This window comes from Mycobacterium sp. 3519A (genome assembly GCF_900240945.1).
Classification (GTDB): Bacteria; Actinomycetota; Actinomycetes; order Mycobacteriales; family Mycobacteriaceae; genus Mycobacterium.
This window is the reverse complement of record NZ_OESG01000011.1, coordinates 224,709-281,640: the sequence shown is the minus strand read 5'-3', so window position 1 is coordinate 281,640 and position 56,932 is coordinate 224,709. Positions and strand designations below refer to the sequence as shown.

The window sequence follows — 56,932 nt, the reverse complement described above, 5'->3', positions numbered from 1 at the left end:
CCAACCGCTGGTTGAACGGCGGCAACGCATCGGAGAACGCGGCGTCCAGATGCAGCGCCTGGGTGTTCATCGTCAGCGTGGTGAACAGCACGTTGTCGGCTTCGGTGATGGTGCGACCGGGGCGGTGCTGGTACAGCACGCCGGTCTCGAACTCCTCGAACCACAGCCCGCGCTGGACGACTACCCGCTGATCGCTCACAGGCCGGCCTCGCGCGCGATCAGCATCAACTGCACTTCCGTTGTGCCCTCACCGATTTCGAGGATCTTGCTGTCGCGGTAATGACGCGCGACGGCGTATTCGTTCATGAATCCGTACCCGCCGAACACCTGGGTCGCGTCGCGGGCGTTGTCCATTGCGGCCTCGCTGGCCACCATCTTGGCGATGGCCGCGGCCTTCTTGAACGGCTTGCCCGCCAACATCAGTGCCGCGGCGTCGTAGTACGCGGTGCGCGCAGCGTGCGCCCGCGCCTCCATGCGTGCGATCTTGAACGCGATCGCCTGATAGGTGCCGATGCGCGCGCCGAACGCCTCTCGTTCCTTCGCGTACTTCACACACTCGTCGACACAACCCTGGGCGGCACCGACCGACAGCGCGGCGATGGCGATCCGGCCCTCGTCGAGGATGCGAAGGAAGTTGGCGTATCCGCGTCCGCGCTCGCCGAGCAGGTTTTCCGCGGGCACCCGCACGTCGTCGAACGACAGCGGGTGGGTGTCCGAGGCGTTCCAGCCGACCTTGTTGTACGCCGGTTCGGCGGTGAATCCCTCGGTGGGCACCGGCACCAGGATCGACGAGATCTCTTTCTTGCCACCGCTTTCGCCGGTCACCGCGGTCACGGTGACCAGCTTGGTGATGTCGGTGCCCGAGTTGGTGATGAACTGCTTGGAGCCATTAATGATCCATGTCGACCCATCCATCCGGGCGGTGGTCCTGGTGGCCCCCGCGTCGGTGCCACCACCGGCCTCGGTCAGGCCGAACGCGCCGAGCGCTTTGCCACTTGCCAACAGCGGCAACCACTCCTGCTTCTGTTGGTCGTTTCCGAAGCGGTACACCGGCATCGCGCCAAGAGACACGCCCGCCTCGAGCGTGATCGCCACACTCTGGTCGACCTTGCCGAGTTCCTCCAGCGCCAGACACAGCGCGAAGTAGTCGCCGCCCATGCCGCCGTACTCCTCGGGAAACGGCAGGCCGAACAAGCCCATATCGGCCATCCCCGCCACCACCTCGTACGGGAACGAATGTTCCTCGTCGTGTTTGGCGGCGACGGGCGCGACGACGGTCTGCGCAAAGTCGCGGACCGTCTTGGCGAGTTGTTCGTAATGATCCGGCAGCATTCCGGTGGCTAAAAAGTCGCTCATGATTCGTCTTCCTTACTTGTGATGATCCTCGCCAACGGCTGGCCCACCTTGACCTGGTCGCCGACGGCGACGAGAAGTTCCACTGCGCCGTCGACGGGCGCGGTCAGCGCGTGCTCCATCTTCATGGCCTCGACGGTGACGACGACGGTGCCCGCGGCGACGTTGTCGCCGTCCTCGACGCCGACTGCCACCACCGCGCCGGGCATCGGACTGGTCAGTTCGGCGTCTCCGCTGTGTTCGTCGTCGGGCCGCACCGGCGCTTCCCGGACTTCTTCGACCTTGGCGGTGCGACCGCCGCCAGACAGCCAGATCTGGCCGTCGGTGGCGGCCACCAGGTACTCGGTGCGCAGACCGGCCAGCGTGACGCTCAGCCGGTTACCGTCGAGAGACGCTGCCAGTGAACGTGTTTCACCGTCTTCGACGCGCGCCGTGGCGGCACCCGGGGTGCCGACGAGATGGACATGGTCGGTGCGGTCACCCGCATGCAGCCGGAACGTCGTGGGTGCCCGCTGTCCCATCCGCCACCCCGACGGCACAGCCCACAAGTCACCAACGGGCGCCGGCCAGCACCGCAGCCACTTGTAGGCGGCCGCGGCGATCAGTTCGTCGTCACCGCATTGCGCCGCGACGTAGTCGGGCGTTCTGCGGTCCAGCAGTCCGGTATCCAACCGGCCCGCGGCGACATCGTCGTCGGTGAGCAGGAAGCGCAGGAAGTCGATGTTGGTGGTGATACCGAGCACCGCGGTGTCGGCCAGCGCACGGTCGAGCAGGCGTAGCGCGGCGGGCCGGTCGTCGGCGTGGGCGATGACTTTGGCCAGCATCGGGTCGTACTCGCTGCCGACGACGGTGCCGACGGCGAGGCCGGAATCGACCCGCACACCGGGCCCATCGGGTTCGGCGAGGCCCAACACGTCACCACCGGTGGGCAAGAAGCCGCGCGCAGGGTCCTCCGCATAGACCCGGGCCTCGACGGCGTGACCGCGCATCACGATGTCGTCCTGACCGATCGGCAGCTTCTCCCCCGCCGCGATGCGAACTTGGAGTTCGACCAGGTCGACACCGGTGACCATCTCGGTGACCGGGTGTTCCACCTGAAGGCGGGTGTTCATCTCCATGAAGAAGAACTCGTCGGGCCGGTCGGCGGACACGATGAATTCGACAGTGCCTGCGCCGGTGTAGTCGACGCTGCGGGCGGTGTCACAGGCCGCCGCGCCGATGCGTGCCCGTGTCGCCGGGTCGAGCAGCGGCGACGGCGCCTCCTCGATCACCTTCTGATGACGCCGCTGCAGGCTGCATTCGCGCTCGCCGAAATGCACGACGTTGCCGTATCCGTCGGCGAGCACCTGTACCTCGATGTGCCTGGGGTTCAACACGAATCGCTCGAGGAACAACGTGTCGTCGCCGAACGCCGACGCCGCCTCGCGACGGGCGCTGGCCAGTGCCGCGGCCAGTTCCGACGGGTCGTGCACCACCCGCATCCCTTTACCGCCGCCGCCCGCCGACGGCTTGACCAACACCGGGAAACCGACCTCGTCGGCCCCCGCGATCAGATCGGCGTCGGTCAGGCCGGGCCGGGACACCCCGGGCACCACGGGGACACCGAACGCCGACACAGCCGCCTTCGCCGCGATCTTGTCGCCCATGGTCTGGATGGCGGCGGCGGGCGGCCCGATGAACACGATCCCGGCGGCTTGCAGCGCCGCCGCGAATTGTGCGTTCTCCGAGAGGAATCCGTAGCCGGGATGGACCGCCTGGGCGCCGGTGCGCTGCGCCGCCCCCACCACCGCGTCGATGTCCAGATAACTCTGCCGCGCAGGCGCGGGCCCGATGCCGACGGCGACGTCGGCCTCGGCCACGTGGCGGGCGTTGGCGTCGGCGTCGCTGAACACCGCGACCGACCGTATCCCCATCGCGCGCAGCGTGCGGATCACCCGCACCGCGATCTCCCCGCGGTTGGCTACCAGAACGGTGTTGAAGTGCATCGTCACATCCTGAACACGCCGTAGGAAACCGCTTCTAGCGGTGCTTGCGCGACGATCGAAAGGGCAAGCCCCAGTACCGTTCTGGTGTCCGCCGGGTCGATCACGCCGTCGTCCCACAGCCTGGCCGTCGAGTAATACGGGTTGCCCTGGTCCTCGTACTGCTGGCGGATCGGCGCCTTGAACTTCTCTTCTTCTTCCGGCGTCATCTCGCCGCGCACCGTCGCGAGCACCGACGCGGCCTGCTCACCACCCATCACGGAGATCCGCGCGTTGGGCCACATCCACAGGAACCGCGGCGAGTACGCGCGGCCACACATCGAGTAGTTGCCCGCGCCGTACGATCCGCCGATCACCACGGTGAGTTTGGGCACCCTGGCGCAGGCGACAGCGGTCACCATCTTGGCGCCGTGCTTGGCGATACCGCCTGCCTCGTAGTCACGGCCGACCATGAACCCCGAGATGTTCTGCAGGAACAGCAGCGGCGTGTTGCGCTTGTCGCACAGTTCGATGAAATGCGCACCCTTGAGCGCGGATTCGCTGAACAACACGCCGTTGTTGGCGACGATGCCGACCGGGTGACCGTGGATACGGGCGAAGCCGGTGACCAACGTGCTGCCGTAGTCGGCCTTGAATTCCGCGAATTCGCCGCCGTCCACGATCCGGGTGATCACCTCGTGCACGTCGTAGGGCACCCGTGGGTCGACGGGCACGACGTCGTAGAGCTCGGTCTGGTCCGCGACGGCGTCGACGGTCGGCAGCACGTCCCACGGCACCGGTGTCCGGGGCCCGAGTGTCGCGACGATGCGACGGACGATCCGCAGCGCGTCACGGTCGTCGTGCGCCAAATGGTCTGTGACACCGGAGGTTTTGGAGTGCAGGTCACCGCCGCCGAGTTCCTCGGCGGTCACCACCTCGCCGGTGGCGGCCTTCACCAACGGCGGACCGCCGAGGAAGATGGTGCCCTGGTTGCGCACGATCACCGCCTCGTCGCTCATCGCGGGCACATACGCGCCGCCCGCGGTGCACGACCCGAGTACCGCAGCGATCTGCGGGATCCCTTCGGCGGACAGGTTGGCCTGGTTGTAGAAGATGCGGCCGAAGTGCTCGCGGTCGGGGAACACCTCGTCCTGGCGCGGCAGGAACGCCCCGCCGGAGTCGACGAGGTAGATGCAGGGCAGCCTGTTCTGGCCTGCGATCTCCTGCGCGCGCAGGTGCTTCTTGACGGTGATCGGGTAGTAGGTGCCGCCCTTGACCGTCGCGTCGTTGGCCACGATCATGCATTCCCGACCGGACACCCGGCCGATGCCCGCGATCATTCCTGCGCCTGGGCATTCGTCGTCGTACATTCCGTCGGCGGCCAGCGGGGCCAGTTCGAGGAATGCGCTGCCTGCATCAAGCAGGCCGTCGACGCGGTCGCGCGGCAGCAGCTTTCCGCGGCTGACATGGCGCTCCCGCGCGCGTTCCGGGCCGCCGAGCGCCGCAGCGGCCAACTTCGCACGCAACTGTTCGACCAGCGCGAGATGCTCGTCGCGATGACTGCCCTGCGGTGCCCTCATGAGACCCGTTCGTTTGAGTTAATGACGACTAACTTTGTGGTATGTTAGTCACGATTAACCGAGTTGTCCACTAGCGAGTTGGAGGCGCGAATGGCCACGTCGACGCGTTCCTCGACGCGACGCAGCCGGGCCAAATCCGACCGTCGCAGCCAGCTCATCGCGGCCGCCGAACGCCTGGTGGCCGAACGGGGCTATCTGGCTGTGCGACTGGAGGACATCGGGGCGGCCGCCGGTGTCAGCGGCCCCGCGATATACCGGCACTTCCCCAATAAGGAGGCGCTTCTCGCGGAGCTTCTCGTCGGCATCAGCGCCCGCCTGCTGGCCGGGGCCACCGCCGTCGTCGACCAGGCCGACAGCGCCGCAGATGCGTTGGACGGGCTCATCGACTTTCACTTGGACTTCGCGTTGGGGGAATCGGATCTGATCCGCATTCAGGACCGCGACCTTGGACACCTGCCGCCGACGGCCAAGCGTCAAGTGCGGAAGGCGCAACGGCAATACGTCGAGATCTGGGTGGACGTGCTGCGGCAGTTGAACGACTCGCTGAGCGAGGAGGACGCCCGACTGATGGCACACGCGGCGTTCGGGTTATTGAACTCGACACCACACAGCGTGAAGCCGAATAGCGCAAAAGCGGCCGAGGCCAGTTCGCGATCCGTCCTGCGGGCGATGACGGTCGCTGCACTGGCCTCGGCCGGTCGTTGAAAGCGCTAGTACCAGACTCTCCTGCCGCCGACCGGGCGACCGACGGAGCCGAGAATCCAGAAGACGGCGCCGACGACGAGCAGCACGACGCCGATGTAGGTGAGGATCGATATGCCAAAGATCAGCCCGAGAATGAGCAGAATGGCTCCCAGGACAATCATGGTGTCTCCATTTCTAGTGAATTGTTAACCGCCAGTTGGCTACTGGCTGGGCTCAGGAATGTTGCAGTTGGTCACCTTGGGGTTGACTCCCGCATAGTTCAGCGGGCCCGCGACCACCGTCAAAGCGATGGACCCCGCTGTTGCACAATTGTTTTCGGAGTTCTTGAAGTAGTCGCGCTGATAGGCCGCGACCACCCCGATCAGCAACCAGACGAGCACAATGACGCCGAGAATTCCGCCGCCTCGCATGTCTGCCTCCATCCGTTGTCCGCGCCAGCGACTGACGCGCAGCGACGGTTTACCCGGCGGACAATTTGTCCAAACCTCAGGTCAGCTACGGATTGATCAAGAAATCGAGGCGCCGGCGAACGCCGCGGTGAGCCAGTCACTCATGGCGGTCACCAGCACAGCGCGGTTCTCGCGGCGGACGATCTCATGACCGTCGTCGTCGAACGTCAACAGTTCGACGGTGCGGTCCAACGCGCGCAATGCGTCGTACATTTGCTGTGATTCGGTGGGCGGCACGTTGGTGTCGTTGAGGCCGTGCACCAGCAGCAGCGGCGCGGTCAGCGCGTGCGCGCGCAGCAGCGGCGACAAGTCGTCGAGCAGTTCACGGTCGCTGACCGGATGGCCGTATTTCGGATGGGCGGCAGCGGCGATCCACGGTTCTGTCGTGCGGTACCAGGTGTTCAAATCGCTCATCCCGCAGATGCTGATGCCTGCGGCGAACAGTTGCGGATGAAAAGTGAGCGCGGCCTGGGTCAGGTATCCGCCGTAGGACCATCCGCAGCACGCGATGCGCTCCCGCGGAGCGAACCCACAGTCGACGAGATAACACGCGGCGTCGGCGACATCGTCGATGGCGGCGAACCGCCGTTCCTTGTCGTCGGCGTGCATGAACGTCCGGCCGAATCCGCCCGACCCGCGGACATTCGGGAGGAACACTGCGATCCCCGCTTCCAGCAGCGGCGGGAAGAACTCGTTGTAGCCGGGCCTGCCCTGTCCTTCCGGCCCGCCGTGCAGGAAGATCATCGCGCCGATGGATTCGACGCCGTCGGGCGGGCGGAACAACCATCCGGTGAACTCGAGTCCGTCGCGCGCGGTGATCCTCTGCAGTGTGGGGTCCGCGGTGACCGGCCCGCTGCTCGGTTCCCTGTCGACCAGTTCCCACTCCCGCGTCCGCGGATTGACCAACTCGACCACCGGCGGCAGCGATGGACTCTCTACCGTCATCGCCAGCATCGAGCCGCCGGCACTGATGCTCAACTCGCTGGCCACCATGCCGGGCAACGGAATTGGCCCGTGCAAGGTGTTGTCGGCGAGCTCGAGGATCTGTAATTCACTGGCGCCGTGGATGTTCCACAGCATCGCCACCGTCGACAGGTCGTCGCTGACGGTGAACTCGTCGAGTTCGAAACCCGGTCGTTCGGCGACCACCTGATACGACACCCCGTCCGGCGTCGCCGTGACCTCGAGCAGCCTGGCGTGTTCGGCGCCGTTCTCGCTGCGGATCAGCGCGCGCACATAGCCTTCGGTGCTGTTGACTCCATATGCTTTCGCGGGCTGGTAGAGCCGCGTCAGTTCGCCATCCAGCCCCGCCCGCAGCCGCCGCGGGCTGTGGTCGTCGAGGATGATGCCCGCATCGGTGGTGGAGCCGGGATCGTATGGCAGCAAAGCGATTTCGGTTAGTCCGCGCAGCAGGATCAGGTCGCGGTAGCCGCGCGGACCGACCCGCACCAGCGCTGCCCCGGCCCACGCGTCGACCAGCCTGCCGCCGGAGCGGCGGTCGAGCACCACGGTGGTGCCGTCGGACGGGTCGATCAGACATGAGCTGCCGACGCCGTCCTCGCCGGTGAGGATCGCGGCGACCTTGGTGCCATCCCATGCGATCAGCTCCGCGGTGCCCTCCTGGGCACCTGCCGGCCAGTTGTCGATGCGCCTCGCCGCGCGGTCGTCGGGATCAGTTGTGACGATCCAGATCTGACTGCGGGTCGCGCCGTCGGGCGCCACCTCACATGCCAGCCAATGGCCGTCGGCGGAATGGAGGACGCGGGTGACGGCGCCCTCGACGGGCAGTTCGACGTCGCGCGATGAGCTGGTCCGCCAGCCGCGAAGGAAGCGCTGGACGGCGCGCGGGAAGCCGCTGTCGTCGATCAAATGGGCGAACGCGGTCGCATCGGGCGACATCGATGCCCCGTAGAGGCGACGGACCTGCGCTCCCATTGTTTCGATTCTGCACGGTGGCGGGCTGCGCGACGGCGGCACACCGCGAAGTCCGAGGTGAGCGCCGGTGCTTGATCGACTGAGCGGCTGCACAGGTACCCTGCAGCCATGAGGTGGGTATGACGGATTCACCACGCCGCGACGGGCCCGAGCCGTTTCCTAACAGCTATCCCGGATACAGCGATCCGGCATATGCCAGTCAGGCGCCGTACGGCCCCACCTACCAGGCGCCGGTGAACCCGGCGCCGACTGAGCGGCTGTCCGGGTATCCGCCCTACGGCTACGACCCCTACGCGACCGGCCAATATGGCGGGCAGTATCCGCCAGGAGCGCCGCCTCCGCAGGAGCCGGAGGGTCCGAAGTCGCCGCGGTGGCTGTGGATCGTCGCGGGCGTCGCGATCGTCACGGTGATCGGACTGGTGATCGCTTTGGTGATCGTCAACAGCTCCAAGCAGGACACCGTGGTGGCGCCGCTGCCGTCCATCCAGGAGCCGACCACCACCCGGCCGACACCCACCACGACGCCGCGCCCGACCATCCCCGTCTTCCCGCTGCCGACGGTGCCGAGCACCCCGTCGCCCACCAGTCCGTCGACGCCCGGCGCCACCCAAACGGTCGTCTACGACGTGGCGGGCGACGGACGCGCCATCAACATCACCTATGTCGACACCGGTGGTGTGTTGCAGACCGAGTTCAACGTGATGCTGCCGTGGAGCAAGGAGGTCGAACTGGCAGATCCTGCCGAGGACTCCGCAAGCGTCAGCATCATCAACGTCGGGCGGGAAGTGAGTTGCTCGATCACCGTCGACGGGGTCCAGGTCCAGCAGCGCACCGGCGCAGGGCTGACCATCTGCACGGCGGTCGGTTAGACGACAGCGTGCCTGCGCGGCACCTGCACGGCGACCATCGCCGCGAAACCTATTGCCAGCACCAGCATCAGCCCCGCTATGCCCGCGCGGTCAGCTCCGAAGACGGCGACGAACGTCGAGAACGCCAGCGGTGCCAGCGGCGCGACGGCGCGGCCGGTCATCGTGTACAGCCCGAACGCGACGCCCTCCTTGCCGTCGCTGGTCATGCGCAGCAGCAGGGTGCGCGCCGACGCCTGGGTCGGCCCGATGAACAGGCACAGCAGCAGGCCGCACACCCAGAATGCGGCGGCACCCGACGATGCCATCAGCGCGGTCCCGACGGCGATGGTGGACGCCAGCGAGGTCAGGATGACGGTCTTGGATCCGACGCGGTCGTCGAACAGCCCGCCGAGCACCGCCCCCGTCGCGGCAACCACGTTGGCGAGGATGCCGAACAGCAGCACGTCGGACGCCGAGACGCCGTAGACGTTGACGCCCAGCACCGCTCCGAAGGTGAAGACGCCGGCCAGACCGTCCCGGAACACCGCGCTGGCGAGCAGGTAGTAGACGAAGTTGCGGTCGCGCCGCCACTCGCCGACCAGGTCGGCCCACAGCTTGCGGTAGGCGCCGAGCACCCCCACCGCGGAGTGCGGCGCCCGCACCAGATCGACCGACGGCGGGGCCGCGATGAGCACCGGCAGCGCGAACACCGCCATCCATCCGGCGGTGAGCAGCATGGCGGCGGGCACGTTCTGACTGCCGTGTGACATGAAGCCCGCGTAGACGATGGCCAGCAGTGTCATGCTGCCGAGATAGCCTGCTGCCCAACCGAATCCGGACACCCGACCCGACGTTTCCGGGGTGGTGAGCTGGCGCAGCATGGCGTTGTACGGCACGGTGGCGAGGTCGTTGCACGCCGCGGTGAAGCCCAGCAGCAGTAGGCCGGCCAACAGGTAGTCGACGTCGTCGCGGATCAGGCTCATCGACGCCGTCAGCGCGACCACCATCGCGGTGAGCAGTCCCAGGGTCTGACGGCGCCGGTGCGGTCCGTCCACCCACACCCCGATAACAGGCGCCAGGAGGGCGACGACGACGCCCGAGGCGAACAACGCCCAGCCGAGCAAGCTCGCCGGGCTGGTGTCGCCGGGCAGGTCGTCGCCGACGTCGCGGGTCAGGTACACGGAGAAGACGAAGGTCACGACGATCGCGCCGACGCCGGTGGAACCGCAGTCCCACAACGCCCACGCGAGCACTCGCAACCGGCTCATGCACGTCAAGATATAGTCCGGCCCATGCCAGTACCCGGTCCCAGCGCCGATGCCCGTGCCGTCGTCACCGGTGCCTCGCAGAACATCGGCGAGGCGCTGGCCATCGAACTCGCCGCCCGCGGCCACCACCTGATCATCACCGCGCGCCGGGAGGACGTGCTGCGCGCATTGGCAGACCGGATCACCCAGCAGTTCGGGGTGACCGTCGAGGTGCGACCGGTGGACCTGGCCGATCCCGAGCAGCGGGCCAAGCTGTGCGACGAGTTGGCCGCGCGCGAGATCTCGATCCTGTGTGCCAACGCGGGCACGGCGACGTTCGGACCGGTGGCGTCGCTGGACGCGGCGGGCGAGAAGGCCCAGGTGCAGCTGAATGTGCTTGGCGTGCACGACCTTACGCTCGCAGTGTTGCCCGGCATGGTGCAGCGCGGAGCGGGCGGGATCCTGATTTCCGGTTCCGCCGCAGGCAATTCGCCGATTCCGAACAACGCGACGTATGCGGCCACCAAGGCCTTCGCCAACACGTTCAGCGAGTCGCTACGCGGCGAACTCAAGAAAGCGGGCGTGCATGTCACGCTGCTCGCGCCAGGCCCGGTGCGCGAGACGCTGCCCGCCGAGACCGAGCAGTCGCTGGTGGAAAGGCTGATCCCGGACTTCCTGTGGATCTCGACGGAATACACGGCCAAGTTGTCGCTGGATGGCTTGGAGCGCAACAAGATGCGCGTCGTGCCGGGTGTGACGTCGAAGGCGATGTCGGTGGCGTCGGGCTACACGCCGCGCGCCATCGTGACGCCGATCGTCGGCGCGGTCTACAAGAAGCTCGGCGGCGGCTAGCGGCACCCGTTCCCGCCCAAACGGACAAATGGGCGCGAAAGTGCGAGTAGTTCACGCCATTTCGTCGATCTCGACGCGACGCGCTAGCGGCGCCGACGGCCGGTGCCGAAAATGCTGCGGGTGATCTCGCGGCCTGCGACCGTGGCGGCCGACCGCAGGAAGCTCTTGAACGCCGAACTCTGCAGCACCTCAGCCACCATGCTGCCCTCGACCGCGTCGCGGCTCTTCGCCTGGCCCTCGGCGCTGGCTGCTGGCGGCGGCTCGACCGGCGGCGGCAGGGGCGCATCGGCGGGCGGCGGCGCCACCTTGTTCTGCAAGATCTCGTAGGCCGACTGGGGGTCGATGGTTTGGCCGTACTTCGCCTGCAGCGGACTGGCTTTCGCGGCGGCGGCGATCGCGTCGGTGCCGATGGCACCCATCAGCGACCGCGGCGAGCGCATCCTGGTCCACGCCACCGGCGTCGGCGCACCCTTCTCGGAGAGCACCGTCACGATCGCCTCACCGATGCCCAGCGACGTCAGCGCCTTCTCGAGGTCGTAGACGTCGGTCTTGGGGTATGTCCGCACCGTCTTGGTCAACGCCTTCTGATCGTCGGGCGTGAACGCGCGCAGCGCGTGCTGGATGCGCGCGCCCAGTTGGCTCAGCACGTCGTTGGGCACGTCGGTGGGCAGTTGGGTGCAGAAGAACACGCCGACGCCCTTGGACCGGATCAGCTTGACCGTCTGCTCGACCTGCTCGAGGAAGGCCTTGGACGCGTCGCTGAACAGCAGGTGCGCCTCGTCGAAGATGAACACCAGCTTCGGCTTGTCGACGTCGCCGACCTCGGGCAGGGCGGTGAACAGATCGGCCAGCACCCACATCAAAAACGTCGAGAACATCACCGGACGCGCCGCCTGATCGCCGAGTTCAAGCAACGTGATGACGCCGCGGCCCTGCGCATCGGTGCGCATCAGGTCGCTGGGCTCGAGTTCCGGCTCGCCGAAGAAGGTGTCGGCGCCCTCGGCCTCCAGGTTGATCAGCGCCCGCAGAATCACCCCGGCGGTCGACGCCGACACCGCGCCGATGGCCTTGAGTTCATCCTTGCCCTCGTCGCTGGTGAGGAACTGGATGACGGCGCGCAGGTCCTTCAGGTCGAGCAGCGCCAGTCCCTTCTGGTCGGCCCAGTGGAAGATCAGGCCGAGAGTCGACTCCTGGGTTGGGTTGAGCCCCAGCACTTTTGACAGCAGAATCGGCCCGAAGCTGGTCATCGTCGCGCGGACCGGAACGCCGACACCCGATGTACCGAGGGACAGGAACTCCACCGGGAACGCCGTCGGTGCCCAGGAATCGCCGGTGTCCTTGGTGCGCTGCTCGATCTTGTCGCCCGGCTGACCGGGCTGCGACAGGCCCGACAGGTCGCCCTTGATATCGGCCATCACCACCGGCACGCCCGCCGCCGACAGCTGTTCGGCGATCACCTGCAGCGATTTCGTCTTGCCGGTGCCGGTAGCACCCGCAACCAGGCCGTGGCGGTTGACCGTGGCCAGCGGAATCCGCACCTGCGCGGCGGCGTCGCAAACCCCGTCGACGACGACGGCGCCGAGTTCGAGCGCCGCCCCTTCAGTGGCGTAACCTGCGGCGATCTGTTCTGCGGGGGTGGCTGCCGACTCCGTCGTCATAGCTCGAACCCTACTAAGCTTCGGCGCGCTCGGGCGGGTGTGGGCCGCTGGTTGTCGTCGGACGGCTTACTGTTGCCCCTGTGCGCGACGAATTGGTGTGGATCGATTGCGAGATGACCGGCCTTGACCTCAAGACCGACTTGCTCATCGAGATCGCGGTGCTGGTGACCGATGCGGAGCTGAACATCCTCGGCGACGGCATCGACGTGGTGATCCACGCCGACGACGCGGCGCTGTCGTCGATGATCCCGGTGGTGACCGATATGCACACGCGCTCGGGGCTGATCGAGGAGGTGCGCGCGTCGACGGTCGACGTGGCAGCCGCCGAGGAACTGGTCCTGGACTACATCCGCAGCCACGTGAAGCAGGCCAAGACCGCTCCCCTGGCCGGAAACTCGATCGCCACCGACCGCGGGTTCATCGCCCGCGACATGCCCAAGCTCGACGACTTCCTGCACTACCGGATGATCGACGTCAGCTCCATCAAGGAGCTGTGCAGGCGGTGGTATCCGCGCATCTATTTCGGCCAACCCGAGAAGGGGCTGGCACACCGCGCATTGGCGGACATCCACGAGTCGATCCGCGAACTGCAGTACTACCGCCGCACCGCATTCGTGCCGCCGCCCGGACCGTCGACCAGCGAGATCGCCGAGGTCGCCGCCGAACTGGGGCCCCCGAACGGCGCGGCGGAGGATATGGATTCGGCCGCAGAGCGCCCCAGCGGCTAATATCAACGGCGCCGCGTGGTTTGCGGCGATGGTGGCTGTAGTTCAGTTGGTAGAGCACCAGGTTGTGATCCTGGCTGTCGCGGGTTCGAGTCCCGTCAGCCACCCCGGTCGGCCGGAGGGCGTAACCCGCCCTCCGGCCTTTTTCACATCCGGTTACTTCTTACCGAAGCTGAAGAGTCCCTTGAGCGCGCTGGACACCAAGTTCGAGGTAGCAGTGGCAGCCGTTTGAGCACTCTGGGAGCCGGCGACCACAGCCTGCTGGTAGGTCTGGGAGCCGGCCACCACAGCCTGCTGAACCGTCTGGGAACCGGCCACTACCGCTTTCTGCACAGTCGTGCTGGCGGCGGACTCAGCATCGCCGACGGGATCGGCGAAGGCCATCCCCGCTGGCGCTCCCAGCAACAATCCACCGGCGATCAAACCGACTCCTGCAGCCTTCGCCACGCTATGGCCGAAATGCTTCGCACTCTTGCTCATTGCAAACCCTCCCTATCCCCGCTGCACCGACTGAGCGGGCCTAAGCATCAGGATAGGCGATTTACAGCAAAATAAAACATAGTTGCCTGCACTAAATTTTTGACGTGTCTTTCATTTGCCAACGACGGCAATTAATTATCCGACGGGCAAATTAATTTCCCGCTCCGGAAGACCGCGCCCGTGCGTCGCCACATGCGGGGGCTTCGGCGCAGTAACCCGCGCTGAGCTGGGCGAAAAGCATCGGCCTCAGATGGTGGCGTTGCCGGCCTTCCACTGCTCCCAGGGGATGTTCCAGTCGCCCAACCCATCGGTTCCCGGCAGCACGGAGCCCACCGTGTTCACGATTTCGACGACGTCGCCGCGTTTGGCGTTCTGATAGAACCACTGCGCATTGCTCGTCGAGACGTTGATGCATCCGTGGCTGACATTGCTGTAGCCCTGGCTGCCCACCGACCACGGGGCGGCGTGCACGAATATGCCGCTGTAGGAGATCTGGGTGGCGTAGTCCACCTCGGTGCGGTAGCCGTTGGGCGAATTGGCCGGCACGCCATAGGTGGACGAATCCATCACCATGTGGCTGAACTTGTCGCCGACGATGTAGGTGCCGTTGTTGGTCGGCGTGCTGTTCTTGCCCATCGACACCGGCATGGTCTTGATCACTTCACCGTTGCGCGTCACGGTCAGCGTCTTGGTGTTGTCGTCGACGGACGTGATGACCTCGTCGCCGATGGTGAAGCGGGTGGTGACGTTGTCCTGGCCGAACAGACCGTCGCCCAGATCGACGCCGTAGGTGTTCACCGCGACGTCGACTGTGGTGCCGGGCTTCCAGTAACTCGCTGGGCGCCAACGCACTTCGCGGTTGCTGAGCCAGTAGAACGCGCCCTCCACCGGAGGGTTGGTCTTGATCTTGATGGCCTTCTCGGCTGCCGCCCGATTCGAGATGTTCTCGTCGAACCGGACCGCGACAGGCTGGCCGACGCCGACCACCTCGCCGTCGTTCGGCAGCACGTAGGGCATCGTCAGGTTTTCCGGCGAATGCGTCTCGAAGGTCATCTGCTGACTGGTGGCCCCGCCCAGACCCAGTGACTGCGCGCGCAGCGTGTAGCGCTCGTTGTAGTCCAACGGGTCGATCGTCGACCACACCAGACCGTCGCGGCTCAACTGGCCTGCGACCGGGGTGCCGTCGCTTTCGTTGACCATCGACACCGCGCCCAGCACGCCGTCCTCGGCGCTGACCGTGACGGGCGATTCGACGCTCACGCCGACGGCGCCGTCCTTGACCGACGCCGAGAGCTTGGGCACCAGCAGATCGCCGTAGGGCGTGCCCTTGTCCGCGATGACCTGAGGCTGCGCAGGGGCGGTGGGCTTACTGCCGCACGCGTCCAATGTGAGCATCATGGCGGGAATCAGGGCTGCGACCGCCAGCCACGCACCCCACCGACGCGGACGGGCCGCCGTTCCGACCTGCCACATACTTTGCTCCACTTCCCACCCATGACCCATAGACTGAGGATTCTTGGCAATAGTCTAAGGGCAAATTTTGCCAGCGGCGCAACGCCGGCGTCGCTCCCAGCGGCGGCACGCGGGCTTGATTTCACCCTTGCCGCAAGGCCTGTTATTGTCGCACACGCAGCGCCGTTAGCTCAGTTGGTAGAGCAGCTGACTCTTAATCAGCGGGTCCGGGGTTCGAAACCCTGACGGCGCACCACCTCATCGTCGCGCTACTCGGTACCCGAACCGGCTTCGAGACGCCAGAAAGCCTCTACAGAGGCTGTCGAGGCTGTCGCAGTCCAGCAGTGAGCGGACCCGGTAGTAGGTGAGATCGCGATCCCAACACGTTCGGCGGGACATATGTCTGCCTCGCCGCTTCGGACCCGATCGATGCTCCTGTTTCACCGTTGAGTCGCGACTCGCGCCGCCCGATTTTGAAGAACAGTTGTTGGCGGGGGTGCCAGCCTGACGAACTCCCCCGCCATGACATCTTCTGCACAGTTCCCGAGCCCCCTTTTCACGGATGGCTTGGCGTTAATGATTCGGTCAATATCTTTTGGATATCCGCGAAGGCCTTCTGGCTGGCCGCACCTTCCCTCTCGTAGAGTGCGCCGTTCGGCCCGCGCCAGTTGCAGTTGGTGAAAAGGACGAAGCCGACTTCCGTGGAAGGATCGAACCACATGGAGGTTTTGACTCCAGGATCACCGCCGAAATGGCCGATGGCGCCTTTCCGGTGGTCCCAGTATATTCCGTATCCTTCCGTACCGGACATCATGTCATGAAACGACTTGCGACGCAGCAGTTTGCTTTCGCCTTTGTACCCGCGGATCATTTCCGTGAGGAACCGACCCATGTCTTCGACGCTGCTGATTAGACCGCCATCCGGGTAACTGCTGAAGGCATACCAGGGAATCACCTTTTCGCCCATGTAATGCGTGGCGTACCGGCTCTTGTCGATCTCTGATAGGAACCAGGCGGAGTCTGTCATGCCAACGGGTTTCAAAATCCGCCTATCGGTGTAGTCGGCATAGTTCTCCCACGTTACGCACTCGACGACATACGCGGCCAGCGCCGCTCCGAGGTTGCTGTATTCGAACTGTGTTCCGGGCCTTTGATTGAGGAAGTTGCTTTCCTTGTACCAAATCCCATCCGTCGAAACAAAGTTTCGGACGAATTGATCGAGGGGTATTCGTTTGTTGCCGGGGTTGAGAAGGTCAACATTGGCAAGGTTGCCGCGCCCAGTCGGCACCGACTCCTGCAGAAAATAGTCGTAGCGCCAGAACTCTTCGGTGTCCTGGAGCGTTGAAGTGTGTTCGGCGAGATGGCGTATGAGAATCGGCTCATTGGGAAAGTACGGATTCACAACTTTGAACGGCAAATAGCGACTGACATCGTCGTCGAGCCTGATTTTGTTCTCTTCCACCAGCTGCATGAGGGAAATCCCAATGAGGGTCTTGGAAATTGAACCGATGTTTTGCAGGCTTTTTTTGGTGTACGGGATCTTCTTCTCGATATCAGCGTAGCCATAACCCTTCTCGAACAGGACCCCATCGCCGGTAACGACGGACACGCCGAATCCTGGAAGATCTCCGCGACTGGCAATCTCACTCAGCTTTCGATCCAGTTCAGGCGAAGTGTGTCCGTGCGTCGGCGGCGTTTCTTGGACAGAGCACCCCAGGTGAAGGACCACCAGCGGCAGGATAAGCAGCAAAACCAACATCCGTGACTTCATGGCACCACCGGCACCTCAGTTCTGTCCGGTCAGACGGCTTCGATCTCCACATCAATATCCTCCGGACGGAGGTCGGTCAACAACCTGAGCTAACTCTGCGTAATTCAGCAGTACGGCGCCGGCCGTTGCGGCGCACCATCACTGGGTCACGTTCGGTGTGAGATCGATCCCGATGCGCTCAGTGGGTAGACACCCGCGCATACCTTCCGATGCCTCTTAATCAGCGGGCCGGGGTTCGACACCCTGACGGCGCAGAGCGCAAACCCCTCCAGCCAGATGATCTTGGTGGGGGTGATGCCGGCTCATCCGCAAAACTAACGGTTTCGTGAAAATTAGCCGAGTTTCGTTGAACGCCGCTTTTTTCGAGGCCAGATCGTTAACTTGAGCCAAAGACTTGCTTGCTGAGTCGGTCTCACTACAGGTGTCCGACGCCTGGCTGGAAGGAGACGGAGATGTCATGGGCCTTGCGAACGGCGGCCGGGGTCGGCTGCCTGGCGATCTCACTGGCGATCGGATCGCGTCTGCTGAGCACGATTTGAGTCCCCTGATCAATACGACGTGCACTGCCACCGGAGGCCATCGGTTGCCGCACGCCGCTCCGCGTCGTCATCGACTTACGCTCGGTGAAGCTTCGTCCCCGAGCCGCGGCGAGTGAGGCCAGAAATTTGCTTTCACCGGCCGATGACCTGCCCTTGGTGCTTCGATCGGGCGTCCGGAAACCGTTGGTGAAGTCCGTCGATCAGTCGGTGCACTTCATAGAGCTCTCGACGCAGGCTGGCGGCCCGGCGCCGGGCGACCGACGCGGCGTGACCCTGGACCCGTCGGCCGCGGTGTTCTGCGGACTCGACCTTCCTCGAGATCTCGTCGACGTGGGCGTGCAGTGATTGCAACAGCGCAAGAGCCTGCGCTGTATCGGGGTCATCGATCACGCGGAAATCATCGCACTTACCACGACCGCAAGCGCGCTGGGGTGAAATCAGCAAACCCGCCTGCCAGCGACGCGCAAAGCCGGACTGCCGGGATAGCCACTGCTCGGGGCCCGCGTTTCGGACCATCGGTCGACGCGTCGGCCAGCCCCCCAAGCAACCCTCCGATCCTTGCGTCAGCTACGATCACGCAGTAGCCTATTTACGCACACGAAAAATTTCGTGATTTGGCTGAACGAGGTTCGTTGAATGTGCTACAGCTCCCGTAACCGAACTTATGCTACGAAGCCGTCGGGCATCGTAGCTGGTAACGGGTGTGTGGGTTCATAGCGAATTATGCTGCATAAAAGGGTGCAAGAATGCTAGCCTTCGGTTAGCTGCGACAAATTACATGGCTCCAAAGCGTCATGTTCACTACGAAACGAGGTCTTAGCTGTGGCCAGCTCCGACGCATCGCTCACCGCGGGCGTGTCCGGCGCGGGAACAGCTGACGACGTAACTGCGCAACGACCGGTCATGGTCTACACGTGCAGTCGCCTCGGACGTGTCGCCAACCCGCCCAGCTTCTCCTTCGCTGATTGGTTCCGTGCTGCGCGGCGGCGCTGACCCAACCTTCAGTCTCGCCGGATACGGCGAATGACCACGATGACGAACACAGCGCCGGCGCCTGCCAGCGTCACAGCAACCGCGGGCTTCTTTACAAAGCGCAGTGCGGCCGCCTTGATGTCGTCCGCGATTTTCTGCGGATTGGCGCGCTCGGCGAGGGTATCCACGGTCGCCGCCAACTGATCACGCGCCTGATCGATGTCCCGCTTGATGGTGTCGGGATCGCGGTCCGCCACTTGCTGCCTCCAAGCCACTCCATGAGCGTCGCCTTGCCGCACTACCCTAGTTCAGCCTGCACTCGCCGGAGTGCACCGGTCGAAGAAGGGACTTTCCGCATGCCGCAAACCCCGCGACTCGAAGTGGGTGACAAGGCCCCCGCGTTCAGCCTGCCCGACGCCGACGGCAACACCGTCAAGCTCTCGGACTACCAGGGCCGCAGGGTCATCGTGTACTTCTATCCGGCCGCCTCCACCCCCGGATGCACGAAGCAGGCCTGCGACTTCCGCGACAGCCTGAGCGAACTCAACGGCGCCGGACTGGATGTCATCGGCATCTCCCCCGACAAGCCCGCCAAGCTGGCCAAGTTCCGCGACGAGCAGAAGCTGACGTTCCCGCTGCTGTCCGATCCGGACCGCAAGGTGCTCACCGCGTGGGGTGCCTACGGCGAAAAGACCATGTACGGCAAGACCGTTCAGGGGGTGATCCGGTCGACGTTCGTCGTCGACGAGAAGGGCAAAATCGCCGAGGCGCAGTACAACGTCCGCGCGACCGGGCACGTCGCCAAGTTACGGCGAGACCTGTCCGTTTGAGCCGAGGTGGGCCAGTAGCAGCGCCTCGGCGGTGGCGGCCCGTTCGAGCACGCCGAGATGCAGGCTCTCGTTGATGCTGTGCGCCTGAGTCTGCGGATCCTCGACGCCGGTGACCAGGATCTTGGCCGACGGGAACGCCTCGGCGAACTCGGCGATGAACGGGATCGACCCGCCCACCCCGGTGTCGACGGCCTCATTGCCCCAGGCCTGCCGGAATGCCGCGCGCGCGGCGTCGTAGACCGGCCCGCTGGCGTCGATTGCGTAGGGCTGGCCGAGGTCGCCGGGGGTGACGGTGACCTTGGCACCCCACGGCGCGTGCTCTTCGAGGTGACGGGTCAGCGCCGTTAGATGTTCGCGCGCGTCGCCGCCAGGAGCGACACGCATGCTGACCTTCGCGCGGGCCCGCGGAATCAACGTGTTCGACGACTTGTCGATCGACGTGGTGTCGATGCCGATCACCGTGATCGCCGGCTTGGCCCAAAGCCGTTGCGGCACAGAGCCTGAGCCGATCTCCGAGACGCCGTCGAGCAGACCGGCCTCCTCGCGCACCCGCTCCGGCGAGTAGTCGACGTCAGCGGCGGTGCCTTCGTACAGTCCGGCCACCGCGACGTTGCCGTCGTCGTCGTGCAGGCTGGCGAGCAGACGCACCAGCACGGTGATCGCATCGGGCACCACACCGCCCCAAAGTCCGGAGTGCAGACCGTGATCCAGCGTTGCGACCTCGACGATGCAGTCCGCCAGGCCGCGCAGCGACACGGTCAGCGACGGCACGTCGGTGCTCCAGTTGTCCGAGTCGGCGATGACGATGACGTCGGAGGCCAGCACGTCGCGATGCGCGGCGAGTAGACGCGACAACGACGGTGAGCCCGACTCCTCCTCGCCCTCGACGAAGACCGTCACGCCGACCGGCGGTTGGCCGCCGTGCGCCCCGCAAGCCGCCCAATGCGTTGCGATGCCCGCCTTGTCGTCGGCAACGCCGCGGCCGTAGAGCCTGCCGTCGCGCTCGGTCGGCTCGAACGGCGCGGTATGCCACTGCGCGTGGTCGCCTTCGGGCTGCACATCGTGGTGGGCGTACAGCAACACCGTCGGCGCCCCCGGCGGCGCGGGATGGCGTGCGATGACGGCGGGCGCGCCGCCTTCGCTGACGATCTTGACGTCGCCGAACCCGGCCTCCGACAACAGCTTTGCCACCGCGTCGGCGCTGCGCTGCACTTGCGGCCTGCGGGCCGGATCGGCCCACACCGATTCGATGCGCACCAGGTCCTCCAGGTCGCGCCGCACCGAAGGCAGCACCTCACGCACCCGCTCCACGAGATCACTCATGGAGCCGAGACTAGCGCTCCTCGAGGATGGCGACCGCCGCGGCGGTGTCGGCCTCGTGGGTCAACGACAAGTGGATCGTCACGTCCTTCAGATGCTCGGCGATGGCACCGGTCAACCGCACCTTCGGCCTGCCCCACATGTCGGTGATCACCTCGATGTCGCGGTGGATGCCCTCGGGCAGCACCGGCCGCTTGGAGAACCGCGAACCGGACCACGCCTTGATGACGGCCTCCTTGGCCGCCCACCGCGCGGCCAGGTGCCGCGCCGCGGACGAGCTCTTGTCCGCGGCGTCACGCCGCTCACCGGGCGTGAACGTCTCGGCGAACACCGTCCCGGGCTGGTCGACCTGCTCGGCGAAGTCGGGGATGGAGACCAGGTCGATCCCCACCCCGACTACCGCCATGCCGGAGACGCTATCTCACCATGCATAGACGTCGCCGTCGCCCAGCCTCGACTCGGGATCGAGCAGCATCTCGGCCTCCTGCCGCTTCTCCGGCGCCTCGTGGCTGAACCGGCGGTCGGCAGGCCTCTCGTACAGCGACGGGCCGCCCGCGATCGCTGATGCCAGCCGATGCTGACCGGCCAGCACCCTGGCCTCGAACCGCGCTTGGTAATCCGCGCGCTGCTCGGGACTCAGCGAGGCGATGAATGCCTGCGGGTGCACCAACGCGATCAGACCGGACACGTGACCGAACCCAAGGCTGGTGATCAGGCCCGCCTTCAGCGGGAACTTGTCGCCCAACCGCAGGGTGTCGCGCAACCAGACCAGATGCGCCGCGGTGGCCATCTCCTCGTCGACGCAGTCCAGGCTGCGGTTCGGCGGAATGACGCCGTCGCGCAGGATCTGGCACAGCCCCATCATCTGGAAGGCCGCCGCGCCACCCTTCGAGTGACCGGTCAGGCTCTTCTGCGACACCACGAACAGCGGTGCCCCCGCAGAGCGGCCCATCGCGTCGGCGAGCCGCTCGTGCAGCTCCGTCTCGTTGGGATCGTTGGCCAGCGTGGAGGTGTCGTGCTTGGACACCACCGCGATGTCGTCGGGGCCGACGCCGAGCTTGGCGAGCGAACGCGCCAGCTGCGACTCGCGACCGCCGCGGCCGGCGGCCAGCGCACCGAGGCCCGGTGCCGGAATCGACGTGTGCACACCGTCGCCGAACGACGACACGTAGCCGATCACCGACAGCACCGGCAGACCCATCTGCAATGCGAGGTCGCCGCGGGCCAGCAGGATGGTGCCGCCGCCCTGGCCCTCGACGAAGCCGAGCCTGCGTCGGTCGTTGGCACGCGAGAACTTCCGGTCGCTGATGCCCTTGGCGCGCATCATCTCGGTGTCGGCGGTCGCCGCCATGTCACCGAAGCCGATGATCGCCTCGAGCGTCAGGTCGTCGTAACCGCCTGCCACGACGAAGTCCGCCTTGCCCAGCCGGATCTTGTCGACGCCCTCCTCGACCGACACCGCCGCGGTCGCGCACGCGCCGACCGGATGGATCATCGCGCCGTAGCTGCCGATGTAGGACTGAACGACGTGTCCTGCGTATACGTTCGGCAGGACCTCTTGCAGGATGTCGTTCGGCTTGTTCCTGCCGAGCAGGTTGCCGTGATACATGGTCTGCATCGACGTCATGCCGCCCATGCCGGTGCCCTGGGTGTTGGCCACCAGGCTGGGGTGCACCCAGCGCATCAGCTCTGTCGGCGTGAATCCCGCCGACAGGAACGCATCCACCGTGGTGACGAGGTTCCAGATCGCCAACCGGTCGATCGAGTTCATCATCTCCTGGGTGACGCCGTAGACCATCGGGTTGAACCCGGTGGGGATCTGCGCGCCGACCGTGCGGGACAGCTTCGTCTTGCGCGGCACCCGGATCTCGGTGCCCGCCTTGCGGGTGACCTGCCAGTCGCCGCTGTCCGGCACCGGTGCGATGGCGGTGTGCTCCGGATCGAACTGAACGAACTGACGCGCCTCCTCCTCGGACGACACCACGAACGTGAAGTCCTTGTCGAGGAACACCGAAACCAGCAGCGGCGCAGCGTGATCGGGGTCGATCGCGCCGTCGTCGACGAACTCGCGGATACCGACGCGCTCGACGACGGCGTCGTGATAGCGCTCCACCAGCTCACCCTCGTCGACCAGCTCGCCGGTCTGCGTGTCGTACCAACCCGGTGTCGGGTCGTCTTCCCACTTGACCAGGCCAGTGGTCCACGCCAGCTCGAGCACGCCCGCCGCCGACAACTCGTTGTCGACCTCCATCTCGAAGCGGGTCCGCGACGAGCCGTACGGGCCGAGTTCGGCGCCGCCGACGATCACGACCAGATCGGCCGGGTCGACGTCGAGGTCGTCCCATTCCGGCGCCGGTGCGGCCTGGTAGCCGCGCGGCGGCGACGGCAGCGCACGGATGGTGCCCTCCTCGTCGGACTCCTCTGTGGCCGCCTCGCCCAGCATGTCCTCGCGGGCCTTGCTGGCCAGCTCGGCCAGATCGAGCTCCACCTCGGCGAGCCCGCCGGTCAAATCGACCTGCAACGGCTCACGGGCAGCGGCGACCTTGGACTCGATGTCGCACAGGCCCAGCAGCATGCTCGCCATCTCGTCGGTGGTGTACGTCGTCACGCCCGCCTCTTCGACCGCGTCGACGATCACGTCGTTGTGGCCCATCAGGCCGGTGCCCTTGGTCCAGCCGATCAGGGCGTGCGCCAACGAAACCCGCTGCGCCCATGACGATTCGGCCTTCCACCGCGACACCACCGCGTCGAGCGCGGCCTTGGCTTCGCCGTATGCGCCGTCGCCGCCGAACATGCCGCGGTTCGGCGAACCGGGCAGCACCACGTGCAGACGCGCGGCGATATCGCGTTCCGCACCGATGTGCGACAGCCCGCCGATGAGCCGCTGCACGGCCCACAGCAGCACCTTCATCTCCATCTCGGCACGTGACCCGGCGTCGGACAGATCGCCGGCCACCCGCGGCGCCGCGAACGGGAACAGCAGCGTCGGCGTCAACGCGTCCTTGAGGTGAATCGACTGCGGCCCAAGGCTTTCCGTCTGCTCCGTGCCGACCCACTCGACGAGCTTGTCGATGTCGGTGTAGGAGGCCATGTTCGCGGGCACCACCCACAGCTTCGCGTCGAAGCGGGCGTTGTCGCGATACAGGTTGCGGTAGAACGCCAACCGGTCGTCGTCGAGCTTGGACGTCGTCGCGATCACGGTCGCACCGCCGTCGAGCAGTTGCGCCACCACCGATGCGGCGATCGATCCCTTCGACGCACCCGTGACGACGGCGATCTCGTCGGTGTAGCGACCCTTGCCCGGGTTCTCCGCACCCGCCGCGGCGCGGCCGTACAGCGAGGCGTGGATGTTGCGGCCCGCGGCCAGGGCCTTGCCCTGCCACCATGTCGCCTGCGTGCCAACGACATTGCCGGCACCCTCGAACCGCGTGGACAGCCGCTGCCAGTCGGCGTCGATCTCGCTCTCGTCGAGCACCCACAGCTTTGCCAGGTCCTCACGCGCGCTCGCCCAGCGGTCGTCGAACAGCACCGCCTTGCGGCCGTCGAACGCCGGGGCCACCAATCGCGGCCAGTCCGAACCGAGTTCGGCGGTGACCAGGTCGATGAGCTCGGCGTCGGTGGCCTCTGGCACAGGGACCGGAGTGTCGAAGCCGAGTTGGCCGAGGATCATGCGGGCCGCCGAGGCGAGCACGCCGTTGCGGCCGGTGACCTGTTCGGCGAACTCGCCGAGCGCGGCGGAATCCACCACGCCGCCACCGCCGCCTGCTGCCGATGGCAGCGACACCGGAACACCCTGGCGGGCACCGACCGCCGCGACGGCGGCGTCGATGACCTTGTCGACGGTGGCCGCGTCGGCGAGCGCGCCGTCGTGCAGGCCGCCCAGCTCACCACCGCGGACGCTGGAGCCCTCGCGGGTGCCCAGCGCCACCTCGACCGTCACGTGCTTGGCCCAGCCGTCACCGAGTTCCCAGGTCTTCTTGACCCGCTCGGTGATGTAGGCCGGACGCTTGCCGGACGGGCCGAGCACCGTGCGCAGCTGATCGTTGATCGCGTCGGAAAGCACTGGGCCGAACGGCTTGTAGGTTCGGGCCAGCTTGGTGACCTGTCCCTTCAACCCGGCCAGATCGGCTTCTGCGGCACCGTCGATGGCGCCGAGATTCAGCTCGGAGCCGAGGTCGACCAGCAGCTGGTTGCGCCGCGACGACGCACCGTCGGTGATCGACTCGATCGAATCCAGCGGCTCGATCTGGTCGATGCGCATCTTCGCCGACAACGCGATCAACGCCATGGTGGCGTCGGCGGCGTCGTAGCCGAGGTCATCCGGGCGCGGGCCACCCGAAGGTGCCGCAGGTGCCACGGGCGCAGCCGGAGCCGCCTCGACGGGGGCTGCCTCCGCAACAGGGGCGGCCGGCGTCTCGTCGCCGTCGTCCTCGGGCTCGGGGTCGGTGTCGGTCGCGAACAGCACGGCCGCATCGCGCTCGGAGTTCAGCACCTCCGTTGTGTTGTGCGAATACTCGGGCAGCTTCAGCGTGTTGGTGGCAAGCCCGGCGACGGTCGGCGCCGACTTGACGCCGATCTCGACGAACCGCTCGATGCCGAGACCGCCCGCAGCCTCCTCGATGAAGAGCAGGTCCTGGGTTTCGATCCAGCGCACCGGGCTGGCGAACTGCCACGCCAGCAGCTCGATGACGATCTTGCGGCACAGCTCGGCCGGCTTCTCGTTCCGCCACGTGTCGTAGTCGTCGAGGATCTCGTCGAGCGGCTCGGCGGGTACCAGGTCCCGGATCTCCTGGACGAAGTCGCGGTCCAGCGTGAACGGCCGCGGCACCAGGTTCGGAATGTACTTGCCGACAATCAGATCGGGATCCTGGTCGCGCGGCATGACCCGCTCCAGCGAGCGCCGGAAGTCGGCGACACCGACCCGAAGCACCGAGGAGTGGAACGGCACATCGATGCCCGGCACGAGGATGAACGACCGCTTGCCGCCGGTGATCTCGCGTCGCCGCTCGACTTCTTCCTCGAGCGCTTCCAAACCGCGCACGGTGCCTGCGATGGCGTACTGCGAGCCGCGCAGGTTGAAGTTCACGATCTCCAGGAATTCTCCGGTGCGCTCGGAGATGTCGGCGACGAACTGCTTGACGTCGGCATCGTCGAGGTCGATCTGCGACGGCCGGATCGCGGCCAGTCGGTAGTTGGACCTGCCGAGGTGATCACGCGGCACGATGTCGTGCATCTTGCTGCCACGGTGGAACACCACCTCCAGCAGCGCCTCCAACTCGTAGACGCCGGAAACGCATGCCAGCGCGGTGTATTCACCGACGGAGTGGCCGCACGCGATCGCACCCTCGACGAACGCGCCCTGTTCACGCATCTCGGCCACCTGTGCCGCGGCCACGGTTGCCATCGCGACCTGGGTGAACTGCGTCAGGAACAGCACGCCGTCCGGGTGGTGGTAGTGCACACCGCTGGCGATCAGACTGGTCGGGTTGTCGCGCACCACATGCAACACCGAGAAACCCAACGTGTCACGGGTGAACTTGTCGGCGGCGTCCCACACCTTGCGGGCGGCCTTGGACCGCGCGCGGACCTCCATGCCCATGCCCTTGTGTTGGATGCCCTGGCCGGGGAACGCGTAGACGGTCTTCGGGGCGGCCAACTGCGCGGTGGCCGACATCACCAGTTCACCGGCGACTTTCGCACTGACCTCAATGATCTCTGCGCCACGGTCGATTCCGACGCGGTCGACGCGGAAATCGATCTCGTCGCCGGGCATCACCATGCCAAGGAAGCGCGACGTCCAGCCGACGACACGGGCGGGCGGAGCCGGCTTGCCGTCGGTCGCGGTGACGACGTGCTGCGCGGCGGCCGACAGCCACATGCCGTGCACGATGGGCGATTTCAGACCGGCCAGCAGCGCGGCGGCGCGGTCGGTGTGGATCGGGTTGTGGTCCCCGGACACCACGGCGAACGCGCTCATGTCGGTCGGTGCAGGCACCGTGACGTCACGGCGACGGCGCCGCGGCGTGTCGGTCGCGTTGTCGGTCATCGCACCGCCCGCGCGCGGCGGGTCGGCCAACTCGGCGGTGCCGGTGCGGCCGCGGATCGCGAACCGCTCCTCGAGCGTCGCCAGCTCCGCGCCTGCCGAGTCCCTGATGATCACCGAGACCGGGATCACCCGGCCGTATTCGGTGTCGGTGGCCGCGGAAACCGTTGCGGTGACCGTCAATTCGGCCTTGGTCTTCGGCATCGCCGTCAGCAGGTGCGCGGCGTGGTCCAGATGCACCAGGCTCAGCAGGCCCTCGACGACGGGGAAGCCGTCGTCGGTCACGGCCGACCCGATCGCGGCGAACACCGCGGGCCAGCAGTGCCCGACCAGCGCGTCGGGCACCAGCGTCAAGCCCGGCGCCAGCGGCGCCCCGAACGTTGCCGTGACGCCGGTGTGGTCGGCGACGGCCTCGGGGTCCCAGTCGACGGTGACGGTGGCGGTGCCGTCCTGCACGGGCGGAAGCGCGTCGGGTCCGTCCACGCCGGCGGCAATCGCCAACACCGACCGCATCGCGGTCGACGCGTCCTCGACAGTGACGACCGGCATACCGCCGTTGACCGTGCACGGGGGAAGCGTGAAGCGGATGTCGATCCAGATGTCGGACAGTGGAACGCTCAGCGTCACCGCATCGCCTGCCAGCTCCAGCCGGGCACCCGTGGACGGGTGGGTGGCATTGCGGTTTTCGTTGACCTGCCACTCGTCGGGCGCACCGATGCGGTGCACCGGGTTGATCGCGGTGCGACCGGCCCACAACACGTCGGGCGAGTCGAGCACCACCGCGAGCGGACCGGTGATGTCGGCGCGGGCCTGGCGGCGGGAGACCACCGCGACCGGCTGACCGTCGGTGGCCAGCGCGTGGTCGATGGCGGCCTGCTCGAAGCGGTCGAGCAGTTCACCCACCGGCTCGTCGACGCGGGTGATGCCCGCGACCGACTGCGTGCCGGGAATGATGCAGACCTGATCGGCGGTGTAGCGGGCGTCGTGCGCCTGCCACAGCGAGTCGCTACGCCACCAGCGGCGCACGTCCTTGTCGATGACCGGGACGAAGTTGACCGGCTTGCCGATCAGCTTGCACAGCGTCACGAACCACGGCACGTCGGCCGGGTGCAGCTTGAGTGTCTCGGCCTCGGGGTAACGCGCCACCAGCGTGGCGATTGCCTCGTCCGGATTGTCAAGCAGCGCAACGTCATTGAAGAGCGTCTCGATGCGGCCGGAATCCTGCGGGTGCAGCCGGGCCTCGGCACGCTCCAGCATCTGCTCGAACCGGTCGCGCCAGGTGTCGGCCAGCCACGGGCTGTTCGGCAGCTTGGTGTCGGCCGTGCTGTCACCGTCGCCGATGGCCAACTCGACGTAACGACGCAGCCACTGCGCGTAGGTCATGTCGCCGATGTCGCCGAAGTACGGCTTGCAGGTGGCGGCCATCGCGGCGATGATCTCGTCGCGCCGGTCGGCAACAGCGTCCGCGTCCCCGGCCACCTCGTCGAGCAGCTGGCCGCACCGCGAGGCGGCGTTGTCGATCTCGTGGATGTCGGCGCCGAGCTGGCTGCGGCTGGAAGCCATGCCGCCCTTGGCTTTTCCTGCGCTGATCCAGTGGTCGGTGCCGGTGGTCTCGACCAGCCTCTGCTTGACCGCGGGCGAGGTGGTGGACTCCAGCGTCGCCATCGCGGCGGTGCCGACCAGGATGCCGTCGACGGGCATCGCCGGGAATCCGTACTCCTCGGCCCACGCGCCCGACAGGTACTCGGCGGCCCGCTCCGCGGTGCCGATGCCGCCGCCGACGCAGACGGTGATGTTGGACAGCTTGCGTAGCTCGGCATACGTGGCGAGCAGAAGGTCGTCGAGGTCCTCCCACGAGTGGTGGCCGCCTGCGCGACCGCCCTCGATGTGCACGATGACGTCCTTGCCAGGCACCTCGGCGGCGATGTTGATGACCGACTTGATCTGGTCGATGGTGCCCGGCTTGAACACCACGTGGCTGATGCCGACGCTGTTGAGCTCGTCGATCAGGTCGACGGCTTCCTCGAGGTCGGGAATGCCGGCCGACACGACGACGCCGTCGATCGGGGCGCCCGACTGACGGGCGCGCTGCACCAACCGCTTCCCGCCCACCTGCAGCTTCCACAGGTACGGGTCGAGGAACAGCGAGTTGAACTGCACGGCGCGGCCCGGCTCGAGCAGCTGGGTCAGCTCGGCGATGCGGTCTTCGAAGATCTCCTCGGTGACCTGGCCGCCGCCTGCCAGCTCGGCCCAGTGGCCCGCGTTGGCGGCCGCCGCGACGATCCTGGCGTCGACGGTCGTCGGGGTCATGCCCGCGAGCAGGATCGGCGAGCGTCCGGTCAGCCGGGTGAATTTGGTCGACAGCTTCACCGAGCCGTCGGGCAGCTTGACGGTGGTCGGCTTGTAGCTCGACCAGGCTGGCGGCACCTCGGGCTCGGCGCCAACGGTGAACAGGTTGCGCTGACCCACCCGCGTTGCTGCGGGAACGAGGCCGATGCCGAGGCCGCGGACCACCGGCGCGGTGACACGGGTAGCGGTGTCGCTCGGACCCAGGTCGACGATCCACTTCGCGCCGGAGTCGTGCAGCCGCTCGATTTCGGCCACCCAGTCGACGGGCTTGACGAAGACGGCCTCGGCGAAGTGATGGGTGAGTTCGGGATCGATGCTGGTGCGAGCGGCCCACTCGTCGATCAGGTCGACGGCAGGCGCGAGCCGCGGCGTGTGGAAGCCGACCTCGACCTGGATGCCGTGGAACACGGGCGAGAAGACGGCGCCGCCACGGATCTTGTTCGTGCGCTCGGCTTCTTCTTTCTCGGTGATCTTGCTGCAGTACAGCTCGAAGCGGCCGAGCTGCTCGGGGGTGCCGGTGATGACGACGGAGCGCCTGCCGTTGCGGATCGACAACACCGGCGGCAGCACGGTGCGGACGTCCTGCGAGAACTCCTCGAGCAGTTCGGCGATGCGCTCGGGATCGGCGTTGGTGACCGAGACCATCGGCGACTTGTCGCCGCGGCCGACCATTCCCCGCCTGCGCGACATCAGCGATCCGGCGGCGCCCATCAGCTGCAGGATCGCCAGCAGCTCGGCGTCGCGGGCGCCCTGCGCCTTGAGCGACTCGCACGCCACGATGCCCTGCGAATGCCCGGCCATGGCCACGGGCGGGGTGCCGTACAGGTCGAGGCCTTGCCGGATCACGGCGCGGGTGGCGGCCATCTGGGTCAGCAGGATGCCCGGGCCCGAGATGGCGATGCTCATCAGCTGCTTGGCGGTGGGCAGCTTCTCCTCGGCGGCCAGCGCACGGACCCACTGCAGCGGCTCGAAGCCGATGGGCCGGACCACGACCAGTTCGCGGGCCACCGGTTCGAGCAGCAGCGCGGCCTCACCGACGATCTCGCTCAACTCCGATTCGATGCCCGCGGAGCTGACCAGCTCCTCCAGGTTCTCCAGCCAGGAGCCGCCCTGGCCGCCGAAGGCGACCGCATAAGGCTCTCCTGCATTCAAACGATCGACCAGGGCAGATGCAGAGGGAAACGCGTCGGTGTTCTCGCTGGCGGCGTGGCGGCCGGTGGTCACCCTGCTCTGTTCATTGATCGTCACGTCTCGTTATCTCCCTCGCTGCTGTCTCGCGCGTATCGCTCGTCGTCTGCGGCTGTCGTCTTTGGAACTCTCGGATGGCCCGCGCTTACGCTGCGCAGGTCGGGCGATTCGGCGTCGAATCCCGGCTGGGTCGCGCGCGTCCTACTGGACGCTCCAAGCCTCTCCAGCCGTACTAAGAGTGTCATAAGAGACTGCACCATTTTCGCGCCCCAAATGGTTACTGGCGAGTTCTACGCATGGGTAACCGGAGGTTCGGTAACACCGGCCCGCATTCGGCCCGAAGGCATGCGGGACAAACGTCCTGTTGGCGGGTGGTTACGGTTGAGTAAGGACAACAGCGCAGATCAAGGCAGTATTGTTATGTAATCGTTATGTAAAAATTCTGCGCTCTCCGGGCAGCGGCGTCGTGGCAAGCAGAGTCGACAACCGAGGCGATTCTGTCTCCCCACGACCGCTGGCTACCGGAAGAAGTTTGCTGACTTTGCTTACTGATCGGTAAGGTTTAGTCCCATTGGCCGAATCGCGGCTTGAGAATGTGGTTGATGTCCACCCCGACGCCGCTCACCTTCTGCTTGTCGATCTCCACCTGATGCAGGTGTGCGGCGGGGTGCGTGAAGCCCTTCGGTGAGCCCCAGTTGTGCTGCCAGAAATAGGAACCCAGCCCGTCCTGCAGCGCCCAGTCGATGGTCTTGGAGTTGGCATAGACCCCGACGCGCTGATGTCCCAGCACCGACTCCCAGCCCCGCAAATACGGCGCGACCTGCGTCTTGTACTGGTCGTAGCTGGGGTCGTCGTCGATAGACGCGTAGATCGGCGCGCCGTACGAACCGCCCGCCGCGACGTGTAACTGCCAGCCCCGCTTGGCATGTGCGATCCCGGCGCTCTGCCCGCCCAGCCAGTCCGCGGTGTCCTGCTTGCCGTACTGGTAGCAGGACACGATCTTCATCCCGTTCTGATACAGGTCACGCGCCTCGGGCAGTTGGATGGGCTTGCCCAGCATCCAGGCCCCGCCTGGGCGCCGGTCGGAGACGTAGCGGATGGCGCCGAGCGCACCGGATGCCCGCAGATCGTTGGCCCTGATCACCCCCGCCGCGTAGTCCAGCAGGATGCCCAGCGGCGCGGCCGAGGCCTGCGCCGGCGAAACCGCCTGCAGGCCCGCGCCGAGACCGAGCACGGCGGGCGCCACGGCGGCGTATTTGAGCACGTCGCGCCGGGATACTGCCACGTGCCACAGAATATGACAGGAGCATCAATTTTCACCTCAACGCCACTGGTCACATCTGTATCAAGATTCGTAAGGGACCCTGCGCCGCGAGACTGGAGTTACCGCGCGGAAGTTCGAGTGGGCTGCGCGACAACTACAGTCTCGCGGATACGGAACCAGTGGTCCGCCACGGCCTCGATCACGAAATCCGCGTTCACGATGCGCCCGCACCGATGAATTCCTACGATGAGCCATGCCCTCGCCGACGGTCAGCTCACAGCCTGTGAATGCGACTGTTGCGGTTGACGATCCGCAGATCGAGCTGGTCGGGGTCCGCAAGACGTTCGGCGACGTGGTGGCGGTCGAGGGCGCCGACCTGAGGGTGGCCGACGGCGAGTTGTTCGCGATCCTGGGCCCCTCGGGTTCGGGAAAGACCACGGTGCTTCGGATGATCGCCGGGTTCGAGCAGCCCACCGGGGGCGTGATCAAGCTCGGCGGGGTCGACGTCACCGCGCTGCCTGCCCGCCACCGCGACGTCAACACGGTGTTCCAGGAGTACGCGCTCTTTCCGCACATGACCGTGGCGCAGAACGTCGAATACGGGCTGAAGGTCAAGGGCGTGCCGAAGGCCGAGCGCAGGCGCCGCACCGCCGACGCGCTGGACATGGTGCGCCTGACCGGCCACGCGTCGCGCAGGCCCGCCCAGTTGTCGGGGGGTCAGCGGCAGCGGGTGGCTCTGGCCCGTGCGTTGGTAGGCCGGCCCAGGGTGCTGCTGCTCGACGAGCCACTGGGCGCACTCGACATGAAGCTGCGCGAGCAGATGCAGGTCGAACTCAAGTCGATCCAGCGCGAAGTGGGCATCACGTTCGTCATCGTCACCCACGACCAGGACGAGGCCCTGACGTTGTGCGATCGGCTGGCCGTTTTCAACGACGGGCGGATCGAGCAGATCGGCGTCGCCCGCGACGTGTACGAGAATCCCGCCAACCGCTTCGTCGCCGATTTCGTCGGCACCTCCAACGTGCTCGACGGCGCGGCTGCCGAGGCGCTGATGGGCAGGCCCGGCATGTTCGTCATCCGGCCCGAACGCATCGGGGTGTTCCGGCCCGGCACCGATCCGGTGCCCGGCGTGCGGACGGTCGAGGCCACCGTGTCCGAGGTCATCTACGCGGGCCCGACCACTCGCATCGCTGCGGTCGCCGCGCCCGACGTAACACTCACCGCCACCGTACTGACGGCAAGCACCTGGCTGCCGCCCGACCTGCACCATGGCACACCAATCACGTTGGCCTGGCCCGAAAAGGCCGTTCATCAACTGAAAAGCGAGGAGTAGTCATGACATCCACGCCCGCGCGACTCGGCCTTGCGCTCGTCGCCTGCGTCACCCTGGTTTTGGGGTTCACCGGCTGCTCGAAATCGCAGGAGGCCGGTGGCGGCAACGGCCAGTCGCCGCCGAAGATGGAGCCCTTGTCGGCAGTGGGCAACGGCGAAGGCCAGCTCAACCTGATCGCCTGGGCCGGCTACGCCGAAAACGGTTCCAACGACCCCAAAGTCGACTGGGTGACCCCGTACGAACAGCAGACCGGCTGCAAGGTCAACGTCAAGATCGGCAACACCTCCGACGAGATGGTGCAGTTGATGCGCAGCGGTCAGTACGACGGGGTGTCCGCCTCCGGCGACGCCACGTTGCGGTTGATCTACGCCGGTGACGTGGCGCCGGTGAACACCGATCTGGTGCCCAACTACGCGACCATTTCGTCGTTCCTGAAGGACAAGCCGTGGAATTCGGTGAACGGCCAGATGTACGGGATTCCGCACGGGTGGGGCGCCAACCTGTTGATGTACAACATCGACGTGGTGCGCGATGCACCGAACTCGTGGTCGGCGGTGTTCGACGACGCGGGCAAGTACAAGGGCAAGGTGACCGCCTACGACTCCCCCATCTACATCGCCGACGCGGCGCTGTACCTGTCGAAGACGAAACCTGATCTCGGCATCAAGGACCCGTATTCGCTGACGCCCGAACAACTCGACGCCGCAGTCGATCTGCTGAAGAAGCAGCGCGAGAACATCAGCGAGTACTGGTCGGACTACACCAAAGAGGTGCAGGCGTTCGAGTCGGGGACGTCGGTCATCGGCACCACGTGGCAGGTGATCGCGAACACGATCGGCACCGACAACAAGGTTCAGGTCAACACGGTGCTACCGAAGGAAGGCGCCACCGGATGGTCCGACACCTGGATGGTGTCGTCGAAGGCCGCACATCCGAACTGCATGTACAAGTGGATGGACTGGATCTCCTCACCGGAGGTCAACGCCCAGGTCGCCGAGTACTTCGGCGAGGCGCCCGCGCAGACGAAGGCATGTGAACACACCACCCAGAAGGACTTCTGCGACATCTACCACGCCACCGATGAGAAGTTCGCCGCAGAGATCCACTACTGGACGACGCCGCAGAAGCACTGCGTCGACGGCAGCGGCGACAATTGCACGGCCTATCAGGACTGGGTCGACAAGTGGCAGCAGATCAAGGGCTGAAACACCGGTTATCGCTGGCGTTCCTGCTCGTTCCGCCACTGGCGTGGCTGCTCTTGGCGTATCTGGGTTCGCTTGCGGTGCTGCTTGTTTCGGCGTTCTGGACCACCGACACCTTCACCGGCGCGGTGGTGCGCGAATTCACAAGCGACAACGTCGTGCACGTCGCGACCGAGGCGGTGTTCCGCATCGCCACGGTCCGCACCGTGGCGATCGCGTTGGCCGTCACGGTGCTCTGTGCGCTGCTGGCGGTGCCGCTGGCGTTCTACATGGCCAAGATCGCGTCACCGCGGGTGCGACTGGCGTTGGTGGTCGCGGTGACCACCCCGCTGTGGGCGAGCTATCTGGTCAAGGCCTACGCGTGGCGAATGCTGTTCTCCCCGGAGGGGCCGATGGCGTGGGCGACGGGGTACAGCCCGGGCTACGGACTGACCGCCACCGTGGTCACGCTGACGTATCTGTGGCTGCCCTACATGGTGATCCCGGTGTTCGCCGCGTTCGAACGCGTGCCTGACGCGCTCATCGACGCCAGCTCCGACCTCGGCGCCTCGGACTCCTCGACGCTGCGAATGGTGGTGGCGCCATTGGTGTTTCCCGGTATCGCGGCAGGCTCGATCTTCACGTTCTCGTTGTCGATGGGCGACTACATCGCGGTGACGATCGTCGGCGGCAAGACCCAGATGCTCGGCAACATCATCTACGGCCAACTCGTCACCGCCAACAACCAACCGCTTGCGGCGGCCCTTTCCATCATTCCGCTGATCGCGATCATCGCGTACCTGTTGGCGATGCGACGCACCGGTGCACTGGAGAACGTGTGATGTTGTCGACGCCGGCGCGACGAGCGGTACGGGTGTGGGTGATCCTCGTACTCTGTTTCCTCTACGCCCCACTGCTTCTGGTGGTGATCAACGCGTTCAACGCGTCGCGGACGTTCGCGTTCCCGCCAAGCGGTTTCACATTGCAGTGGTGGATCGACGCGGCGAACAGCCAGGGCATGTGGACGTCGTTGGCCAATTCGGCGTTGGTCGGCCTCGGCGCGACGGCGGTCGCGCTCGTGCTCGGCACGATGGCCGCGTTCGCCGTGCAGCGCTACGACTTTTTCGGCCGCCACGTCGTGAGTTTCCTCGTGGTGCTGCCGATCACGTTGCCCGGCATCGTCACCGGCATCGCACTCAACGCGACGTTCACCTCGGCGCTCGGCGTCACACTGGGCCTGGCCACCGTGATCGTCGGCCACGCCACGTTCTGCATCGTGATCGTCTTCAACAACATCCAGGCCCGGTTGCGGCGCCTTGGCACCCATTTCGAGGACGCGTCGGCCGACCTCGGCGCATCACCGTGGCAGACGTTTCGGTACGTGACGTTTCCGATGATGCGGGGCGCGTTGCTGGCCGGTGCCATCCTGGCCTTCGCGCTGTCCTTCGACGAGATCGTGGTCACCACCTTCACCGCGGGCCCGACGGTCCAGACACTGCCGATCTGGATCTTCGGAAACCTGTTCCGCCCCAACCAGGCTCCCGTGATCAACGTGGTCGCTGCCGCGCTCACAGTCGTCGCGATCATTCCGGTGTGGCTGGCCCAGCGGTTCGGTGGCGACCCGGCCGCGACGAGGGTGTAGCCGCTACTGCTCTGTCGAGTCGCCGCCCAGCAAGATGCCCGCGGTGAACTCCGAGACGGCCGTGACCAAACGTTCGCGCACGGCCTCGCGCACCCTGTCGGCCACCACCTTGTCGCCCAGATCGCGATAGTCCAGCACGATGCGACTCACCTCCGCCATCTGTTCCGGCTTGGGCACATGCCGCGCGCCGAACCGTGACTCGTACAACGCCTCCAGCGTGTGAACGAGATCGACGGCGACGGCGTCGATGGAGTCCCGGGTCGCTTCCAACATGCGCACTATCGCCCGCGCGTAGAGGACGGGTTCCGTGCTGCGCGCGACGATGGCTCCGATCTCGCTGTCCCTCAGCACCACCTCGCCGTCGACCACGTCGGCGATGCCGTAGTCGATCAGCTTGCGCGCCTCCTCGGAATCGGCGTCGAGGGTGGCGGCCCCCGGGTCGCTCGGCGCCCGCGAGGCTGGTTCGCCTGCCCGCGGGCCGAGCACTGCCCGCTGGATGCCGAGGATGTCGGCGAGATCGGCGCCCTGCCGCATGCTGGTGAAGAACTCCGCGATGTGCGCGGAGGTGAACCCGCGGCGGAGCAGTTGATTGATGGTCTTCAACTGCGACAGGTGATAGTCGTCGTAGTAGGCCGACCGACCGACTCGTCGCGGCGGGTCGAGCAGACCCCGCTCGCGATAGGCCCGGATGTTGCGGGCACTGACACCGGAGATGCGCGCCAGGTCGTCCAGGCGGTACTCAGCCAACGCGGCGCACCCCGGCGCGCTCGGCGTTTGCACCGCTACGACCCATGCGACCACTGTAGCCGCCGAAACCCGATTGCGAGCGAAGTCCAAGTCACCGCAATATGGTTTTGCTAGCTATGCGATACACACAGCTTTAACTGCCGCGATACCGTCACATCAACCGAGACTGTGACATAGCTGTGCGATTTCAGCCAACCCATTTTCCATCGAACGCCGCGGCCGGGGTGAGTGATTTCACGGTCGCCGAATTGGCGTCGACGCCGCTCGCTGGAACATCATGGAGCGACGGCGCGTTGCAGCATGCCGAGACACCAACTCCCCTTGAGCGAAAGGTCCTGCGTGCGTCCCTGGATTGTGTGGGCCACCGGACTGCTCGCGTACATCGTCGCCGTTCTCGATAGGACCACGCTCGGGGTTTCAGGCCTGGATGCCGCCGAACGGTTCAATGCCAGCCCCAGTGTGCTGTCGACGTTCGTGGTTTTGCAGGTGGTCGTCTATGCGGGCGCCCAGGTCCCCGCGGGCTTGCTGCTCGATCGGTTCGGCTCCAAGGCGCTGATCTTGTCCGGCGGCGCCGTGATGGCCTCAGGCCAACTGGTGCTGGCGTTCACCGAATCGCTGCCGACGGCCGTCGCCGCTCGCGCCGTCGTCGGCCTCGGGGATGCGGTGACCTTCATATCCGTGCTGCGGCTGGTGCCGTACTGGTTTTCGCCGAAGCAGGTGCCGCTGCTCACCCAGTTGACCGGCATCTGCGGACAATTGGGCCAAGTGCTTTCGGCGGTACCGTTTTTCGCGCTGCTGACGGGCGCGGGGTGGACGCCGGCGTATGTGTCGGTGGCGGCTCTCGGTGTGCTGTCGATTGTGCTGACCCTCGCGCTGGTCAGGAACACACCGAATGGTCCCGCGCTCCCGACGCAGATCAGCTCCGTTCGGGACACCCTCGTCAGCCTGAAGACCGTGTGGCTGCGTCCGGGCACCCGGCTGGGCTTCTTCACCCACATGGGCACGCAGTTCTCCGTCACGGTGTTCGCCTTGATGTGGGGTGTGCCGTATCTGACCGAAGCGCAAGGTCTTTCGGCCGGTGCGGCGGGCGCACTGCTGACCGTCTCCGTCGTCGCCGCCATCTCGGCTGGCATCGCCATCGGCATCGTCACCGGCCGCATGCCGCATCGCCGGTCACGCGTGGTGCTGGGCATCATCGCCGCGAACGCGATCGCGTGGACGGTCGTGCTGGCGTTGCCACATCGAGCGCCGATGTGGCTACTCGTGACTTTGATCGTCGTCATCTCGGTCGGCGGCCCCGGCTCGATGGTGGGCTTCGACTTCGCCAGGACGTTCAATCCGAGTTCGACGCTGGGCACCGCTCAGGGCATGGTCAACATGGGCGGCTTCGTGGCCTCGCTGTTGATCATGCAGGTGATGGGCCTGATCCTCGACGCCGCAGGCGACTTCTCCTTCGCCTCGTTCCGGCTGGCGTGGACGGTGCAGTATGCAGTGTGGGCCTTCGCAGTGATCGGAATCCTGATCACCAGGCGTAAGGCGCGCAGGCTGATGCGCGTCGAGGACGACGCGATGCTATTGGAGAGTGTCGAAACGCATCCGGCGGGCCGCTGAGACTCAGCGGTTGCGCGCCGTAGTGCGCCGGTTGGCCTTCTTGATCGCCGACACCAGTTCTTCCTTGCTCATCGTCGATCGGCCCGAGATGTCCAACTTGCGAGCCACTTCCACGAGGTGCTTCTTCGATGCGTTCGCATTGACACCTTCGGCGGTCTCGCCTTTCGGATTCCGTCCGCCGCTGCGGGCCCGCGAATCCGACGGCCCCTTCTGCGATTTCGGCTCCCAGTGGTCGCCCACCTTTTCGAAGCTGTGCTTCAACGCGCTGTACGCGACGCGATGCGCGCGCTCACCTTCGCCGTACTCTTTCGCCGCCGCGTCATGAGCCTTGGCGAATGTGCGCTGCGCCTTGGCAGACGACTTCTGCAGGGTGCTCGGCAACTCACTCTTCTTGGCAGCACCGCTCTTGGATGTCTTCGGCATGGTGGCTCCTCAGTCGAGTCGTGCCCTGACGCTTACCCGGATGGCATCCAGGCAAAACCGCTCACGACGTCACTCGTCGAGGTTTCTGGCGATCGCGTCGGCGGCGTGCCGATGTCCGCGCGTCTCATAGCCGACCACGGTGACCATCGGCGCCAGCGTGACGACCAACAGGCAGTTCGCCATCGAGATGCCCGCGGCCGCCAGCCACACCGCGACCCCGAGCACCGCGGCGGTCAACACCAGCAGCAGCACGTGGAACGGATCCACGATGCGCGCCAACCGTGCATACAGCGCGTAGACCGACAAGATGTAGATCCCCACCGGCACGGCCACGGACAACACGGTTGGAACGGAGCCGAGTTCGGAATGGTGCTCGATGTAGTACGCGGCGGCGTGCAGACCGGCCCCAGTGGCGACGATGGCGGCGAACGTGACGATGTGGAAGTAGCCGAAGAAGAACGACCGCTCCCGGTGGGCATGCAGCAGATCGGCCTGCGGCGCCACGAAATACGTCCACCACATGCCGAAGGTGAGCCCGATGCCCGCCACCGCCACGAAGATCGCGTCGTACGACCAGCCCTGCGCGCCCACGGCCGCCGACACCGTTGCCACCGTCCCCACCACACCTTCGCCGAGCGCGATGATCGTCAGCAGGCTGTAGCGCTCGGTGATGTGGTGGGCGTGCCACGGCGTCTTCGCGATGCGGGTCTCGGCCAGCAGCGGGCCGAGCAGCTCGATGCCGATCAGCACGACCACGACTGCGAACGTGGCAGCCAGCGAGGTGTGCAGGAAGATGGCGGCGGCCCAGCCGATCTGCGCGACGGTGACGGCCGTGGCGTAGGTCAGGCACGCCGCGCGTCGGCCCGGGTCCTGTTTGGCCGCGCGTAACCACTGCCCCACCAACGCGATCCGCATGATGACGTACCCGGCCACCATGACCTCGTTTGCGACGTGGCCGCCGTGTTCGATCGATGCGTACATCTGCGGTAAGCCGAGCGCCAGCACGATCACGCCGACCATCTGGAGCATGGTCATCAACCGGTAGATCCAGTCGTCGGTGTCATAGGCCGACGCGAACCACGCGAAGTTGATCCAGGCCCAGCAGATCGCGAAGGCGGCGAAGGAGAACCCGAGCAGTCCGGCGCGGACGTGGTCCTCGGCGAGCATGTGCGCGTACTCGCTCGCCGCGATACCGAACGCGACGACGAACGTCAGGTCGAACAGCAACTCCAGCGGAGTGGCCACCCGGTGCTCTTCGTGTGGGTCGCGCCCGGTCATCCTGCGGATGCGATGCGCATGCACCGCCGGCCGCTGCGGTTGCGCCTCCGTCATCGATCCAGTCCTCTCACAGCTACATTTCACCCCATGGCGGGCGGCAAGAAGTTGGTGATGGGCGCAAGTGGATTCCTCGGCTCCCACGTCACCCGACAGTTGGTGCAACGCGGCGACGACGTGCGGGTCATCCTGCGCCCGACCAGCTCGACGCAGGGCATCGAGGACCTGGTCGAGACGGGTGCGGTCGAGTGCCGCTACGGCGACATCTTCGACGACGACGCGGTGCGCGCGGCGATGGCCGGTTGCGACGACGTCTTCTACTGCGTCGTCGACACCCGCGCCTGGCTGCGGGATCCGGCTCCGCTGTTCCGCACCAACGTCGACGGTCTGCGCCGCGTCCTTGATGCCGCGGTGGATGCCGACCTGAGGCGGTTCGTGTTCACCAGCACGATCGGCACCATCGGGATCCCGGCCGAGCAGCGACCCGCCACCGAGGAGGACGAGTTCAACTGGGCCGACAGGAGCAGCGGCTACATCCGCTCGCGGGTCGAGGCGGAGAACCTCGTGCTGTGCGCGGTCTCTGAACGCGCATTACCCGCTGTGGCGCTGTGCGTTTCGAACACCTACGGGCCCGGTGATTGGCAGCCGACGTCGCACGGTAAGCAAATCGCGCTCGCTGCGGCGGGCAGGCTGCCGTTCTACGTCAAGGGGTGGGCAGGCGAAGCGGTGGGGGTCGAGGATGCCGCCGAGGCGCTGCTGCTGGCCGCCGAAAAGGGCCGCAGCGGCGAGCGCTATATCGTCTCGGAGCGGTACGTGGAGGTGCAGGAGCTGTACCGGACCGCCGCGGAGGCGGCGGGCGTCGAGCCGCCGCGGTTCGGCATGCCGCTGTGGGCCATGTACGCCATGGGGTACGCCGGCGACGTGCGCACCGCGCTTGGCCGCGACTCCCAGCTGACCAGTCGCAGCGTCCGGCTGATGCACATCTGGCCGAAGCTCGACCACGGGAAGGCCGAGCGGGAGCTGGGATGGCGGCCGGCACCGGTGCTCGAGTCGGTCCGCAGGGCGGCGCAGTTCTTCCGGGAGAACCGGCGGCGGCGCCGACCTTCGCGTCCGCAAAAAAACAGGTAGTGGACTACGCATGCCATCACCGGCTAACGGATCGACGATCGACGTGTGTCGGATGAATTTGCGCTCAAGCTGCTCGGACAGTTCTCCCTCCAGCGCGGTGAGGAGGTGGTGGAGCTACCTCCCGCGTGCCAGCGGCTGATCGCCCTCGTCGCGCTCAAGCGCAGGCCGGTGCACCGGCTGTGGGTATGCGCGATGCTGTGGCCGCATGCGCAGACCCGGCGCGCGATCGCGAGCCTGCGCTCGACGATGTGGCGGCTTCGCCCGGTCGGCGCCGATCCGCTGCTCGAAGTCGATCCTCAGTACATCGCGCTGGCGTCAGACGTCTCGGTGGATTGGCACGACGCCGTCGACCAGATCGAGCACCTGCTCAACGCCGAGGCGCCCGTCGACCCGCAGTTCGTGGCCGATCTGCTTCCGCTGCTTCGCGCCGGTGAGCTTCTCGACGGCTGGTCCGAACCGTGGGCGCACGCCGAACGTCAGCGTTACCGCGCCACCCGCAAGGCGGCGCGCGACGCGTTGAGCGGCGGATCGGAAAAGCAGGTAGCCGCCTACGCGTGTGGCTCCATGCGGTCGGCACATACGCTTCATTCCATCCGGAAGTCCAAGAACGACTAGAGAAGACCATGAACGCGCTACTGATGATCTGCATGTCCATCGGCACACCGCTTGCCGCACTGGGCCTGTACGACCTGCAGGCGCGGCTGGAACGCTGGGACTACAACCGTCACGCCGAGGACTGAACCGTCGGCGCGGTCTACTGTGATGGCGTGGAAGAACTTTCCGACGATGTCGTCGAATTCCTGTCTGAAGGCACTCGCACCGGACTGCTCGGCTACCTCGCATCCGACGGCCGACCGCTCGTGGCGCCGGTGTGGTTCGTCGTGGACAACGGTGAGCTGGCCTTCAACACGGGTAAGGACACCGCGAAAGGTCGTGCGCTGACGCGGGATCCGCGGGTGGTGATGTGTGTCGACGACTCGCAACCGCCGTACTCGTTCGTACAGGTCCAGGGCATCGCGACCATCAGCGAAGACCCGCAGGACGTGCTCGACATCGCGACAAGAACCGGTGGCCGCTACATGGGCGCAGAAAGGGCGCAGGAGTACGGCAGGCGCAACGGCGTACCCGGTGAGCTCGTCGTGCGCATCAAGCCGACCAAGGTGATCAAGGCGTTCAATGTCGCAGAGTGACCGCCTCGGCGCCATCCGAGGCCGTTCTCCCGCAACGCAATCCACGCCATGTGCAGTCGGCGTGGTGCTGGCGGCCGGCCTCGGCACGCGTGTCGGCGCCGACGGCAACAAGGCGTACCTGCCGCTGGCTGGCCGCAGCATGGTGGCCTGGTCGCTGGCCGCGGTAGCCGCCGTCGACGAGATCGCCAGGACGGTGTTGGTGTATCGGAAAGGTGAACTGGACCTCGCCCGCGACACCGTCGCCGCCGAGTTGCCCGGCACGGCGGTGAAACTGGTCGAGGGCGGCGACACCAGGCACGCCTCGGAGTTCAACGTGCTGCGCTACCTCGCCGACGACATCGAGTCCGGTGCAGTCGACGTGGTGCTGATCCACGACGCGGCCAGGCCCTTGGCGGCCAGCGCCATGTTCGTCAGTGCACTGTCGCTCGCGCGCGAGTTCGGCGGCGCGATACCGGCGTTGGCCACCGCGGACGTGGTGCGGCAGGGACCTGCCGGAGTCGAGGCAACCGACGGTGCACTGGTGCGGGTGCAGACCCCGCAGGCGTTTCGCGCCCGACCTCTGCTGCGCGCATACCGTGCCGCCGACGCCGACGGATTCGAAGGCACCGACACGTCGTCGTGCATCGAGAAGTACACCGACGAGCAGGTCCGCACGTTCCCCGGCGACGAGGCCAACCTGAAGGTGACCTACGCCAAGGACATCGCCGTCGCGGCCCGACTGCTCACTGTGTCCGGCAGGCGATGATCGCCTCGACATAGTCGGTGCCCCTTGGCAGTTCGACGGCGAACGCGTCGGCATCGCCCTCGACGAACCTCACCGGCGTCGTCGTGTGCAGCGCTTCACCGAGTTCGTCGAAGTCGTCGGTCCTGCACTGTCCCAGCAGCCGGGTCAGTTCATCGACGGCGAACCCGCGCGGATACTGCACCACCCGCAGCAGCGAACGATCGAGGGTGCCGGTCACCGACCCCAGCTCGTCGACGGTCTTCACGCTGTCGGTCACCGGCAGCATGGGCATCGCCACCGAAGCGCCTGCCCGTAACGCTTCAATCACCCTGTCGGACAGGCTTGTCGGAGCCAATGGCCTGCGGATGTCGTGGATCAGCACCTGACGCGGCGGATCCGCGAAGGCCTGCAGCGCGGCGGCGATGCATCCGGCTCGCGAATCCGGACCCGTCACCGTCACCACGTCGATCGACGACAACCCTTGGCCCGCAAGCGCTTCCCGCGCCCGATCGGCCAATGATTCGGCGGCGGCGACCACCGCGGCACCACGCATCGTGCGGGCAACGCGCACCAACGGCGTCTCCCCCGCCAACGGCACGAACGCCGCGTCCGCCGACGTCGCATACAACGGCAGGATCGCCGCCAGATCGCCTGCCATCAGCGGAAGCGGTCGAGGTAGGCGTGCCAGTTCCAGCCGGCCAGGAACTGCTCGGCAGCGGCGTACCCCTTCACGTACTGCGCTTCGATCTCGTTTTCAGAGATGTCGAAGTCGAGGAAGCCGACGTCAGTCGAGTCCACCCGGATGGTGCGCGCACTCACCCATGGCTCGTTCAGGTAGGCCTGATCGCGGCCGACCAACGCCGTGGTGATCACGTCCTCCAGCAGGTGCGGTGCGCCAAGCATCCGGATCGGCGCCAACGCGGGAATCACCTTGTCGTTGCCCTCCGGCAGGTTCGGCAGCACGGTGACGCCGAAACTGGGCCAGCGCGGTCGCCGCCCGTCGTGGCGGTCCAGCGAATCGATCGGGAAGTTCGACAGGATTCCGCCGTCGACCAACGTGGACGTCAACCCGCTCGCGGCGGTCAGCGTGACGGGGCGGAAGAAGAACGGGATCGACATCGAGGCGCGCACCGCGTCAGCGACTGACTGCTCGTCGGGATCGCGACCGTAGACCCGACGGTAGTCCCAGGGCAGCCGGACCAGTTGGCCCGTCGTCACGTCCGCGACGGTGACGACCAGTTTGTAGCGCCGCTCGGGCGGCAGCTCGTCGTCGTCGATGGCCAGGTCGCCGAACGTACGCACGCCGAGATTCGCGAGTTCGCTGCGCACCCAGTCGTGGGCGTAGTCACCCTTGTAGATGCCGGAACCGCGCAGCACCGCCAGCGACGGGCCGAGCAGCGGCACCCGCTCGACGGGACCGGCATCGGTGAACTTTCGGTAATCCAGTTGCAGGGCAAGCTGTTTCACCTCGTCGGGGGTCAACTGGTCGCCCATCGCCGCGGCCGCCAGGATCGCGCCGACGATGGACCCGGCCGACGTCCCCGAGACGCGTTGGGCGCGATATCCGCCGTCCATCAGCGCGACGACGGCGCCTACCAGCCCGATTCCCTTGACGCCGCCACCCGACAGCACCATGTCGGCAGGCTTCGGATCCGCCACGGCGCCGACGCTACACGGGATCGAACGACGAAATCAGCCAGGTGTCGTTGACTTTCTTCAGACCCACCTTGACCGCGCTCGCGGCGAACGCACCGTCCGGGTTCTCCTTGCTGGTGGTGTTCTGGTTGATGAACACCAACACCACGGCGGAATCCGGGTGCATCTCCGACACCGCGGCCCGCACGACGGCCGCGGTGGTCTTGACCGCCTTCTGCTTGGCTGCCGGTGTGACGATCTGCTGGGTGAAATTCGTGTAGTACGACAGGAAGTCACCCGTCAGATGGGACTTCGCATTGGCGAAGTCCTTGTCCAGACTCTCGGGCGAGTACGACAGCATCGCCACCGTGCCCACCTTCGCGGCGTCCAGTGCGACGTTGGCCGCCGCATCGTCGGTCTGCCGGTCGGCGCGGTACTGGTTGAAGTACAGCCACGCGGTGGCGCCGCCGGAGGCGAGCAGCGCGACGGCCAACACGATCGCGCCGATGCGCCCCACCACCGCACGCCGAGTTGCGCTGAGCTTGGCCGGCTTCGATTCGGCGGTGTCCGTTGCCTTTTCGTCGACGTCGGTCACGGCGTCGGTATCCTCCGCGGTCACGGCACGAACTCCACTTTCGACATCTTGATCTGATCGCCGACGCGCTCGAGGTCGACGGACAGCCGCCAGGTGCGTGGTTCCTGTTTGGCGCCTGCGGCGTTGGTGACACGTGAGCTGGCCGACACCAGCACGACGGCCGAGTTGTCGGTCATCGACTCGACGCCGGTGGCGTTGACGGTGACCTCGGTGATCACCTTCGAGTCCTGAGTGACCTTGATGAAGTCCTCGGCCTGATTCTTGAAGTCGTCGTGGAACTGACCCGTCGAGTTGTCGATGATCCGCTGGACGTCTTCCTTGGCGTTGTTGAAGTCCAACGACATCAGCGTCACGACACTCTGCCGGGCGGCCGCCGCGAACTCCGCGCGGTTCTGTTGTTCGGCGGCCTGGTGCCGGTGGTTGATCACCATCAGCACGCTGAGCGTGATGAACGCCGCTGTGCACGCGATGGCGACCACGGTGGTGAAGATCTTGAGTATCCGCAGCAGCAGAGCGCCCCGTGTGCGGACCGGGGCCTCAGTTTCCTCGACCTTCTGAGCCTCGTCGTCGGTGACCGCCACACTGGGTTCGATCAGTTCGACGGCTTCGGAAGCCTCGGGCTCGTCGGCCTTGGAAACCTCGGGCTCGGCCTCTGCCTGCCGCCGCAGCCGGATGGCACGCGCCCTGGCGCGCGCAGCCGCCGCAATGGCCTCCGCCTCCGCGGCCTCCGCTTCGGCTTCCTCGGCAAGTGCGAGCGCATCGGCCGCATCGGCCGCGCGTTCAGGTTCGTGCGGCGGCGCCTCGACGCGGTCCGCGTCGATCACCGACTCGCGGCGCCTGAAAGACGGCACAGCGACCTCCTTGTCTGCTGCAAAGCTCTACTCAATACGAGAATGGCATTATTCATTTTTGAGTATTGCCGCGAGGATACCCCATCCCCGACCCGGGACCTCTGCGCCGTTTCCTGCGGAAATGCTATTTACGCGCTGTGCGGGCGCTCAGCGCAACTTGTCTTTCATGACTTTGCCAGTGGCGTTCAACGGTAGCTGTTCGAGGAACTCGACGAACCGGGGCACCTTGAATCCGGCCATCCGCTCCCGGCTCCATGTGATCAACTCGTCCCCGGTCAATCCGGTTTTCCCGGGCTTGACGACCACGAACGCCTTGCCCACCTGACCCAGCCGGTCATCGGGAACGCCGATCACCGCGGCCTGCGCGACGGCGGGGTGTTCCATCAAGAAGCCCTCGATCTCGGCGGGGTAGGCGTTGAAGCCGCCGACGATGAACATGTCCTTCTTGCGGCCGACGATCCGCAGCCTGCCCGACTCCGTGAAGGTGCCGAGGTCCCCGGTGTGCAGCCACCCGTCGGCGTCGATGGCCTCCGCGGTCGCGACGGGGTCGTCGAGGTAGCCCTGCATGACGCCGTAGCCGCGTACGAGCACTTCGCCGTCATCGGCGACCCGCACCTCGATGTCCTCGCACGGCAGCCCCGCGGTGGTCGCGACATCCTCGAACGAGTCGCCTGGCCTGGACAGCGTCACGTTGCCCGCCTCGGTCAGCCCGTACCCGGTCATCAACGTCTGGAACGGGAGTTCGTCGTGTATCCGGCGGACCAGTTCCACCGGAATGTCCGCGGCGCCCGTGACGCCCGCCCGCAGGGTCGCGAGTTTGTCCTTATCTGTCACTGCCAGCAGCGAGTGGTACAGCGTCGGCGGCCCCGGCAGCATCGTGATCCGTTCGGTGTCAACGAGTTCCACGACACGGTCGATGTCGAACGCGGCCACAGGCACCATGGTGGCGCCGCGCAGGAACGACGCGATCAACCCCGCCTTCAAGCCGAAGGTGTGGAAGTAGGGGTTGATCATCAGGTAGCGGTCGCCCTCGCGAAGGTCCGCGAGCGTGGCCCACTCCTCGTACATCCGCAACGTCTGGCGGTGGTTCATCTTCGCGCCTTTGGGCCGTCCGGTGGTGCCCGAGGTGAAGATGATGTCGGAGATGTCGGCACCGTCGACCGCCCGCTCGAAAGGCGCGCCGCCGGACAGGAAATCGGATTTCAGGTCGATCGCCGGGATGCCCGCCGGCGCGCTGAAGTCCTGGCCTAGGAAGCCCTTCTGGATCAACACCGCCTTCGCGCCGCTGCGGCCGATGACGTCGGCCGCCTCGTCCGTCTTGAACCGAGTGTTGACGGGTACCAGCACGCCGCCCGCGGTGAGCAACCCGAACGCCGCGATGATCCACTCGGCGCAGTTCGGCGCCCAGATCGCGACCCGGTCACCCTTCTGCACCCCGAAGTCGTTGAACGCACCTGCCGCGCAACGGATCCGAGCGACGAGTTCAGTGAAGGTGAGGCGCAGCGGACCGTCGACGACCGCTTCCGCGTCGCCGAAGCGGTCCGCCGCGCTCAGGACCATCTCGGGGATGGTCGCCCACGGTTGTGGCTGGGTCATCTGGCGCCGCTCCTCATCGGGCGCTTGCGCCCTTGATCGTCGCAGCGCGCCTCACACCGTGACGAGCCGGTCCAGGTTGCCGCCCATGATCTTCGCCTGATCCTCGACCGACAGATGCTCGAGCGCCGTCACGTAGTGGGTCGGCTCGGCAAGGCCTTCCGGATGCGGCCAGTCCGAGCCGTAGAGCACCTGGTCCACGCCAACCAGGTTGATCAGATCGTCGATGCCCTCCTCGTAGAACGGGCTGACGTGGATGCGGTTCTTGATCTCCTCGACCGGGTTGCCAGGGAAGCTCTCAGGCGTCTTCTTGTACACCTCGGCCATCGAATCCAGAAGCGGGAACATCCATTTCGAACCCGCCTCAACGATCGCTACCTTGAGGGTCGGGAAGCGGAACAGCGCGCCGTGAATCACCCACGAGGCCACCGCGTCCTGGATGGGACGCCACTCGTTGAGGATCGACATCGCGTTGGTCTGGAACGGCAGCATCTCCTGAGCCGCCCCGTCCCATTCGGAGGTGTAGCGCGAGTAGCCGCTGTCGGAGGAGTGCATGCCGATCAGCACGTCGTACTCGACGCACTTCTGCCAGAACGGATCGAACTCGGGCAGCGCGAACGACCGCGGACCACGGAAGCCGGGCACCGGCGCAGGCCGGATCAGGATGGCGCGTGCCCCACGCTTGACGCACCATTCGAGTTCCTCGATCGCCTTCTCGACGATGGGCAGGGTGATCACCGGCGTGGTGAAGATCCGGTTCTGGTAGTTGAAGCCCCACACTTCGTCGAGCCACTGGTTCAGCGAGTGGATGATCACGTGGATCGCGACCGGGTCGTCGCGCAACCGCTCCTCGATCAGGCTGGCCAACGTCGGGAACATCAGCGAGCGGTCGACGCCCAACTCGTTCATCAGTTCCAGCCGCGGACCCGGTTCGAAGAACGCTGGGATCGAGCGCATCGGCTCGCCGAACAGTTCGCGCTTGCTCTTGCCCTCAGGGTTGCCGAACTTGAAGTACTCCTCCCACGCGCCCGGCCTGGCGACCACCGAGAACGTCGGGTTCGGAATGTAGTTGCTGATCACACCGCGCAGCGCGATCTTGGTGCGGCCGTTGACCTCGACGTACTGGACGACGTCCTGGTACTCCTTGGGCAGGTATTTCGTCAGCGCCTCCGGCGGCTCGTACAGATGGTTGTCCGCGTCGAACAGCGGAAACGGTATGTCGACCCGGTGCGACAGTTGCCCCATTGGAACACTCCTTTTCTCGTTGCGAGAATCATATTCTCACTTTTGACAAGCCGCAATATCCTGCCGGGCCGCCGCCACGTCCGCGCGGACGCGGAACTTCTGCACCTTGCCGCTGGCCGTCCGGGGGTAGTCCTCGACTTGGTGCAACTCCTCCGGGCACTTCTGGGCCGCGACGCCTGCCCGCTTGAAGTGCGCACGCACCTCGTCGATGGTCGGCATCGCGTGGCCGGCCCTGATGCGCAGCACCGCGGCCGTCCGCTCGCCGAGCCGCTCGTCGGGCGCGGCCACCACCACCGCCTCCACGACGCTGGGCATGGCGAGCAGCACCTCTTCCACCTCCAGCGCGCTGATGTTCTCGCCGCCGCGGATGATCACGTCGGCCTTGCGGTCGGTGATGGTCAGGTAGCCGTCGTCGTCGAGCACGCCGACGTCGCCGGTGCGGTACCAGCCGTCGGCGTCGAACGCCTTGGCCGTCAGCTCGGGATCGGTGTAGCCGAGGCACAGATCGGGCCCGCGGCTGAAGATCTCGCCGTCGGGTCCGAGCCGGATCTCCACGCCGGGGCGGGCGTTGCCGTCGGTGTAGAGCCGCTTGTCCTCCGGCGCGGTGGGCGCCGACCCGGTGATCGACGGGTGTTCGCTGCTGCCGTACGACCGGAAGACGAACATGCCGAGATCGGCAAGCCGCCGGGTGACCGCCGCGGGCACCGTTGAGCCGCCGAGGCCGACGGTCGTGAAGTGGCTCATGTGCTCAGGCGTGCAGTCCGGGTGGTCCAGCAGGCTGGTGACGAAGTACGGCGGGCCGCCGCCAATCGAAAGGCCCTCGCTCTCAATGAGTTTGAGCACCTTGCCGGGGTCCCACACGTCGCACAGATCGATCGGTGCGCCTTCCAGCACCGGGATCAGGAAGGCGCCCAGCATGCCGATGAAGTGGCCGACCGGGGTGGCGGTGAGTTGCCTGCCGCGATCCTCCGGGTAGTTCTCCAACAGCTGGCGCGTTTCGAAGCCCAGCGTCTGATGGCTGTGCACAACGCCTTTGGGATTACTGGTGGTGCCGGAGGTGAAGGCGATCAACGCCGGACTGGCCGGGTCGGTGGCCAATGTGCCCTCGAGCGGTTCGTCGGCAAGCAGTTCGTGGTAGTCCCTGCCGACAAGCCCGACGATCGGGATGTCCGCGCAGAGGTCGGGCGCAAACTGCATGCGGCCGAACTCTTCTGCGGTGATGAAGACCCGCGGCTTGGCCGTCCCGAGGATGTGGGTGAGTTCCTTGCGCCCGTAGAAGTGCACGATCGGCACCGTCACCGCGCCGAGGAACGTCGACGCCCAGAATGCGGCGGCCGCCTCCATCCAGTTGGGCAGTTGCAACGCCACCACGTCGCCGGGGCCCACGCCGCGGGCATGCAGGCCGGCCGCCAACCGTCGCGCCTCCAACTCGACGTCACGAAACGTGCCCGCGAACGGGCGGACCGACGAGTGCACGTGGAAACCGACGTCGGGGTTGTCCTTCAGTCCGCGCGCGACGAGGTCACCGAGGGTGTCCTGGGTCCACCACCCCGCCTCCTGGTAGCGCTTGGTCAGCTCAACAGGGATTTCTCGCATGCGTTCCGCAGCACCTCCACTCCGCTGCGATGCTATTCTCCGCTAGAGAGAATGCCAATACCGCAGACGGAGAACGCTTGATGGTCGACCTCGAGTTGGACGACGGTTTGGCGGTCATCACCATCGACCGCCCGCACGCCCGCAACGCCATCTCACTGGAGACCATGGATCAGTTGGAGAAGGCGCTTGACGGGGCAGTCGGTGCCAAGGCGCTGGTGCTCACCGGCGCCGGTGATCGCGCGTTCGTCTCCGGCGGCGACCTGAAGGAACTCAGCGCGCTGCGCACTGAACACGAGGCGGCCTCGATGGCGTTTCGGATGCGCACGATCTGCGATCGGATCGCAGCGTTCCCCACCCCCACCGTCGCGGTGCTCAACGGCCATGCCCTTGGCGGCGGCGCCGAGTTCGCGGTAGCGGCCGACATCCGACTGGCCGCCGACGACGTCAAGATCGGCTTCAACCAAGTGGCGTTGGAGATCATGCCGGCATGGGGCGGCGCGGAGCGCCTCGTCACGCTCGTCGGCTACAGCAAGGCGCTGCTGCTGGCAGGCACCGGCACGGTGCTCGACGCCGCCGAAGCCGAGCGAATCGGCTTGGTGGACAAGGTGTTACCGCGCCCCACCTTCGCCGACGACTGGCGTGGCATCGCCAAGGCGCTGGCGAGCCTGCCAGCAGGCGAGATCAAGCGCGTGATGAAGGGTGTCTCCACCACGGAGGCCGTCACGGCGTTCGCGCGGCTGTGGGTGGCCGACGAGCATTGGGCGGCTGCCGAAAAGGTCCTCAAGAAGCAGTGATTTGTGTGCGTTGACGAGCGGTGAGCGCTCCGAAACGCACACAAATCGCTACAGAATCGGGTTGGTGCCGTCCCAATTCGCCGCGGCGTCGCGGATGAATTCGGCGCTGGCTCGAGTCGTCTCGGTGAGTTCGGAGATCTCCACGACCGGGGCCGGGCTGTTCGGCGGCTCGACGTAGGCGAAACGCACTCCGAAGTTTGCGCCGCCCGACCACACCACCGGCCAGCCGGCCTCCTCGACCGCCTTCATGGTGGCGTCGAAATCTTCGGTCCAGTACGCCAATTGGTGGTAGCCGGGGCCGTTGGCCGCCAGGAACTCCGTGAAGATGCTCGGGGTGTCGTCGTGCTGGCAGATCAGCTCGATCTGCATCTCGCCGCTGTTCGCCATCGCCAACGACAGCGTGGTCTCGCACGGCCCGCCGCGATACGACGCACTCATCGGCAAGTCACGGATGACCACCCACGGGGCGACCCCCAACTCGACCCAGCCTGCCAGTGCCTCGTCGAGATCGGTGACCACGTAGCCGATCTGACGGATCGGACCCGGAAGCACACTCATGACGCGGTGGGGTGGACGACGACGCGTGGCGGTCCCTGCGACTTGCGCGCCGCATCGATCGCGTCGGGTACCTCGTCGAGACCGATCACCCTGCCGATGCTGGGCAGTGTGTCCAGTCGACCGCTGACCACCGCGTCGAGCGTGCCGTACCAGTCGACGGGATGCGGGCCGCCGCCGAATTGAACGGTCGCACCCTTGTGTGTTGCCGCGGTGACGGACACCGAATCGTTGCCGTACCAACCGCCCGCGGCGAAGATCCGGGCCAAAAACTCGCAGGATCCGATGATGTCACTGAGCAGACCCGGTGCACCCACGCATTCGAAGATGACTTGTGGCTTCGGAATCCCGTTGTCTGCGGCCACTTCCCGCCACACGTCATACGGTGAGCGGTCGGCTGGATTCACCAACACATCGGCGCCGAACTTGCTGGCGTATTCCAGTCGGTCGACGTTGTAGTCCGACACGATGACGGGGCCGACGCCCCGCGACACCAGAGCCGCGACCGCGGACAGGCCGATGGCGCCCGCGCCGATGACGAGTGGCAGTTCGCCAGGTCCGATGGCCGAACAGCGAACGTAGAACTCCCCCACCGCGAATGCGTCGACCACCGCGACGGCGTCGTCGGGCACACCGTCGGGCACCGTGCGCGCCAACACTTCCGACACCAGCATGAGCTGGCCGAAGGCCCCCGGTGCGTCCGGATCGTGGCCGATCACATGCGGTTCGGCGCCGTGGCGGATCAGCAGCGGCAGGCTGCTGACGCGTGACCCGATCGGGAAGTCACCCGAGCAATCCGGCCCGTGGCCGACGACCTCGCCGATGAACTCGTGTCCCATCACGGTGTCGCGGCCGGAATCCCAGACGAATCGCGGCGCCGAGTTCGGATGATCCATGTAGTGGACGTCCGAGGCGCAGATCGCCGCGCTGAGCGGCCGGATCAGCAACTGGCCGGGCCCTGGCACGGGATCGGCCGTCTCGCGGACCGTCAACCCGCCGTCACGTAGCACCACCGCCCGCATGTCAGGCGTTCCTCCTGGATGCGAAATCCAGTGAGGCCGTGGTCATCATCTCGACGAGCGCGCGCCGGTCGATGGTCCACACCGCGGACGAGGCCGCGCGGTTGTTCTCGCCGACCACATGCACAGGACCGTTGCCGATGTTCGCGATGATCTCGCCCGCCACGTCCTCGGGCAGCATGTGCGCGGCCGGGTCGTACTCGATGCCCATCCGCGCAAAGGCCGGGGTGTACGTCATGCCGAGCGGGGTGCAGCAGACGTCGACGCCGTGCGGTCGAAGCTCGGCCCACAATCCTTCGGCGAAGTTGTGCTGGAAGGCCTTGACCGCCGAGTACATCGCCAGCGTCGCCGAACCGGCCAGACAGGCCAACGACGAGACGAGCACGATGCCGCCGCGACCGCGCTCGCGCATGGCAGTACCGAAATGGTGCGCCAGTACGGTCGGCCCGATGCAGTCCAGCTTGATCTGCTTGAGTGAATAGTCGAGTTCGTTGTCCAGGAAGGCGTTCGTCCGGTCCGACGCGCCCGCGTTGTAGATCAACAGCCCCACCTCGAGGCCGTCGGTCGCAGCGGCCACCGTCGCGCCCGCATCCGGGTCGGTGAGGTCCTGCACGACGACGCGCGTCTGCACCCCGTGGTCCTCGCGGGCCCGAGCAGCCACCTCGTCGAGCAGACGCCCGTTGCGCGCGATCAACACCAGATCCACACCCCGCGCGGCCAATTGGTCGGCCAGGGCCGCGCCTATCCCTTCGGAGGCACCCGCGATGACGGCCCACCGGCCGTACTTCTGCCCGAAATCTCCGGTCATGACCGAGCGCCCGATGCGGCGCCTGCGTGCACCCGCGCGATGCTCGTCGTGCGCTGGGAGATGCGCCAGCCATCGGACGTCCGGACCAGCTCGTCGTCGTAATGTCCCAGCGCCTCAACCCAACTGGCCGCGTCGTCGGGGATCGCCTGCAGCACAGCGTGGACGTAGCACCGCGCCGTCGCACGGTCACCGTCGACGGCGATGGTGAAGTTGGTCAGCCGGTGATACGTCGGACCCATCGCGTCGTGGAGTTGCTGCATCAGGTTGGTGATCGCGTCGGCGCCGGAGTAGCTGCCGACTTCGCCGTAGTCGACGTCGACGTCCTCGGTCCAACAGGTGTGCAGCAGCGCCCAGTCCTTGAAATCGATTCCGGTGGCGTAGCGGACCAGCACGTCGGTGATCTGCTCCCTATCGGCGTCCACGGGCCGAGGCTATTTCATGAGTTAGACTCAGGTCAACTATGTGCACCGTGGAAAACACTTGCCAATGGCAGGGATAGCCCGATCTCAGGTTGCTGACCAGGGTCAGCGCCGCGCCTCGTTTCAGCAGGCGCGCTCACACCAGACCAAACAGTCACTGGTGCAGGCGGCGATGGCGCTGTGGCGCACCAACGGTTACGCGGCCACGACCGTGGCCGACATCTGCCGGGCGGCGGGCGTGTCAAAGGCGTTGTTCTACTTCTATTTCCCGCGCAAGGAAGACGTGCTGTTCGAGGTGGGCGTGCTGTCGACGGACGTCGCGCACGCTGTTTCGATCGAGATGATGGCGAAACCGTACGAAGTGTCCGCGGTCATCACAGCGGTCCTCGCCAGCATCGAGGACACCATGCGCCGCAGTACCCCCGAACTCATCGTCGAGGCGATCCTCGAGGGTTATCGGCAGGCGCTTGCCGGCCACGATCACCTGGAGCGGACGTCGGTGATCTTCGCGGAGGTGTTCGAGCGGGCGCAGCGAGACGGCAAGTTACCTCCGCACTTCGATGTCGCGCATGTCGCGAACGTCGCGCAATCTCTCGTGGGCGAGGGCGCGCGGCACTGGGCGGCGGGCAAGTACGGCGACCGGTCGTTCGCGGAGGTCGTCGGCCGCGACATCTCGGCGTTGATCGTTGGCCATCAAGCGCTTTCGTAGGAACTAGCCGTCGGGGCCGTCGGCGCCCTTGCTGCCGTCGCTGGTCGTGCCCTCGCCGCCTGTGCCGCCGGGACCGCCGGGAGCACCAGCGCCCCCCGCACCACCTTGTCCGCCGTTCCCGCCGTTGCCGGTACTGCCGGGCTCGTCGGTACCGGTTCCAGCACCGCCCGCACCACCGGCACCGCCCCGCGTTATGACTCCACTTTTCCCGCCGTTGCCGCCTGCACCACCGTTGGCGATGCTGTCACCGCTGAGATCGGGATTAGTCGTCGCAGAGGCATTCCCGCCCGCACCGCCGCCGCCGCCGGAACCGATGGCGCCACCTCTGCCCCCGTCACCGCCAGCACCCGCGTGCGCTTCGCCGACCGTAACGGCTGCGTCCCCACCGGCGCCGCCAAGCAAAAGCCGCCAACGGATATGGGAGCCCGTCCCGGGGCCCCGGAGATTTTAAAAAACCGCCGGTGCCGAACAGTGCGCCGCCTCTCCCGCCGTTGCCACCTGCACCGCCGAGGTTGCCTCCGATCGGCTGTTCGACGTCGTCCCCGTCGCCACCGCGGCCGCCATTGCCGACCAAGCCGGCGTGGCCTCCGTTGCCCGCACGCCCGCCTTCGGCGATACCGTCGCCGCCGCGGCCGCCGTTGCCGAACAGCAGGCCACCGTGACCGCCATTCTGACCCGGGCCTCCGTCGGCACCGTTGCCGATCAGCAGGCCGCCGTTCTCCCCTGGCTCGTCGCCATTGCTGATGAAGATGCCGACGACCGCACCGATGAAGTTGCCGATGTCACCCGCCGTGGTCAAGGTCGGCGCGCCCGCACCGGCTACGCCGCTGAGTTTCGGCGCGACGGCAGGCCTGGCAGTGACGTTGGGCGCGAACAACTTTGGTGTTGACGCCGCGACGCCACCGCGATCCCGCGCCAACCGTTCGACAATTACAGCGACAGACGGCATGCTGTCGAACGGCTCCAGACCGGGCTCCACGTACGCCGCGCCCGCAACAGTCGCGTCCGGGCCGTGAGGCTTGATCAGCGGGTCGGCACCGGGCTGCCCGGTCACCGCCAACGTCGCCCGCTTCGCGGCGACCATCGGCCCGTCCTGGCTGGTGGTCGCCGAGCCGCCAGTACCGAGAACACTCGCGGCGACAACCGCGCCGACCATCGTTAATTGCGGAACAACCGTCATGACAAAGGTTCCTCAACTCGCAAATTGGTTGGCCATCAAGCGCTTTCGTAGGAACTAGCCGTCGGGGCCGTCGGCGCCCTTGCTGCCGTCGCTGGTCGTGCCCTCGCCGCCTGTGCCGCCGGGACCGCCGGGAGCACCAGCGCCCCCCGCACCGCCTTGTCCGCCGTCGCCGCCGTTGCCGGTACTGCCGGGCTCGTCGGTACCGGTTCCAGCACCGCCCGCACCACCGGCACCGCCCCGCGTTATGACTCCGCCTTTCCCGCCGTTGCCGCCTGCACCACCGTTGGCGATGCTGTCACCGCTGAGATCGGGATTAGTCGTGGCAGAGGCATTCCCGCCCGCACCACCGTCGCCGCCGGAACCGATGGCGCCGCCCCTGCCGCCGTCACCGCCAGCACCCGCGTGCGCTTCGCCGACCGTAACGGCTGCGTCGCCACCGGCGCCGCCGTCGCCACCGGCACCCACCACACCGCCCTTGCCGCCTTTACCGCCCGCCCCGGCCACGATTGAGCTGAGGATGCCATCCGCGTTGCCGCCGGCGCCGCCGGCGCCTCCGTTACCGAAGAAGCCGCCCCTGCCGCCGTCGCCGCCGTCACCGGCGATTCCAATGCTGAGGGATGCGGAGACGACGTTGCCTCCAGACCCGCCCGCGCCTCCGGTGCCGAAGAGCACACCACCTGCTCCCCCGTTTCCGCCTGCGCCTGCGAGACCGACGGCAATGTCGAGGTCGACATCGAAGCCCGCGCCACCGGCACCGCCGTTGCCGACCAAGCCGGCGTGGCCTCCGTTGCCCGCACGCCCGCGCTCAGTGGCGTCGCCGCCGCGCCCTCCGTTGCCGAACAGCAGGCCACCGTGACCGCCGTCCTGGCCCGGACCTCCGTCGGCACCGTTGCCGATCAGCAGGCCGCCGTTCTCGCCTGGCTCGTCGCCATTGCTGATGAAGATGCCGACGACCGCACCGATGAAGTTGCCGATGTCACCGGCCGTGGTCAAGGTCGCCGCAGTCGGCGCGACCGCACCGGCGGAACCCGCGAGTTTCGGCGCGACGTTCGTTCTAGCGATGACATTGGGCGCGAACAACTTTGGCGTCGACGTCTCGACGCCTCGGTCCCGCGCCAACCGTTCCACAGTTGCAGCGACAGACGGTGTGCTGTCGAA

Annotated in this window: 51 protein-coding genes and 2 tRNA genes (2 of these 53 only partly in view); 19 read left to right on the top strand and 34 right to left on the bottom strand. The window is 66.5% G+C overall.

Annotated features, from left to right (window positions below; genetic code table 11):
• The 4 genes in view from C1A30_RS01540 to C1A30_RS01525 are tightly spaced (at most 2 nt apart) and all read right to left on the bottom strand, a layout consistent with a single transcriptional unit that may run on beyond the window.
• On the bottom strand, window positions 1-199 hold the start of the coding sequence (locus C1A30_RS01540) for a MaoC family dehydratase (protein ID WP_101946512.1). The gene continues 287 nt to the left of window position 1, outside the view; the window shows 199 of its 486 coding nt (coding positions 1-199); the start codon lies at window positions 197-199; its stop codon lies off the left edge, out of view.
• Window positions 196-1,356, bottom strand: a complete 1,161-nt coding sequence (locus tag C1A30_RS01535) for an acyl-CoA dehydrogenase family protein (protein WP_101946511.1) — start codon at window positions 1,354-1,356, stop codon at window positions 196-198. The genes C1A30_RS01540 and C1A30_RS01535 overlap by 4 nt, the downstream gene beginning before the upstream one ends.
• Window positions 1,353-3,338, bottom strand: a complete 1,986-nt coding sequence (locus tag C1A30_RS01530) for a biotin carboxylase N-terminal domain-containing protein (RefSeq protein WP_101946626.1) — start codon at window positions 3,336-3,338, stop codon at window positions 1,353-1,355. The genes C1A30_RS01535 and C1A30_RS01530 overlap by 4 nt, the downstream gene beginning before the upstream one ends.
• 2 nt (window positions 3,339-3,340) lie before the next feature.
• Window positions 3,341-4,894, bottom strand: coding sequence for a carboxyl transferase domain-containing protein (locus C1A30_RS01525; protein WP_101946510.1), 1,554 nt, complete (start codon window positions 4,892-4,894; stop codon window positions 3,341-3,343).
• Between the two features lie 90 nt (window positions 4,895-4,984).
• Here C1A30_RS01525 and C1A30_RS01520 point away from each other — a divergent pair, with 90 nt between their 5' ends.
• A complete protein-coding gene (locus tag C1A30_RS01520) occupies window positions 4,985-5,599 on the top strand; it encodes a TetR/AcrR family transcriptional regulator (protein WP_101946509.1) in 615 nt (204 codons plus the stop codon).
• 5 nt (window positions 5,600-5,604) lie between these two features.
• On the opposite strand, the gene C1A30_RS01515 is transcribed toward C1A30_RS01520, so the two are convergent.
• From C1A30_RS01515 to C1A30_RS01505, 3 genes are all read right to left on the bottom strand, one after another.
• Entirely contained in the window at window positions 5,605-5,760 is a 156-nt protein-coding gene (locus C1A30_RS01515; protein ID WP_101946508.1) for a DUF6131 family protein, read from the bottom strand.
• A 39-nt stretch (window positions 5,761-5,799) separates the two neighbouring features.
• On the bottom strand, window positions 5,800-6,021 hold the full coding sequence (locus C1A30_RS01510; protein WP_197518613.1) for a hypothetical protein: 222 nt from the start codon (window positions 6,019-6,021) through the stop codon (window positions 5,800-5,802).
• An 84-nt stretch (window positions 6,022-6,105) separates the two neighbouring features.
• The gene (locus C1A30_RS01505; RefSeq protein ID WP_101946507.1) at window positions 6,106-7,983 is read right to left on the bottom strand and encodes an alpha/beta fold hydrolase; all 1,878 of its coding nucleotides are present in this window, start codon (window positions 7,981-7,983) and stop codon (window positions 6,106-6,108) included.
• 119 nt (window positions 7,984-8,102) lie between these two features.
• Here C1A30_RS01505 and C1A30_RS01500 point away from each other — a divergent pair, with 119 nt between their 5' ends.
• The gene (locus tag C1A30_RS01500) at window positions 8,103-8,852 is read left to right on the top strand and encodes an MmpS family transport accessory protein (RefSeq protein ID WP_101946625.1); all 750 of its coding nucleotides are present in this window, start codon (window positions 8,103-8,105) and stop codon (window positions 8,850-8,852) included.
• On the opposite strand, the gene C1A30_RS01495 is transcribed toward C1A30_RS01500, so the two are convergent.
• The gene (locus C1A30_RS01495; protein ID WP_101946506.1) at window positions 8,849-10,099 is read right to left on the bottom strand and encodes an MFS transporter; all 1,251 of its coding nucleotides are present in this window, start codon (window positions 10,097-10,099) and stop codon (window positions 8,849-8,851) included. The two genes, C1A30_RS01500 and C1A30_RS01495, sit on opposite strands and share 4 nt — an antisense overlap.
• A 24-nt stretch (window positions 10,100-10,123) precedes the next feature.
• Between C1A30_RS01495 and cmrA the strand changes: the two genes are divergently transcribed.
• A complete protein-coding gene (gene cmrA, locus C1A30_RS01490) occupies window positions 10,124-10,930 on the top strand; it encodes a mycolate reductase (RefSeq protein WP_101946505.1) in 807 nt (268 codons plus the stop codon).
• A gap of 83 nt (window positions 10,931-11,013) precedes the next feature.
• Here the strand turns inward: cmrA and C1A30_RS01485 are convergent, their stop codons facing one another.
• Window positions 11,014-12,588 (bottom strand): helicase HerA-like domain-containing protein, encoded by a 1,575-nt coding sequence (locus tag C1A30_RS01485; protein ID WP_101946504.1) that lies wholly within the window; start codon window positions 12,586-12,588, stop codon window positions 11,014-11,016.
• Between the two features lie 80 nt (window positions 12,589-12,668).
• Between C1A30_RS01485 and orn the strand changes: the two genes are divergently transcribed.
• Both orn and C1A30_RS01475 read left to right on the top strand, forming a co-directional pair.
• The gene (orn, locus tag C1A30_RS01480; protein ID WP_101946503.1) at window positions 12,669-13,316 is read left to right on the top strand and encodes an oligoribonuclease; all 648 of its coding nucleotides are present in this window, start codon (window positions 12,669-12,671) and stop codon (window positions 13,314-13,316) included.
• 31 nt (window positions 13,317-13,347) lie between these two features.
• A tRNA-His gene (locus tag C1A30_RS01475) sits at window positions 13,348-13,420 on the top strand.
• Window positions 13,421-13,469: 49 nt separating this feature from the next.
• Here the strand turns inward: C1A30_RS01475 and C1A30_RS01470 are convergent.
• On the bottom strand, window positions 13,470-13,793 hold the full coding sequence (locus C1A30_RS01470; protein ID WP_101946502.1) for a hypothetical protein: 324 nt from the start codon (window positions 13,791-13,793) through the stop codon (window positions 13,470-13,472).
• Window positions 13,794-14,039: 246 nt separating this feature from the next.
• Window positions 14,040-15,266, bottom strand: a complete 1,227-nt coding sequence (locus tag C1A30_RS01465) for an Ig-like domain-containing protein (protein ID WP_101946624.1) — start codon at window positions 15,264-15,266, stop codon at window positions 14,040-14,042.
• 159 nt (window positions 15,267-15,425) lie between these two features.
• Between C1A30_RS01465 and C1A30_RS01460 the strand changes: the two genes are divergently transcribed.
• Window positions 15,426-15,501 (top strand) — tRNA-Lys (locus tag C1A30_RS01460).
• 300 nt (window positions 15,502-15,801) lie between these two features.
• Here the strand turns inward: C1A30_RS01460 and C1A30_RS01455 are convergent.
• Window positions 15,802-17,016, bottom strand: a complete 1,215-nt coding sequence (locus C1A30_RS01455; protein ID WP_101946501.1) for a serine hydrolase — start codon at window positions 17,014-17,016, stop codon at window positions 15,802-15,804.
• A gap of 415 nt (window positions 17,017-17,431) precedes the next feature.
• Window positions 17,432-17,626 carry a hypothetical protein gene (locus tag C1A30_RS35325; protein ID WP_142392528.1) on the bottom strand — a complete coding sequence of 65 codons (195 nt, stop codon included), beginning with the start codon at window positions 17,624-17,626 and terminating at the stop codon, window positions 17,432-17,434.
• Between the two features lie 115 nt (window positions 17,627-17,741).
• Between C1A30_RS35325 and C1A30_RS35505 the strand changes: the two genes are divergently transcribed.
• Window positions 17,742-17,900, top strand: a complete 159-nt coding sequence (locus C1A30_RS35505) for a hypothetical protein (RefSeq protein WP_160112668.1) — start codon at window positions 17,742-17,744, stop codon at window positions 17,898-17,900.
• A 656-nt stretch (window positions 17,901-18,556) separates the two neighbouring features.
• Here the strand turns inward: C1A30_RS35505 and C1A30_RS01445 are convergent.
• Window positions 18,557-18,784 carry a DUF3618 domain-containing protein gene (locus tag C1A30_RS01445; RefSeq protein ID WP_101946499.1) on the bottom strand — a complete coding sequence of 76 codons (228 nt, stop codon included), beginning with the start codon at window positions 18,782-18,784 and terminating at the stop codon, window positions 18,557-18,559.
• 99 nt (window positions 18,785-18,883) lie between these two features.
• Between C1A30_RS01445 and bcp the strand changes: the two genes are divergently transcribed.
• The gene (gene bcp, locus C1A30_RS01440; RefSeq protein ID WP_101946498.1) at window positions 18,884-19,357 is read left to right on the top strand and encodes a thioredoxin-dependent thiol peroxidase; all 474 of its coding nucleotides are present in this window, start codon (window positions 18,884-18,886) and stop codon (window positions 19,355-19,357) included.
• Here the strand turns inward: bcp and C1A30_RS01435 are convergent.
• From C1A30_RS01435 to C1A30_RS01420, 4 genes are all read right to left on the bottom strand, one after another.
• Window positions 19,334-20,680 carry a dipeptidase gene (locus C1A30_RS01435; protein WP_101946497.1) on the bottom strand — a complete coding sequence of 449 codons (1,347 nt, stop codon included), beginning with the start codon at window positions 20,678-20,680 and terminating at the stop codon, window positions 19,334-19,336. The two genes, bcp and C1A30_RS01435, sit on opposite strands and share 24 nt — an antisense overlap.
• A 10-nt stretch (window positions 20,681-20,690) precedes the next feature.
• On the bottom strand, window positions 20,691-21,083 hold the full coding sequence (locus tag C1A30_RS01430) for a holo-ACP synthase (RefSeq protein WP_067805904.1): 393 nt from the start codon (window positions 21,081-21,083) through the stop codon (window positions 20,691-20,693).
• Window positions 21,084-21,098: 15 nt separating this feature from the next.
• Window positions 21,099-30,317 carry a type I polyketide synthase gene (locus tag C1A30_RS01425; protein ID WP_101946496.1) on the bottom strand — a complete coding sequence of 3,073 codons (9,219 nt, stop codon included), beginning with the start codon at window positions 30,315-30,317 and terminating at the stop codon, window positions 21,099-21,101.
• 502 nt (window positions 30,318-30,819) lie between these two features.
• Window positions 30,820-31,542 (bottom strand): DUF1906 domain-containing protein, encoded by a 723-nt coding sequence (locus tag C1A30_RS01420; RefSeq protein WP_101946495.1) that lies wholly within the window; start codon window positions 31,540-31,542, stop codon window positions 30,820-30,822.
• A gap of 232 nt (window positions 31,543-31,774) precedes the next feature.
• Here C1A30_RS01420 and C1A30_RS01415 point away from each other — a divergent pair, with 232 nt between their 5' ends.
• From C1A30_RS01415 to C1A30_RS01400, 4 genes are read left to right on the top strand one after another with little or no spacing between them, the layout of a single operon-like run.
• Window positions 31,775-32,854, top strand: coding sequence for an ABC transporter ATP-binding protein (locus C1A30_RS01415; protein ID WP_101946494.1), 1,080 nt, complete (start codon window positions 31,775-31,777; stop codon window positions 32,852-32,854).
• A 2-nt stretch (window positions 32,855-32,856) separates the two neighbouring features.
• Window positions 32,857-34,059: an ABC transporter substrate-binding protein gene (locus tag C1A30_RS01410; RefSeq protein ID WP_200828126.1), complete on the top strand. Its 1,203-nt coding sequence runs from the start codon at window positions 32,857-32,859 to the stop codon at window positions 34,057-34,059.
• Window positions 34,038-34,877: an ABC transporter permease gene (locus C1A30_RS01405; RefSeq protein WP_101946493.1), complete on the top strand. Its 840-nt coding sequence runs from the start codon at window positions 34,038-34,040 to the stop codon at window positions 34,875-34,877. The genes C1A30_RS01410 and C1A30_RS01405 overlap by 22 nt, the downstream gene beginning before the upstream one ends.
• Complete coding sequence (locus C1A30_RS01400; protein WP_101946492.1) at window positions 34,877-35,677, top strand: ABC transporter permease; 801 nt, start codon at window positions 34,877-34,879, stop codon at window positions 35,675-35,677. Before C1A30_RS01405 ends, C1A30_RS01400 begins: the two co-directional genes overlap by 1 nt.
• Before the next feature lie 3 nt (window positions 35,678-35,680).
• Here the strand turns inward: C1A30_RS01400 and C1A30_RS01395 are convergent, their stop codons facing one another.
• The gene (locus tag C1A30_RS01395) at window positions 35,681-36,424 is read right to left on the bottom strand and encodes a MerR family transcriptional regulator (protein ID WP_101946622.1); all 744 of its coding nucleotides are present in this window, start codon (window positions 36,422-36,424) and stop codon (window positions 35,681-35,683) included.
• Between the two features lie 339 nt (window positions 36,425-36,763).
• On the opposite strand from C1A30_RS01395, the gene C1A30_RS01390 reads away from it, so the two are divergent.
• A complete protein-coding gene (locus C1A30_RS01390; protein WP_101946491.1) occupies window positions 36,764-38,035 on the top strand; it encodes a nitrate/nitrite transporter in 1,272 nt (423 codons plus the stop codon).
• Between the two features lie 3 nt (window positions 38,036-38,038).
• Here the strand turns inward: C1A30_RS01390 and C1A30_RS01385 are convergent, their stop codons facing one another.
• Together C1A30_RS01385 and C1A30_RS01380 are read right to left on the bottom strand one after the other, a co-directional pair.
• The gene (locus C1A30_RS01385) at window positions 38,039-38,458 is read right to left on the bottom strand and encodes a ChaB family protein (RefSeq protein WP_101946490.1); all 420 of its coding nucleotides are present in this window, start codon (window positions 38,456-38,458) and stop codon (window positions 38,039-38,041) included.
• 69 nt (window positions 38,459-38,527) lie between these two features.
• A complete protein-coding gene (locus tag C1A30_RS01380; RefSeq protein ID WP_101946489.1) occupies window positions 38,528-39,790 on the bottom strand; it encodes a low temperature requirement protein A in 1,263 nt (420 codons plus the stop codon).
• A 33-nt stretch (window positions 39,791-39,823) separates the two neighbouring features.
• On the opposite strand from C1A30_RS01380, the gene C1A30_RS01375 reads away from it, so the two are divergent.
• The 4 genes from C1A30_RS01375 to C1A30_RS01360 all read left to right on the top strand — a co-directional run bounded on the left by C1A30_RS01375 (window position 39,824) and on the right by C1A30_RS01360 (window position 42,796).
• Window positions 39,824-40,861 (top strand): NAD-dependent epimerase/dehydratase family protein, encoded by a 1,038-nt coding sequence (locus tag C1A30_RS01375; protein WP_101946488.1) that lies wholly within the window; start codon window positions 39,824-39,826, stop codon window positions 40,859-40,861.
• A gap of 45 nt (window positions 40,862-40,906) precedes the next feature.
• On the top strand, window positions 40,907-41,476 hold the full coding sequence (locus tag C1A30_RS01370) for a transcriptional regulator (protein ID WP_101946487.1): 570 nt from the start codon (window positions 40,907-40,909) through the stop codon (window positions 41,474-41,476).
• 152 nt (window positions 41,477-41,628) lie between these two features.
• Window positions 41,629-42,051, top strand: a complete 423-nt coding sequence (locus tag C1A30_RS01365; protein WP_101946486.1) for a PPOX class F420-dependent oxidoreductase — start codon at window positions 41,629-41,631, stop codon at window positions 42,049-42,051.
• Window positions 42,038-42,796, top strand: a complete 759-nt coding sequence (locus C1A30_RS01360) for a 2-C-methyl-D-erythritol 4-phosphate cytidylyltransferase (RefSeq protein WP_101946485.1) — start codon at window positions 42,038-42,040, stop codon at window positions 42,794-42,796. The genes C1A30_RS01365 and C1A30_RS01360 overlap by 14 nt, the downstream gene beginning before the upstream one ends.
• On the opposite strand, the gene C1A30_RS01355 is transcribed toward C1A30_RS01360, so the two are convergent.
• The 7 genes from C1A30_RS01355 to C1A30_RS01325 all read right to left on the bottom strand — a co-directional run bounded on the left by C1A30_RS01355 (window position 42,774) and on the right by C1A30_RS01325 (window position 50,290).
• Window positions 42,774-43,433 carry a 2-C-methyl-D-erythritol 4-phosphate cytidylyltransferase gene (locus tag C1A30_RS01355; protein ID WP_101946484.1) on the bottom strand — a complete coding sequence of 220 codons (660 nt, stop codon included), beginning with the start codon at window positions 43,431-43,433 and terminating at the stop codon, window positions 42,774-42,776. The genes C1A30_RS01360 and C1A30_RS01355 overlap by 23 nt on opposite strands.
• Complete coding sequence (locus tag C1A30_RS01350; RefSeq protein ID WP_101946621.1) at window positions 43,433-44,410, bottom strand: patatin-like phospholipase family protein; 978 nt, start codon at window positions 44,408-44,410, stop codon at window positions 43,433-43,435. Before C1A30_RS01350 ends, C1A30_RS01355 begins: the two co-directional genes overlap by 1 nt.
• A 34-nt stretch (window positions 44,411-44,444) precedes the next feature.
• On the bottom strand, window positions 44,445-45,029 hold the full coding sequence (locus tag C1A30_RS01345; protein ID WP_101946483.1) for a hypothetical protein: 585 nt from the start codon (window positions 45,027-45,029) through the stop codon (window positions 44,445-44,447).
• The gene (locus tag C1A30_RS01340) at window positions 45,026-45,856 is read right to left on the bottom strand and encodes a hypothetical protein (protein ID WP_101946482.1); all 831 of its coding nucleotides are present in this window, start codon (window positions 45,854-45,856) and stop codon (window positions 45,026-45,028) included. The genes C1A30_RS01345 and C1A30_RS01340 overlap by 4 nt, the downstream gene beginning before the upstream one ends.
• A 147-nt stretch (window positions 45,857-46,003) precedes the next feature.
• Window positions 46,004-47,452 (bottom strand): FadD3 family acyl-CoA ligase, encoded by a 1,449-nt coding sequence (locus tag C1A30_RS01335; RefSeq protein ID WP_101946481.1) that lies wholly within the window; start codon window positions 47,450-47,452, stop codon window positions 46,004-46,006.
• A gap of 51 nt (window positions 47,453-47,503) precedes the next feature.
• Window positions 47,504-48,694: an amidohydrolase family protein gene (locus C1A30_RS01330; protein WP_101946480.1), complete on the bottom strand. Its 1,191-nt coding sequence runs from the start codon at window positions 48,692-48,694 to the stop codon at window positions 47,504-47,506.
• Between the two features lie 36 nt (window positions 48,695-48,730).
• Complete coding sequence (locus C1A30_RS01325; protein WP_101946479.1) at window positions 48,731-50,290, bottom strand: AMP-binding protein; 1,560 nt, start codon at window positions 50,288-50,290, stop codon at window positions 48,731-48,733.
• An 80-nt stretch (window positions 50,291-50,370) separates the two neighbouring features.
• Here C1A30_RS01325 and C1A30_RS01320 point away from each other — a divergent pair, with 80 nt between their 5' ends.
• Window positions 50,371-51,084: an enoyl-CoA hydratase/isomerase family protein gene (locus C1A30_RS01320; protein WP_101946478.1), complete on the top strand. Its 714-nt coding sequence runs from the start codon at window positions 50,371-50,373 to the stop codon at window positions 51,082-51,084.
• A gap of 48 nt (window positions 51,085-51,132) precedes the next feature.
• On the opposite strand, the gene C1A30_RS01315 is transcribed toward C1A30_RS01320, so the two are convergent.
• Genes C1A30_RS01315 through C1A30_RS01300 form a run of 4 tightly spaced genes read right to left on the bottom strand, consistent with a single transcriptional unit; the run spans window position 51,133 to window position 53,888 of the window.
• Window positions 51,133-51,642 (bottom strand): VOC family protein, encoded by a 510-nt coding sequence (locus C1A30_RS01315; protein ID WP_101946477.1) that lies wholly within the window; start codon window positions 51,640-51,642, stop codon window positions 51,133-51,135.
• Window positions 51,639-52,661, bottom strand: a complete 1,023-nt coding sequence (locus C1A30_RS01310; RefSeq protein ID WP_200828125.1) for a zinc-binding dehydrogenase — start codon at window positions 52,659-52,661, stop codon at window positions 51,639-51,641. The genes C1A30_RS01315 and C1A30_RS01310 overlap by 4 nt, the downstream gene beginning before the upstream one ends.
• A gap of 1 nt (window position 52,662) precedes the next feature.
• Window positions 52,663-53,466, bottom strand: coding sequence for an SDR family oxidoreductase (locus C1A30_RS01305; protein WP_101946476.1), 804 nt, complete (start codon window positions 53,464-53,466; stop codon window positions 52,663-52,665).
• On the bottom strand, window positions 53,463-53,888 hold the full coding sequence (locus C1A30_RS01300) for a nuclear transport factor 2 family protein (RefSeq protein WP_101946475.1): 426 nt from the start codon (window positions 53,886-53,888) through the stop codon (window positions 53,463-53,465). Before C1A30_RS01300 ends, C1A30_RS01305 begins: the two co-directional genes overlap by 4 nt.
• Window positions 53,889-53,952: 64 nt before the next feature.
• Between C1A30_RS01300 and C1A30_RS01295 the strand changes: the two genes are divergently transcribed.
• Window positions 53,953-54,594: a TetR/AcrR family transcriptional regulator gene (locus C1A30_RS01295; RefSeq protein ID WP_101946474.1), complete on the top strand. Its 642-nt coding sequence runs from the start codon at window positions 53,953-53,955 to the stop codon at window positions 54,592-54,594.
• A gap of 334 nt (window positions 54,595-54,928) precedes the next feature.
• On the opposite strand, the gene C1A30_RS01285 is transcribed toward C1A30_RS01295, so the two are convergent.
• Both C1A30_RS01285 and C1A30_RS36405 read right to left on the bottom strand, forming a co-directional pair.
• Window positions 54,929-55,774 (bottom strand): hypothetical protein, encoded by an 846-nt coding sequence (locus C1A30_RS01285; RefSeq protein ID WP_142392527.1) that lies wholly within the window; start codon window positions 55,772-55,774, stop codon window positions 54,929-54,931.
• 54 nt (window positions 55,775-55,828) lie between these two features.
• A protein-coding gene (locus C1A30_RS36405) for a PGRS repeat-containing protein (protein ID WP_200828124.1) crosses the window boundary here: on the bottom strand, window positions 55,829-56,932 show its 3' portion. Its footprint extends 210 nt past the window's final position; only the last 1,104 of its 1,314 coding nucleotides appear in the window; its start codon lies beyond the right edge, outside the window; the stop codon is at window positions 55,829-55,831.

Coding starts and splice junctions, on each gene's coding strand:
- C1A30_RS01285 (WP_142392527.1), bottom strand. CDS start 55,774: ATGACGGTTGTTCCGCAATTAACGATGGTCGGCGCGGTTGTCGCCGCG.
- C1A30_RS01350 (WP_101946621.1), bottom strand. CDS start 44,410: ATGGTGCTGTCGGGTGGCGGCGTCAAGGGAATCGGGCTGGTAGGCGCC.
- C1A30_RS01320 (WP_101946478.1), top strand. CDS start 50,371: ATGGTCGACCTCGAGTTGGACGACGGTTTGGCGGTCATCACCATCGAC.
- C1A30_RS01485 (WP_101946504.1), bottom strand. CDS start 12,588: ATGACGACGGAGTCGGCAGCCACCCCCGCAGAACAGATCGCCGCAGGT.
- C1A30_RS01415 (WP_101946494.1), top strand. CDS start 31,775: ATGCCCTCGCCGACGGTCAGCTCACAGCCTGTGAATGCGACTGTTGCG.
- cmrA (WP_101946505.1), top strand. CDS start 10,124: ATGCCAGTACCCGGTCCCAGCGCCGATGCCCGTGCCGTCGTCACCGGT.
- C1A30_RS01305 (WP_101946476.1), bottom strand. CDS start 53,466: ATGACCGGAGATTTCGGGCAGAAGTACGGCCGGTGGGCCGTCATCGCG.
- C1A30_RS01310 (WP_200828125.1), bottom strand. CDS start 52,661: ATGCGGGCGGTGGTGCTACGTGACGGCGGGTTGACGGTCCGCGAGACG.
- C1A30_RS01510 (WP_197518613.1), bottom strand. CDS start 6,021: ATGGAGGCAGACATGCGAGGCGGCGGAATTCTCGGCGTCATTGTGCTC.
- C1A30_RS01295 (WP_101946474.1), top strand. CDS start 53,953: ATGGCAGGGATAGCCCGATCTCAGGTTGCTGACCAGGGTCAGCGCCGC.
- C1A30_RS01375 (WP_101946488.1), top strand. CDS start 39,824: ATGGCGGGCGGCAAGAAGTTGGTGATGGGCGCAAGTGGATTCCTCGGC.
- C1A30_RS01430 (WP_067805904.1), bottom strand. CDS start 21,083: ATGGCGGTAGTCGGGGTGGGGATCGACCTGGTCTCCATCCCCGACTTC.
- C1A30_RS01315 (WP_101946477.1), bottom strand. CDS start 51,642: ATGAGTGTGCTTCCGGGTCCGATCCGTCAGATCGGCTACGTGGTCACC.
- C1A30_RS01335 (WP_101946481.1), bottom strand. CDS start 47,452: ATGACCCAGCCACAACCGTGGGCGACCATCCCCGAGATGGTCCTGAGC.
- C1A30_RS01495 (WP_101946506.1), bottom strand. CDS start 10,099: ATGAGCCGGTTGCGAGTGCTCGCGTGGGCGTTGTGGGACTGCGGTTCC.
- C1A30_RS01400 (WP_101946492.1), top strand. CDS start 34,877: ATGTTGTCGACGCCGGCGCGACGAGCGGTACGGGTGTGGGTGATCCTC.
- C1A30_RS01500 (WP_101946625.1), top strand. CDS start 8,103: ATGACGGATTCACCACGCCGCGACGGGCCCGAGCCGTTTCCTAACAGC.
- C1A30_RS01385 (WP_101946490.1), bottom strand. CDS start 38,458: ATGCCGAAGACATCCAAGAGCGGTGCTGCCAAGAAGAGTGAGTTGCCG.
- C1A30_RS01530 (WP_101946626.1), bottom strand. CDS start 3,338: ATGCACTTCAACACCGTTCTGGTAGCCAACCGCGGGGAGATCGCGGTG.
- C1A30_RS01325 (WP_101946479.1), bottom strand. CDS start 50,290: ATGCGAGAAATCCCTGTTGAGCTGACCAAGCGCTACCAGGAGGCGGGG.
- C1A30_RS01380 (WP_101946489.1), bottom strand. CDS start 39,790: ATGACGGAGGCGCAACCGCAGCGGCCGGCGGTGCATGCGCATCGCATC.
- C1A30_RS01410 (WP_200828126.1), top strand. CDS start 32,857: ATGACATCCACGCCCGCGCGACTCGGCCTTGCGCTCGTCGCCTGCGTC.
- C1A30_RS01520 (WP_101946509.1), top strand. CDS start 4,985: ATGGCCACGTCGACGCGTTCCTCGACGCGACGCAGCCGGGCCAAATCC.
- C1A30_RS01455 (WP_101946501.1), bottom strand. CDS start 17,016: ATGAAGTCACGGATGTTGGTTTTGCTGCTTATCCTGCCGCTGGTGGTC.
- C1A30_RS35325 (WP_142392528.1), bottom strand. CDS start 17,626: ATGACGACGCGGAGCGGCGTGCGGCAACCGATGGCCTCCGGTGGCAGT.
- C1A30_RS01355 (WP_101946484.1), bottom strand. CDS start 43,433: ATGGCAGGCGATCTGGCGGCGATCCTGCCGTTGTATGCGACGTCGGCG.
- C1A30_RS01525 (WP_101946510.1), bottom strand. CDS start 4,894: ATGAGGGCACCGCAGGGCAGTCATCGCGACGAGCATCTCGCGCTGGTC.
- C1A30_RS01435 (WP_101946497.1), bottom strand. CDS start 20,680: ATGAGTGATCTCGTGGAGCGGGTGCGTGAGGTGCTGCCTTCGGTGCGG.
- C1A30_RS01505 (WP_101946507.1), bottom strand. CDS start 7,983: ATGGGAGCGCAGGTCCGTCGCCTCTACGGGGCATCGATGTCGCCCGAT.
- C1A30_RS01330 (WP_101946480.1), bottom strand. CDS start 48,694: ATGGGGCAACTGTCGCACCGGGTCGACATACCGTTTCCGCTGTTCGAC.
- C1A30_RS01535 (WP_101946511.1), bottom strand. CDS start 1,356: ATGAGCGACTTTTTAGCCACCGGAATGCTGCCGGATCATTACGAACAA.
- bcp (WP_101946498.1), top strand. CDS start 18,884: ATGCCGCAAACCCCGCGACTCGAAGTGGGTGACAAGGCCCCCGCGTTC.
- C1A30_RS01470 (WP_101946502.1), bottom strand. CDS start 13,793: ATGAGCAAGAGTGCGAAGCATTTCGGCCATAGCGTGGCGAAGGCTGCA.
- C1A30_RS01515 (WP_101946508.1), bottom strand. CDS start 5,760: ATGATTGTCCTGGGAGCCATTCTGCTCATTCTCGGGCTGATCTTTGGC.
- C1A30_RS01360 (WP_101946485.1), top strand. CDS start 42,038: ATGTCGCAGAGTGACCGCCTCGGCGCCATCCGAGGCCGTTCTCCCGCA.
- C1A30_RS01465 (WP_101946624.1), bottom strand. CDS start 15,266: ATGTGGCAGGTCGGAACGGCGGCCCGTCCGCGTCGGTGGGGTGCGTGG.